At 67.5% G+C, this 54542-nt stretch carries 58 protein-coding genes and 2 pseudogenes (1 of these 60 running past the window's edge); 22 read left to right on the forward strand and 38 right to left on the reverse strand.

Annotation, left to right across the window (positions count from 1 at the left end; all coding sequences use genetic code 11):
• Window positions 1-128: pseudogene (locus tag MKK75_RS29875) on the forward strand (IS5/IS1182 family transposase); the annotation flags it as partial.
• Here MKK75_RS29875 and MKK75_RS35925 read toward each other — a convergent pair.
• The 13 genes and pseudogenes from MKK75_RS35925 to MKK75_RS29935 form a co-directional block, all read right to left on the reverse strand.
• A complete protein-coding gene (locus MKK75_RS35925) occupies window positions 112-525 on the reverse strand; it encodes a zincin-like metallopeptidase domain-containing protein (RefSeq protein WP_313901906.1) in 414 nt (137 codons plus the stop codon). The pseudogene MKK75_RS29875 and the gene MKK75_RS35925 sit on opposite strands and share 17 nt — an antisense overlap.
• Window positions 514-666 (reverse strand): annotated as a pseudogene (locus tag MKK75_RS35930) (ArdC-like ssDNA-binding domain-containing protein); the annotation flags it as partial. The pseudogene MKK75_RS35930 and the gene MKK75_RS35925, both read right to left, overlap by 12 nt.
• Before the next feature lie 656 nt (window positions 667-1322).
• On the reverse strand, window positions 1323-1568 hold the full coding sequence (locus tag MKK75_RS29885) for a hypothetical protein (RefSeq protein ID WP_244046116.1): 246 nt from the start codon (window positions 1566-1568) through the stop codon (window positions 1323-1325).
• 153 nt (window positions 1569-1721) lie between these two features.
• Entirely contained in the window at window positions 1722-2144 is a 423-nt protein-coding gene (locus MKK75_RS29890; RefSeq protein WP_244046117.1) for a hypothetical protein, read from the reverse strand.
• Window positions 2145-3090: 946 nt separating this feature from the next.
• Window positions 3091-3339 carry a hypothetical protein gene (locus MKK75_RS29895; protein ID WP_244046118.1) on the reverse strand — a complete coding sequence of 83 codons (249 nt, stop codon included), beginning with the start codon at window positions 3337-3339 and terminating at the stop codon, window positions 3091-3093.
• The gene (locus MKK75_RS29900; RefSeq protein ID WP_409567625.1) at window positions 3336-3683 is read right to left on the reverse strand and encodes a DUF2958 domain-containing protein; all 348 of its coding nucleotides are present in this window, start codon (window positions 3681-3683) and stop codon (window positions 3336-3338) included. The genes MKK75_RS29895 and MKK75_RS29900 overlap by 4 nt, the downstream gene beginning before the upstream one ends.
• Window positions 3683-5032 carry a PGN_0703 family putative restriction endonuclease gene (locus MKK75_RS29905; protein ID WP_409567626.1) on the reverse strand — a complete coding sequence of 450 codons (1350 nt, stop codon included), beginning with the start codon at window positions 5030-5032 and terminating at the stop codon, window positions 3683-3685. The genes MKK75_RS29900 and MKK75_RS29905 overlap by 1 nt, the downstream gene beginning before the upstream one ends.
• A 375-nt stretch (window positions 5033-5407) precedes the next feature.
• Window positions 5408-5797, reverse strand: a complete 390-nt coding sequence (locus MKK75_RS29910; RefSeq protein ID WP_244046120.1) for a hypothetical protein — start codon at window positions 5795-5797, stop codon at window positions 5408-5410.
• A 316-nt stretch (window positions 5798-6113) separates the two neighbouring features.
• Window positions 6114-8129 carry an efflux RND transporter periplasmic adaptor subunit gene (locus tag MKK75_RS29915; RefSeq protein WP_244046121.1) on the reverse strand — a complete coding sequence of 672 codons (2016 nt, stop codon included), beginning with the start codon at window positions 8127-8129 and terminating at the stop codon, window positions 6114-6116.
• On the reverse strand, window positions 8126-9352 hold the full coding sequence (locus MKK75_RS29920; RefSeq protein WP_279594230.1) for an AAA family ATPase: 1227 nt from the start codon (window positions 9350-9352) through the stop codon (window positions 8126-8128). Before MKK75_RS29920 ends, MKK75_RS29915 begins: the two co-directional genes overlap by 4 nt.
• Before the next feature lie 6 nt (window positions 9353-9358).
• Window positions 9359-9649 carry a hypothetical protein gene (locus MKK75_RS29925; RefSeq protein WP_244046123.1) on the reverse strand — a complete coding sequence of 97 codons (291 nt, stop codon included), beginning with the start codon at window positions 9647-9649 and terminating at the stop codon, window positions 9359-9361.
• A gap of 143 nt (window positions 9650-9792) precedes the next feature.
• Complete coding sequence (locus MKK75_RS29930; RefSeq protein ID WP_244046124.1) at window positions 9793-10770, reverse strand: replication initiator protein A; 978 nt, start codon at window positions 10768-10770, stop codon at window positions 9793-9795.
• A 130-nt stretch (window positions 10771-10900) separates the two neighbouring features.
• Entirely contained in the window at window positions 10901-12340 is a 1440-nt protein-coding gene (locus MKK75_RS29935; protein ID WP_244046125.1) for a bifunctional DNA primase/polymerase, read from the reverse strand.
• 1112 nt (window positions 12341-13452) lie between these two features.
• Here MKK75_RS29935 and MKK75_RS29940 point away from each other — a divergent pair.
• On the forward strand, window positions 13453-13773 hold the full coding sequence (locus tag MKK75_RS29940) for a hypothetical protein (protein ID WP_244046126.1): 321 nt from the start codon (window positions 13453-13455) through the stop codon (window positions 13771-13773).
• A 49-nt stretch (window positions 13774-13822) separates the two neighbouring features.
• Here MKK75_RS29940 and MKK75_RS29945 read toward each other — a convergent pair whose 3' ends face one another.
• The 7 genes from MKK75_RS29945 to MKK75_RS29960 all read right to left on the reverse strand — a co-directional run bounded on the left by MKK75_RS29945 (window position 13823) and on the right by MKK75_RS29960 (window position 17856).
• Window positions 13823-14509, reverse strand: a complete 687-nt coding sequence (locus MKK75_RS29945; protein ID WP_244046127.1) for a hypothetical protein — start codon at window positions 14507-14509, stop codon at window positions 13823-13825.
• 107 nt (window positions 14510-14616) lie between these two features.
• Window positions 14617-14868: an integrase core domain-containing protein gene (locus tag MKK75_RS36470; protein ID WP_409567627.1), complete on the reverse strand. Its 252-nt coding sequence runs from the start codon at window positions 14866-14868 to the stop codon at window positions 14617-14619.
• Between the two features lie 3 nt (window positions 14869-14871).
• A complete protein-coding gene (locus MKK75_RS36475; protein ID WP_409567628.1) occupies window positions 14872-15081 on the reverse strand; it encodes a hypothetical protein in 210 nt (69 codons plus the stop codon).
• Window positions 15078-15206, reverse strand: a complete 129-nt coding sequence (locus tag MKK75_RS36480; protein WP_409567629.1) for a hypothetical protein — start codon at window positions 15204-15206, stop codon at window positions 15078-15080. Before MKK75_RS36480 ends, MKK75_RS36475 begins: the two co-directional genes overlap by 4 nt.
• A gap of 79 nt (window positions 15207-15285) precedes the next feature.
• On the reverse strand, window positions 15286-15426 hold the full coding sequence (locus MKK75_RS36485; RefSeq protein ID WP_409567630.1) for a hypothetical protein: 141 nt from the start codon (window positions 15424-15426) through the stop codon (window positions 15286-15288).
• Window positions 15427-15576: 150 nt separating this feature from the next.
• The gene (locus MKK75_RS29955; RefSeq protein ID WP_244046128.1) at window positions 15577-16488 is read right to left on the reverse strand and encodes a hypothetical protein; all 912 of its coding nucleotides are present in this window, start codon (window positions 16486-16488) and stop codon (window positions 15577-15579) included.
• Window positions 16489-16710: 222 nt separating this feature from the next.
• Window positions 16711-17856, reverse strand: a complete 1146-nt coding sequence (locus tag MKK75_RS29960; RefSeq protein ID WP_244046129.1) for a glycosyltransferase family 4 protein — start codon at window positions 17854-17856, stop codon at window positions 16711-16713.
• A gap of 591 nt (window positions 17857-18447) precedes the next feature.
• On the opposite strand from MKK75_RS29960, the gene MKK75_RS29965 reads away from it, so the two are divergent.
• The 4 genes from MKK75_RS29965 to MKK75_RS29980 all read left to right on the forward strand — a co-directional run bounded on the left by MKK75_RS29965 (window position 18448) and on the right by MKK75_RS29980 (window position 23045).
• Window positions 18448-18777 (forward strand): CsbD family protein, encoded by a 330-nt coding sequence (locus tag MKK75_RS29965; protein ID WP_244046130.1) that lies wholly within the window; start codon window positions 18448-18450, stop codon window positions 18775-18777.
• A 150-nt stretch (window positions 18778-18927) separates the two neighbouring features.
• Window positions 18928-19215 carry an MTH1187 family thiamine-binding protein gene (locus MKK75_RS29970; RefSeq protein ID WP_244046131.1) on the forward strand — a complete coding sequence of 96 codons (288 nt, stop codon included), beginning with the start codon at window positions 18928-18930 and terminating at the stop codon, window positions 19213-19215.
• A gap of 93 nt (window positions 19216-19308) precedes the next feature.
• A complete protein-coding gene (locus MKK75_RS29975) occupies window positions 19309-21627 on the forward strand; it encodes an FdhF/YdeP family oxidoreductase (RefSeq protein ID WP_244046132.1) in 2319 nt (772 codons plus the stop codon).
• Window positions 21628-21677: 50 nt separating this feature from the next.
• Window positions 21678-23045, forward strand: coding sequence for a pentapeptide repeat-containing protein (locus MKK75_RS29980; RefSeq protein WP_244046133.1), 1368 nt, complete (start codon window positions 21678-21680; stop codon window positions 23043-23045).
• A 200-nt stretch (window positions 23046-23245) separates the two neighbouring features.
• Here the strand turns inward: MKK75_RS29980 and MKK75_RS29985 are convergent, their stop codons facing one another.
• Complete coding sequence (locus tag MKK75_RS29985; RefSeq protein ID WP_244046134.1) at window positions 23246-23716, reverse strand: MarR family winged helix-turn-helix transcriptional regulator; 471 nt, start codon at window positions 23714-23716, stop codon at window positions 23246-23248.
• Between the two features lie 114 nt (window positions 23717-23830).
• Complete coding sequence (gene selA, locus MKK75_RS29990) at window positions 23831-25288, reverse strand: L-seryl-tRNA(Sec) selenium transferase (RefSeq protein WP_244046135.1); 1458 nt, start codon at window positions 25286-25288, stop codon at window positions 23831-23833.
• A 198-nt stretch (window positions 25289-25486) separates the two neighbouring features.
• Between selA and MKK75_RS29995 the strand changes: the two genes are divergently transcribed.
• The 3 genes from MKK75_RS29995 to MKK75_RS30005 all read left to right on the forward strand — a co-directional run bounded on the left by MKK75_RS29995 (window position 25487) and on the right by MKK75_RS30005 (window position 28964).
• Window positions 25487-26917 (forward strand): mannose-1-phosphate guanylyltransferase/mannose-6-phosphate isomerase, encoded by a 1431-nt coding sequence (locus MKK75_RS29995; protein ID WP_244046136.1) that lies wholly within the window; start codon window positions 25487-25489, stop codon window positions 26915-26917.
• 132 nt (window positions 26918-27049) lie between these two features.
• Window positions 27050-28054: an SDR family oxidoreductase gene (locus MKK75_RS30000; protein ID WP_244046137.1), complete on the forward strand. Its 1005-nt coding sequence runs from the start codon at window positions 27050-27052 to the stop codon at window positions 28052-28054.
• 1 nt (window position 28055) lies between these two features.
• Window positions 28056-28964: an alpha/beta fold hydrolase gene (locus MKK75_RS30005; RefSeq protein WP_244046138.1), complete on the forward strand. Its 909-nt coding sequence runs from the start codon at window positions 28056-28058 to the stop codon at window positions 28962-28964.
• 50 nt (window positions 28965-29014) lie between these two features.
• Here the strand turns inward: MKK75_RS30005 and MKK75_RS30010 are convergent, their stop codons facing one another.
• The 3 genes from MKK75_RS30010 to MKK75_RS30020 all read right to left on the reverse strand — a co-directional run bounded on the left by MKK75_RS30010 (window position 29015) and on the right by MKK75_RS30020 (window position 31024).
• Window positions 29015-29245, reverse strand: a complete 231-nt coding sequence (locus MKK75_RS30010; protein ID WP_244046139.1) for a hypothetical protein — start codon at window positions 29243-29245, stop codon at window positions 29015-29017.
• Window positions 29246-29366: 121 nt separating this feature from the next.
• Window positions 29367-30152 (reverse strand): sugar transferase, encoded by a 786-nt coding sequence (locus MKK75_RS30015; RefSeq protein ID WP_244046140.1) that lies wholly within the window; start codon window positions 30150-30152, stop codon window positions 29367-29369.
• A 686-nt stretch (window positions 30153-30838) separates the two neighbouring features.
• A complete protein-coding gene (locus MKK75_RS30020) occupies window positions 30839-31024 on the reverse strand; it encodes a hypothetical protein (protein WP_244046141.1) in 186 nt (61 codons plus the stop codon).
• Between the two features lie 514 nt (window positions 31025-31538).
• On the opposite strand from MKK75_RS30020, the gene MKK75_RS30025 reads away from it, so the two are divergent.
• Window positions 31539-31748 carry a hypothetical protein gene (locus tag MKK75_RS30025; RefSeq protein ID WP_244046142.1) on the forward strand — a complete coding sequence of 70 codons (210 nt, stop codon included), beginning with the start codon at window positions 31539-31541 and terminating at the stop codon, window positions 31746-31748.
• An 11-nt stretch (window positions 31749-31759) separates the two neighbouring features.
• Here MKK75_RS30025 and MKK75_RS30030 read toward each other — a convergent pair whose 3' ends face one another.
• Window positions 31760-32446 (reverse strand): L,D-transpeptidase, encoded by a 687-nt coding sequence (locus tag MKK75_RS30030; RefSeq protein ID WP_244046143.1) that lies wholly within the window; start codon window positions 32444-32446, stop codon window positions 31760-31762.
• Window positions 32447-32604: 158 nt separating this feature from the next.
• Here MKK75_RS30030 and MKK75_RS30035 point away from each other — a divergent pair, with 158 nt between their 5' ends.
• Window positions 32605-33048, forward strand: coding sequence for a VOC family protein (locus MKK75_RS30035; RefSeq protein WP_244046144.1), 444 nt, complete (start codon window positions 32605-32607; stop codon window positions 33046-33048).
• Window positions 33049-33054: 6 nt separating this feature from the next.
• Here the strand turns inward: MKK75_RS30035 and MKK75_RS30040 are convergent, their stop codons facing one another.
• Window positions 33055-33498: a cyclic nucleotide-binding domain-containing protein gene (locus MKK75_RS30040; RefSeq protein ID WP_244046145.1), complete on the reverse strand. Its 444-nt coding sequence runs from the start codon at window positions 33496-33498 to the stop codon at window positions 33055-33057.
• Window positions 33499-33616: 118 nt separating this feature from the next.
• Between MKK75_RS30040 and MKK75_RS30045 the strand changes: the two genes are divergently transcribed.
• Window positions 33617-34381 (forward strand): electron transporter, encoded by a 765-nt coding sequence (locus MKK75_RS30045; protein WP_244046146.1) that lies wholly within the window; start codon window positions 33617-33619, stop codon window positions 34379-34381.
• A gap of 12 nt (window positions 34382-34393) precedes the next feature.
• Here the strand turns inward: MKK75_RS30045 and MKK75_RS30050 are convergent, their stop codons facing one another.
• The gene (locus MKK75_RS30050) at window positions 34394-34600 is read right to left on the reverse strand and encodes a hypothetical protein (RefSeq protein ID WP_244046147.1); all 207 of its coding nucleotides are present in this window, start codon (window positions 34598-34600) and stop codon (window positions 34394-34396) included.
• Between the two features lie 253 nt (window positions 34601-34853).
• On the opposite strand from MKK75_RS30050, the gene MKK75_RS30055 reads away from it, so the two are divergent.
• The gene (locus MKK75_RS30055; protein ID WP_010683678.1) at window positions 34854-35042 is read left to right on the forward strand and encodes a general stress protein; all 189 of its coding nucleotides are present in this window, start codon (window positions 34854-34856) and stop codon (window positions 35040-35042) included.
• 156 nt (window positions 35043-35198) lie between these two features.
• Here the strand turns inward: MKK75_RS30055 and MKK75_RS30060 are convergent, their stop codons facing one another.
• On the reverse strand, window positions 35199-35564 hold the full coding sequence (locus MKK75_RS30060) for a hypothetical protein (RefSeq protein ID WP_244046148.1): 366 nt from the start codon (window positions 35562-35564) through the stop codon (window positions 35199-35201).
• Between the two features lie 432 nt (window positions 35565-35996).
• Entirely contained in the window at window positions 35997-36803 is an 807-nt protein-coding gene (locus MKK75_RS30065; RefSeq protein ID WP_160532649.1) for a response regulator, read from the reverse strand.
• A 174-nt stretch (window positions 36804-36977) separates the two neighbouring features.
• Here MKK75_RS30065 and MKK75_RS30070 point away from each other — a divergent pair, with 174 nt between their 5' ends.
• Window positions 36978-37310, forward strand: a complete 333-nt coding sequence (locus MKK75_RS30070; RefSeq protein ID WP_244046149.1) for a NepR family anti-sigma factor — start codon at window positions 36978-36980, stop codon at window positions 37308-37310.
• A 114-nt stretch (window positions 37311-37424) separates the two neighbouring features.
• Here the strand turns inward: MKK75_RS30070 and MKK75_RS30075 are convergent, their stop codons facing one another.
• Window positions 37425-37601 (reverse strand): DUF1328 domain-containing protein, encoded by a 177-nt coding sequence (locus MKK75_RS30075; protein ID WP_003599466.1) that lies wholly within the window; start codon window positions 37599-37601, stop codon window positions 37425-37427.
• Between the two features lie 206 nt (window positions 37602-37807).
• Here MKK75_RS30075 and MKK75_RS30080 point away from each other — a divergent pair, with 206 nt between their 5' ends.
• Both MKK75_RS30080 and MKK75_RS30085 read left to right on the forward strand, forming a co-directional pair.
• Window positions 37808-37978, forward strand: a complete 171-nt coding sequence (locus MKK75_RS30080; RefSeq protein ID WP_244046150.1) for a hypothetical protein — start codon at window positions 37808-37810, stop codon at window positions 37976-37978.
• Between the two features lie 137 nt (window positions 37979-38115).
• Entirely contained in the window at window positions 38116-39036 is a 921-nt protein-coding gene (locus tag MKK75_RS30085) for an MBL fold metallo-hydrolase (RefSeq protein ID WP_244046151.1), read from the forward strand.
• A gap of 10 nt (window positions 39037-39046) precedes the next feature.
• On the opposite strand, the gene MKK75_RS30090 is transcribed toward MKK75_RS30085, so the two are convergent.
• Both MKK75_RS30090 and MKK75_RS30095 read right to left on the reverse strand, forming a co-directional pair.
• Window positions 39047-39826, reverse strand: coding sequence for a DUF1499 domain-containing protein (locus MKK75_RS30090; protein WP_244046218.1), 780 nt, complete (start codon window positions 39824-39826; stop codon window positions 39047-39049).
• Window positions 39827-39911: 85 nt separating this feature from the next.
• Complete coding sequence (locus MKK75_RS30095) at window positions 39912-41759, reverse strand: AsmA-like C-terminal region-containing protein (protein WP_244046152.1); 1848 nt, start codon at window positions 41757-41759, stop codon at window positions 39912-39914.
• Window positions 41760-42073: 314 nt separating this feature from the next.
• Between MKK75_RS30095 and MKK75_RS30100 the strand changes: the two genes are divergently transcribed.
• Together MKK75_RS30100 and MKK75_RS30105 are read left to right on the forward strand one after the other, a co-directional pair.
• The gene (locus MKK75_RS30100; protein WP_244046153.1) at window positions 42074-42814 is read left to right on the forward strand and encodes a CoA transferase subunit A; all 741 of its coding nucleotides are present in this window, start codon (window positions 42074-42076) and stop codon (window positions 42812-42814) included.
• Window positions 42815-42834: 20 nt separating this feature from the next.
• On the forward strand, window positions 42835-43497 hold the full coding sequence (locus MKK75_RS30105; protein WP_244046154.1) for a 3-oxoacid CoA-transferase subunit B: 663 nt from the start codon (window positions 42835-42837) through the stop codon (window positions 43495-43497).
• A gap of 90 nt (window positions 43498-43587) precedes the next feature.
• On the opposite strand, the gene MKK75_RS30110 is transcribed toward MKK75_RS30105, so the two are convergent.
• The 3 genes from MKK75_RS30110 to MKK75_RS30120 all read right to left on the reverse strand — a co-directional run bounded on the left by MKK75_RS30110 (window position 43588) and on the right by MKK75_RS30120 (window position 48260).
• Window positions 43588-44274 (reverse strand): metal ABC transporter permease, encoded by a 687-nt coding sequence (locus MKK75_RS30110; RefSeq protein ID WP_244046155.1) that lies wholly within the window; start codon window positions 44272-44274, stop codon window positions 43588-43590.
• 164 nt (window positions 44275-44438) lie between these two features.
• Window positions 44439-47138, reverse strand: coding sequence for an aconitate hydratase AcnA (gene acnA / locus MKK75_RS30115; protein WP_244046156.1), 2700 nt, complete (start codon window positions 47136-47138; stop codon window positions 44439-44441).
• A gap of 330 nt (window positions 47139-47468) precedes the next feature.
• Window positions 47469-48260 (reverse strand): CDC27 family protein, encoded by a 792-nt coding sequence (locus MKK75_RS30120; protein WP_409567632.1) that lies wholly within the window; start codon window positions 48258-48260, stop codon window positions 47469-47471.
• A 121-nt stretch (window positions 48261-48381) separates the two neighbouring features.
• Between MKK75_RS30120 and MKK75_RS30125 the strand changes: the two genes are divergently transcribed.
• A complete protein-coding gene (locus MKK75_RS30125; RefSeq protein ID WP_244046158.1) occupies window positions 48382-49782 on the forward strand; it encodes a leucyl aminopeptidase family protein in 1401 nt (466 codons plus the stop codon).
• 36 nt (window positions 49783-49818) lie between these two features.
• Here the strand turns inward: MKK75_RS30125 and MKK75_RS30130 are convergent, their stop codons facing one another.
• On the reverse strand, window positions 49819-50991 hold the full coding sequence (locus MKK75_RS30130; RefSeq protein ID WP_244046159.1) for a M20 aminoacylase family protein: 1173 nt from the start codon (window positions 50989-50991) through the stop codon (window positions 49819-49821).
• 196 nt (window positions 50992-51187) lie between these two features.
• Between MKK75_RS30130 and MKK75_RS30135 the strand changes: the two genes are divergently transcribed.
• The 3 genes from MKK75_RS30135 to MKK75_RS30145 all read left to right on the forward strand — a co-directional run bounded on the left by MKK75_RS30135 (window position 51188) and on the right by MKK75_RS30145 (window position 53692).
• Window positions 51188-51385, forward strand: coding sequence for a hypothetical protein (locus MKK75_RS30135; RefSeq protein ID WP_244046160.1), 198 nt, complete (start codon window positions 51188-51190; stop codon window positions 51383-51385).
• Between the two features lie 9 nt (window positions 51386-51394).
• Complete coding sequence (locus tag MKK75_RS30140) at window positions 51395-51748, forward strand: DUF3761 domain-containing protein (RefSeq protein ID WP_244046161.1); 354 nt, start codon at window positions 51395-51397, stop codon at window positions 51746-51748.
• 102 nt (window positions 51749-51850) lie between these two features.
• On the forward strand, window positions 51851-53692 hold the full coding sequence (locus tag MKK75_RS30145; protein ID WP_244046162.1) for a hypothetical protein: 1842 nt from the start codon (window positions 51851-51853) through the stop codon (window positions 53690-53692).
• A 10-nt stretch (window positions 53693-53702) separates the two neighbouring features.
• Here MKK75_RS30145 and MKK75_RS30150 read toward each other — a convergent pair whose 3' ends face one another.
• Window positions 53703-54542: the end of a heavy metal translocating P-type ATPase gene (locus MKK75_RS30150; protein ID WP_244046163.1), read on the reverse strand. 1641 nt of this gene lie beyond the right edge of the window; 840 of the gene's 2481 nt are visible here — the last part of the coding sequence; the start codon falls outside the window, past its right edge; the stop codon is at window positions 53703-53705.

Raw genomic sequence — 54542 nt, forward strand, 5'->3', positions numbered from 1 at the left:
GCAATGCCATCGAGCGCATGTTCGGCCGGCTCAAGGACTTTCGCCGCATCGCCACCCGCTACGACCGCTCGGCCACGAACTATCTCGCTGCCGTCTGCATCGCTGCCACCGTCAGCTACTGGTTATGAGTCCGGACGGTAGTTCCTCAGCGGCGTAGGCGTGGCTTCCGAGGCGGCCGGCGAGGTCGCGATGAAGGCGAGACGGGGCACCGGTCCAGTGGACCAGCTCGTGTGCCAGCGTGCCGGCGTAGCCCTCGGGGCTGTGGAAGGCGGCGAGCGGCGGCAGGCGGATGGTGTCGGTGACCGGCACGTAGCAGGCGCGGGTGCCGCCCTTGCTGATCCGCGCGCCGGTGGCGGCGACGAAGGCTGTGAGGACCGGCAGCGGCTCGGTGAGGGGAAGGGAGGGCGGGGCCGCAAGATCTGGCGCCCCGTCGACCTGGGCAGCGTTGGAGACGGCGCTGGTCCTGGCGACGAAGCGAAGAGCGTCGTCTGCCGCAGCGGCGGTGTTGGTGCCGTCGACCGTCAGGTCCTTGAAGAAGAGCACAGGCGTTCCCCGTTCGCCCCGACGAACCTGCGCGCCGAATGCCGACCATTGGCAGTAGGTTGCCCAGCGCGCGTCGGCGTAACCGTTGCTCTGCGCGGCGGCCCACAGGACCAGCACGTTGACGCCGCGGTAGCGTCAGCCGGTGAGCGCGTTGCGGGGGAGGGAATCAGCGCCGTGCTAGGGTGGGCTCAATGAGGCTGGATCGGCGGTGTCGAGCTGGGCGAGAATGGCTGCGGCGACCCGAGCATGCGGATCGGGGCGCGAGTGCACGGACGTTGATTTGTCGAGAGATGAAAGGCGGCCTGCGGGCATCGGTGATCCAGATGTGGACCCCGGGGCGGGGTGTCCGGATCAGCTTTAGTTCAGTCGCGATAAGTTCAGCGTCGCGGAGGAAGAGGTAATGACAGCGACTTCGCGGCTCCAAAGACTGACATGTGGGCCTGTGTGACGATGCAGGTATGGCATCGGTATGCAGGCCGGAAGCATGTACGTCGGGATCGGCATCGCGGCACGTATCGCGGCACGGGCTTGATGCCGGCACGCTCGCCGTTATGCCGGCGGCCTTTCTCACCCCGCACTGGCCCAACACCTCACCGCCGACACACCAAAACACCCTCGCTGGTAGATAGCGCGTCAAACAGCCAGTCAACAGCTGTCGTGCGGATCTTTTCGCGGCAGGGTCACAGCGTTTCAACTAGCGCTTACCGATGAGAACAGTTTTTCCGACGGGTGCATGGTAACACAATCAGGTTATTAACAGTATAGCGCACTTATGTTTGTCAGTGACGAAGGGAAGCTCGTCCCTGCGACGCTTCCTCTGAGGCTACGAAGGCGGCGCGCGGCTGCGCGGCCAGCCACGCTTGCGCCGCTTCGACCGGGATGAGTAGCCGGCGCCCGACCTTGACGGCGTGTAGGCGTCCGGCGGCAATCTCCTCCAGTGCCTTGGTGCGTCCGAGGCTCGACCACACCAAGAACTCGCCGAGGGATAGGGCGCCTTTATTCGTGAGGATGGCGGAAGCAGTCATGATCGGCATCCAAATGAAGAGGACTGGGTCGGCCCAGTAAGTTGCTGATGAATATAGTGAACCGATAGCCGCAGCTCATAGATGATCGCCTGAGGTCTGGAGCGGCGGTGCGGGCGGGGCACAGGCAAGCGATACGTGGACGCCGCCATGCCGTCAGTGCGGATCGATGATCAACCCGATCCCACCGCCGGGCACGTCGGCGGCGGCGGCGACGCCGAGCAGCAGGGCTTCGATGCACTGCGCCTCTTCGTGCGGCGGGACCTTCAGGCAATCCGGCAGATAAGCTGTGAGATCGGTGACCAGGGCACCGGATGCGTCCGGAGCGTCAGCGTCGGGCCGCCACAGACACGTCACCGTGAGCGCGGCCGGCACCTGGATCCGCGCCAGCGTCCGCAGGAGATGAAGGACATCAGGGTTCGGGTGCCGCCTGAAGGCGGCGATGCTGGCGTAGCAGTCGGGTAGGTTGATCAAGACAAGACTTAGGGCGCCGTCCGCGTGTAGCATGTGCAGGACACGGCCTAGCCTAGTACCGCGGTCGAAGCGCTTGCCGCGCCGCGGCGGTGTCAGGCGCGCCACGGTGTTCCACAGTTCCGCATCCGGTCGCTTGCGACTTTCGACGACGGCAAACGCCCCCGGGGGTTCGGCGATGACAGAGAGGATGAAAGGGCCGCGCGGGGCGGTCGTGAGGGAGGTGGGACGCTGGGGCAATGTTATGCACTCCGAACCCCGCCGCACGCCGAATGGCGGGGTTTCTGCGGGGCGCGGTGATATAGCTGGCGGCGACTTCGAGGCTGCAGGCTGAAAAGGGGCTAAGGTTGGAGCGTCGCCGGTGCGGCGGGGTCTGCACCGGCACTGTGCCTCGGTATCAGCTGACATCGAGGCAGCGCAGCCCGGACCGAGACCGTGTACGCAGAAGCCCTGACTGCGGATCGAGCGCGTCTGCACAGGAAAGCGGGCCGATCAGATCAGATCAAATGAGGCCGGCCCGGCGTGCCTACGATAGATGGGCAGACATGAAGTCTCGCACGCGCGAGCGGTGCGTCTGCATAGCGCGTGCCTGCATCTCGCTCGCGACGGAGGATTGCTGCCATGATGCGCCTGCAGTCCGCGTCAATCGCCGCGAGGCGACCCGCAGCGTCATCGAGGGCGCGATCGCCGGGATTAGCTCGGATGAGCTGCAGCGGTGGAAGCGCGGCTATAGTGGCGGCGCGGGTGTCGGCGCCGTAGTGTGCAAGTTGTGTTGTGTGGGTGTGGGTGGACCGTTCAGCGACATAACCGGGCTGACGGACACGGACGGATCGCGGTCGACAGACTTACTATGGATCTCGGCGCATCCGTGACGAACACAACCACACACCGGCTTGCCGGGGACACATCAACTACCGCCTATACTGTAGATAGGCCGAAAAGCAGCCGGACGACAGCCGCCGGCATAACCAATCGTAGCAACAGGTAGAGCGTTTCAAGCGCGGCCATCAGATCGCTCACGGCCGCGCTTTCACCCGAACAAGTCTGCTGGGCGTCAGATCACGCCGAGGCGGCGCAGCCAAGAGGGGTGGCCGTGCTCGCAGATGCCGTCCGGCTCGACGCGGCAGCTGTCGGTCGCCTGGGCGCAGGCGTCGAAGATGAAGCTGGCGAGCATGATGAAGGCCGGCTCCGGTACCGTCGGCTCGGACCAGCGCAGGCCAGTGACGGGGTCGTGGTCGAGTTGCGGTACCGGCCTGTCGTCGGGGTCGAGATCAGGTGCTGGTATGAAATGCGGGTGCCTCATGCCGTGATCTTCCCAGCAGTTCGGGCCGCACTGGCGTAGGCCGACAGTGGTTGATTGGCCACAAAGTGCCGGTCGCGTTCGACCGGCAGGCGCTGACAGCCGCGCAGGCGCGCGAGTTCGACGAGGTCGACGTAGCCGAGCTCGGGCGCGCCGAGGCCGAGATCGCACAGGCCGAAGGCGCGGGTCAGCTCAGTGGGATCAAGCTCGGTTAGGAGCCAGGTCGCCTGGCCATCTGGCAGGAACAATTTGACGACGGGGCGGGGATCGATTTCCTCGCCGGCCGCCGAGCGGCGACCGTTGGCAAGCAGGCGGTGGCGCTGGGCGGCGGTGAAAAGGGCCGGCATCAGCGCACCTCCGTCCCGGGCTGTATGGAGGAACGCCGTCGCCGGGAGCGCCGGGCTGTGGTTGACCGCTTCGTCCGCTGCGCGGCTCGCCTCTGCTGTGACGAAGCGAGGCGCTGGCCGACGTCGGCGTGCCGCTGCCGTGCGCGGCTTGAGGTCGGCGCTGCTGTGGGCGTTGCGCCGTCGGGCTCATTTGGTGCCCCATCTGGCGAGGTTGGGGGTGGCAAGCGGAGTAGTGGCGCAGGTGCTGCGGGCGGGGCGGGGGAGTCGTCACCCAGGGCGAGTGCCGCCACACGCTCAAGGTCGAGAAAGCGGCGATGAAGCACCAGCGCGTGCTCGCCGGCGCCGGCCGCGCTCAGCGCAGCGAGGATCGCCTCGACCGTAATGTGGTTGAAGCCGACCCGTTGCTCGGCGAGGCCAGCCGGATCGATGAGGTGGGCGCTGTAGGCTTGAGCGGCGGCGGCCACGCGCGGGTTGAGGCGCGGACCGACGAGCACGAAGCGACCGCGGGCAGCGAGACCGCGTTGAATCATAAGTTGCGCGAGACAATGTTCGCGGCGCAACTGCTCGACCCCTACTCGGTAAAGTTCGGGGGCGTCGGGATCGATGAAGAGGTCGGCGGCGTGGGCAGCGGCTTGGTATCGGGGGCGCGAAGTCGCGGCAGGTCCAGAGAAATTCTCGATGTACTTCAATTCGATGATGACGAAAGCAACCACACCGTCGGGCGTGATCACGTCGAGGACGGCGTCAAAAGCGGTGCCGTCCTCCAACCACAGAGGATCGTTACGGCCCGGACTGCTCTCAAACCTCAGGTTGGTTACCGTGTGAACGAAGTCCGGCAAAAGGCGGCGCCAGACGGCGGTGGCGAGGTCAAGATCTAGCGCCAGCGGCACACACAAGTTGAGGCAGAGGTTCTGGCTCGACAGCAGGTTGGATCGAATCTTGGTCTCATCCCACAGACTGCCGGGCTCGCGCAGCACGAGGGCTTGATGGACGAAACGGGCGATGGCGCTGTTCAAGAATGCTACTCCGGCGCGGGCGGCGTCCGGGCGCAGGCGCCAGCCGGCCCGACTGCGGCGGGTGCGCCCGTCCTGGAACCGGGAGATGTGGACGCCCGCGGGCAGCCCCTGATCGTTGCGCCACGCGGAGGCGAGCAGACGGCTAGCTGCGGCGAACCTCGAATCCGTGGCGATAAACGCCGCGTGCCCCTTCAGCAGGGTAGGGGGGCAGAGCGGGGCGATGATGAGGGAAGCGGCGGGGCCAGTCTGCTGCGGGGTGGGGCTGGACGAAGGATCAGGTGACGGGGATGTCCAGGTGACTGCGACGTCGCGCGGCAGAATAGATTTCCGCATGGGATGTAGGCTCGTACCGGCCGGGATTAGCCGAAACGAGCTTCATGGCGGCGCGCCGAAGTTCAGTCGTGAATCGATGAGACCGGCCTGCCAAATGAATCTGGTGACGCCATTCCGCACCTCCGTATCTCGGGCGGCATTGTATGGACATCCCCCTCTGATGAAGCTCGCATCTTTTATTGCATCCGGCAGAGTATGCCGGATGCCTGGAGATCGGCATCGCGCCGCCGGGCAACCGACCCGGCGATCGTCCGGCACACCCACACATTGCCGGCACACAAAACAAACCCCTACAAGGTCAGATAGCTTCAACGGGCGGCAGACCACAGGCGCGGGCCGTGGCTCGTGCGGCCACACTCCCAGCGTTTGCTTGGGTCAGTCCTCCCAGGGCGGTGTGTCGTTGGTTGGCAGCCGGCGGCGCATCGGCGCAGCAAGGGCGTTGGCGGATTGAGTTGGCCCACCGCCCTGCACGACATCGTCAAAAGCTTGAAATTTTACGTTGGACAGGGGCTCGGATGCTGTTTCGGGGCTTGAAAGTTCGTTAATCTCATTCACCCGTCCGTTCGGCGCCTCACCCGTCACGGTCGTTGACAGTAGGGCTTGCAGAGCGGTTAACCCAGATTGCGGCAGTGCCGGACCACCGCCATCTATCGTGATATTGCCGGTTGTCGGGAAAAAGTTGACCCGCGCGATCTTGACGTGATGGGTCGACACTCGCTCGAAGCGGATGCCGCTGCGGAGGAGCCACAGCAAGGCCTCCACCATGCGTGGATCATCGTTGGGCTGGATGACGCGACCGCGGGGATAAGGCGACGCCGAGCGTTTGCGCGACCGGTGCTGCGGGACGGCCAGTGGGGCCGGATCTGATTGAGGCATGTGGATGTTCTCGCCGCAGAAGACAAAGCCGTCCCATCGGGTACCGGCACCCCTTGCCGGTTCGCGTCTGGGCCTAGAGCGCAGCGATATGGTGGCGCGTGCACCAAATTTTGCAGTGGAAAAGGATCCTAGCGCCGCAGCGTTCGAACCGTGAGATTTAGCAGTCCTTCCCTAATCACCGGGGTGAGGCTCACATCTGCTCGACTCATCGAGCTTTACCAAGAGGCGGGCCGCCGGCAAGGAGTGGACCGACAGGCCGAGCCTCTGAGGCTCTCGCCCGTAAGCCTGCCTTCTCGTAATGAGCGTTGGGGTTCCAGAACCCGCCGAGGATGGCGCGAATATCCACCTCGGCGTGTGCCAGGGCATGGAGATCTCTCACCAGCGCGTGGCCTGATTCCAGCCCATCAATGATTTCGGTCCAGCCATCCTGCGTCAGGCCACGTCCGACGCTGACGGGCGTGAGCGCGCCGCGAGCGGTGTGGACGAGGACTTCGTGCGCCCCGCACACGGGCAGAATGCAGTCCGAGGGAACGGCAAGCGCCGTCCAAGCGCCAGCCGTGTCAGTCAACGTCACCTCGACGACTGCGTCTACTGCGAGGGATGTCTCAGCGGGTGTAGACAGCGGCACCCGCATTCGCACGGTAGTTGCGTCGCCCTCACTTTCGACGACGGGCAGGCACTCAGCTGGCCCCGTGTTGAAGATTGATGTCTCGCTGACGGGCGCTGCGGCCTGGCGGATAGCAGCCCTCATTTGAAGCGGCATGTCGGCGAGGCTATGCGTGGAGACGATCCCCTCGACGGCGAAGGTTTGCTTCGGGAGAACGTTCACGAGCGCCGCACCTCGATCCACCGCCCGTGGAGAGGGCAGTGTGTGGGCGCCGAAAAGACCGTTGATGGGCAGCACGATGGGCAAGCTCATCAGTGGAATACGCCCTCGACGCAATGTAGCCAGATCGCGCGTGGTCAGACCTGCCACGCGCAGAACTGCGTCGGCCGACGCGCGTGCGGGTGCTCCTGAGGCAGCAAGGTAGGCCTGCTGAGCCTCGATGAGCGCCGGGGCAGGGATGATCTCACCGAGCACGGTGCCTGCTAAGAGAATAGTATCATTTGAGAACTGACGCGGCACGAAGGTACCCGCCACCGGTGCTTGAATGACGGCGATGTCTGCGGGGCGTGGTACGGCGACTATGCGACCGTGCAGTGTCCAACGGCGTTCGAACCGCCGCAGCTCCGCTGATGCCGTGCTTACGGGCAGTGTCGGCCAGCGCTGGACAGACAGATGCAGCGAGAAACGGTGTGCAGCGCCGGCAGGAGACGCGATGCTCTGCGCTTGTGCGAAAGGGGCGACGGTGCGACGCGTCCTGCTACTTACCGCGAACGGATTTAGTTGCTGTTTGGCTGTGATCCGAGTGGGTGCAAGTGGTTGCCGCGGCAACGGCGGCGCAAGACCTAGCCTGATGCGATCCTCACCCCGCGGCGGTATCACGTAAGGCCAGACGGTGGCGGGTAGATCATGCTGAGCGCCGTGCACCGGTGCGGTCGCATTCGACTTCAATGGGGGCAACTCGACAGCAACGCGCGTGCCGACGGGCAGGCGTCTCTCGCTGTCGAGCAACTCAAGACGCACCGTCTCGATGCCATCTCCGGCCAGCGTTGAGACGCGCGCCGTCGCAGTAAGCTGTGCGTCGACGCTACGAACGGTCAGTATATGCCTTGCGGCAAAGACCTTAGCCTCTGTGCTGATGTCGAGTTGGACTACACGCGTGTGGGCAAAGCGGAACAGGGGGGTACCCGACGCGAACTGCCCCTCGATCGGCAGCGCCTCGACCAAGAGCGCGTCCTTGGGAGCGAGGATCGGCACGGGGTCCAACGGCCGGCGTCGGCGTCGGAGTTCGGCGATTTGGCTACGAGCGAACTTGTGCATAGCTAGGATGTGATAGGGGTCTCGTAGCATCGCCCTGACATCGGGCTCGTTGCGGGTCGCCGTGGTTCGCCCTTCTGTGATCAGCCAGATGAACTGTTCTTGTACCTGACGCAGGCTCTCGCTGCTCACTAGAAGGACGATCTGACCTTTCCTTACGGGCCCGCCTTGGCTGGCGCAGTGTGCTAAAATGGTGCCGTCGCATGTGGCCTCGCGCGACAGACTTCGAGAGAGATCGTAGACAACGGTCCCTGGCACGGAGCTCTGCTCTAAATCCTCCGGTCCCGGATCGTCGCTCATGGTTCGACCACGACCGTGATGCGCTCGGCCGCCCGCGTCAGACCGGTGTAGAGCCAGCGCGCCGCGTGCTCGCGAAAAGTGTGGGACTCGTCGAATAAAACGACTTCATTCCACTGTGAACCTTGCGCCTTGTGCACCGTTAGGGCGTGCCCGTAATAGAAAGCATCGGAACGCCGCCGAACTTTAGGCTCGAGAGCGTTGACAGCGCTATCGTCACCGGACAGGTAGGCGCGATGCATCTGCACCTGCACCTGCACGCGGCGGGCGTTCTCTCCGCAATCGGCCGGAAGCTCGATCTCGTCTACCACTCCGGCTGCCGCCGACGTTTCACCCTCAGCATCGGGTTCGTCGTCCATCTCTTGCGCTGTAGCAGAGAGCTCCACATCGGCACGCAGACGCAGGCGGACGAAGTCGGGCTTGTCCGATGTTAGCAGCTCGTCGACCCACCAGAGACCGCCGTTGAGTAAGCCCTTGCTACGGTTGTTAGCGAGACAGACGAGCTTGTCGCCTACGACCGGCTCCGACCCCCGGCGCCCGCGCAGCTCGCGCAGCCGTGTGTTGAAGCGGGTCCGAGTGAGGTTGCGCCCGACGAGCACTTGGTCGGCCGCGATGACGGCGGCGGGATCGAGGTCGCGCGCGGTGACCACGATGGCGCGCTCGTCGTTCGGATCGGTTGGCAACGCACCGTTCTGCCGCACCTGCGTCGCCAACGCGATAATAGGATTGTCCCGCGCCTGCCGGTGGACCTCGGTCAGGAGCACGTCCGGCTTATGCTCGGTGAAGTAACCGGCCCCCTTTACCGGCGGCAGCTGAAAGGGGTCGCCGAGGACGAGGACGAGGCGGCCGAAGGCGAGGATATCCTGGGCGAGCGCGGCATCGACCATGGAGCACTCGTCCACGATCAGCAGGCGGGCGGAACTCAGGAGACTGTCCGGGTTGAGCTCGAATCGGACACCGCCATCTGCAGTCGAAACAGGGTGATAAAGCAGGCTATGCAGCGTGCCGGCGCCGGGGCAGCCTTTGCGCCTCAGAACGTCAGCCGCTTTGCCAGTGTAGGCGGCAAATAGCACGTCGCCGTCGAGCCCTTCCGCCAAGTGGCGCGCGAGCGTGGTCTTCCCGCTGCCGGCGTAGCCAAACAGGCGGAACACAGGCGCCGGTGCGGGGGAGCGAAGCCAGGCCTGCACAGCCCGCAGTGCCGCATCCTGGTCTGAAGACCACAGCATTGCGCGTCAGGAAGCCTTTGAGTCCCAGGCAGGGTCCCATTCGCTCGGATCGGAGCCTGCCGGCAGGTAAGGATCGAGCGCCCAGTACGAGATGCACGGCACACCGCCGTGCACGATCGGAACGACCTCGCCACGATCTATGAGATCCTGGATGAACGCGCGGGCATCGTCCGGAAAGACGCTTAACGGGCGATAGGGCGGACCATCCCCATTAGGTTGACTTTGGTAAGACGCAGCATCGCCTGCAGCCACCGCCGCGAACGGATTCAAGGGCGGACGAACTGGTTCAGTCGCCATTTTGCACCTCTCGCTTCAACTTGTGCGCGCACCCCCGCCGTGGGTCAAGCGGGCTGTGCCGTGTACGCTATCGCTGACCGCCAAAGAGTATACACCGCTTCAGATTGTGAGAAGGCAAAGAACTTCGCTCAATTACGTCTGTCTTACGTACGGTGCGCAAGTAGGGCACGAAGTTCCTCCTCTGGGATGTCGAAGGGTTCACCTTCAGCCGGGTGTTCCGTTCCTAACGATGGACCGTCAATCGACGCTCTGATCAGCGCGTTCTCGTGTGTCACTCGCAGCTTCTGTTGCGTGGGATCGAAGACGAGGGTGACGCTGTGGATTGGCTGTCGCGCGACGAGCGCGCGCAGCTCGTGACGGAACTGACGCGGTGCAGTAAGAGCGCCCGCCAGACGGTAGACCTGAGCGATGTCGATCTCCCAACTCGAACGCTGGCCGAGGTAGGCCCGTGCCCAGCCGGCGACGCGACGTTCGAGCCCGCGCCGCTGTAGCAGGCTAGGTTCGATCTTCAGGATTTGCTTCGACTCGATCTCGCTGACGAGCCACGTGGGCAGACGGAACCGCCAGGGAGCTCGGCTGCCACGGGGCGGGCGCTCCCACCATTCGATCAGACTGAAGCCGGGGCCAGCGTAGGCGAAGTTTTGTGGGCTGTGGTTGTGTTGGCCAGCGCTGTGTCGAACCCTAAGGAGAGCGAAACGCACGTTGGTCGTAGCGAGCCGCTCGAAGGAGGCTGCAAGCAAGGTATGGTGACGACCGTCGGTCGGCTTGCCAAGGGTGCGCAAAATCTCGTTCGGCGACGCCGTGATAGGCGGGTGCAGGTCCTGCCCGGCGTTAAGACGCTGTGTCAGGACTGAGGCGGCGTAGACGAGCACGTCACCGTCGGCGAGGGTGGCCACGCCAAACCGGTCGGGCTTCAGAGGCTCGACGCTTACGCCCCTGCAACTACCACCCAGGGTCGCTTCGAACTCGGTGCCGCGGCCACGCTGGTCGTCGCCTCGGCTTCTTGGCCCGAGTGCCAGGAATGGGTGTTTCAGGAATGCGGTGAAGTCGCGCAGGAAGGGCGCGGATGGGTTTGCATCCGAAGCGGGCTGCACGTCAGCTCCTGCATCTGTGGAATTCATGGCGCTCGCTGATATCCCCGAGACCCGTTCGCGTTACTTTGGCAACGGATTGCGCGTCACCTCGGCGACGCGGTGACGTTACTTGGACGACGCTTGATTAGCAACTTGGAACTCGTGCCCAGGGACATTTTTATTCGAAGCCCAGAAAGGGGCGCTCGTCCTGAGGCCGGGGCGGGTCGGCGACCAAGTCGCTGAAATCGGGCTGGTCCTTCCCCCCCAGACCCACGCTACGCTGGGTTATCATGATGTCAGAAATCGCCACCGTTTGCGGCTCGGCTGATGCCTCCTCGCAATCAGGCTCTCCGGCGATCATCGCGGGATTTGGCGTGGAGCAAGCGATGTAGCCCTTCCCACCCCTATCCAGGTGTGTCGTCCAGAAGCCCTGCTGTCGCAGCTCACGCTTAGCGCGCTTGACGCTGTCTTCGGCAAGTCCCGTCGCCTCAGCCAGCGTGGCGGCGGAGGCAAAGCAGGCGCCCCCATCGTAGACAAGGCCGAGCATGTGCTCCGAGACCTTCAAGGCGGCAGGTGATAGCTGGCGCTTGGCCGTCGCCCGCAAAACAGACAGGGCGAACGCCTGCTTGGTTGCGGGAGTCCAGAAGGCATCCTCTTGACCCGCGGCCTGCGCGGCCACAGCCCGATGGCGTAGATAGGTGAGGGCGCCTTTCTCGCCGTTGGCCAGGGCTGTATGAGCCTTGCGGTTCGCCACAAGGGCGCGCGCCTTGATCAAGGCATCGCTGCTCGACCAAGGCCTTGACGAGTTTCGCCTGCCCCGCTTCAACTCGGCAGCCTGTTCGAAGCTGGCCCAAGCCATGCGAGCGATCGCCTGTGCATCGGTGAGGCCGCTGCGGGCTTCACGCCAGACGAGATGGGTGAGGTAGCTGTCGCGCCCATCGGTGACGAGCCCGCCCTCGATGCGCCAAGGCCAAGCGCGGAACGGCTGGAGCGGGCGCCGCGGCGGATGGTCATTGGCCGTTACAGTCCAATTCGACGGCCGTGCATCATCTTGTTCGCTGAGTAGCTCGAGGGCGCGGATGTATCGCTCGACTTGGTCCGGCCTCACGGATGGCAGCTCGCTGAGGGGCAGGGTGGTCGGGCTGTGGTTGACCCAGCGGTACGGTTGACCGGTGGTGGGATGCAAGCCGAAGGCGACGAACTGGCGCCCCGCGCCGAGGATCTGCACGCGCGCTTGATCCGCGTCGAAGTCCCGAGAAAGGATCGGTGTATCGCCCACGACGCGGTAGACGAGCACGCGCCGCGGCGCCCGGCCGAAGCGCACGAGCGGCGTCTGGCCGAGGAATAGCTCGGCCATTTTCTGGAGCGCGTCGGCACGGACGCCCTCGTCCTCGTCGATGTCGATCGCCACAACGCTCGCCCCACAGGCGATGCCGACGGAGTACCCCCTGTACTTCGTCGCCCAGCGCGCGACCTGAACCTCTCGCGGACGGCGATGACACCAGACCGTCCAGCGCCACCAAGTGATCTTTTTCTCCGCCGGTTTGACGGGGATGGCATGATAGCCGTTCGTCCAAGCCGGCACTCCGCACTCAGCGAAGTAGTCGCGATCGTTCATAGGCACTGCCGCAAGAGCATTCTGACCGGGGAGGGGGCTGCGAATGGCGCCTATTGGCGACGGTGTGTCGGCATACTGTAAAGCTTAGAGGCTGCGGGGTCGCAGAGGCAAGATTGGAGCGTTTGGCAGGGTTCAAGGCAGTGGCAAGAAGGCGCATTCTGTCGCCTCGAGGGGATGTTCGGTGCTCCACTGCCGTGCTACACATCGACCTATCAGCGGCTCGCTAACTCATTGATGTAGTTGAATTTCGAAGCAAAGATGCCCAATCCTTTCCTGGGCACCACCGCCCGCTAAGTCGCTGCATCATTGAGAACATTGGATTTTTTGGATCGGACCGGGGTACTATACCGGGGTACACGATCCGATGATCCGCGCGATGCAGCGACACGCTTCCCGACCTGATTCGAAGTTCCACCAGATCCAGGCCCGTATCCCTGGCGATGTCATTGATCGGCTGCGCGGGTCCTCCGTGACCGTTGAATGCCCGGCCGTGGGCGCGGCGCCGGAATGCCAGATCACCTGCCGCGTCGGCGACAAGATCAAGGCTTCGCTTCAGACCCGAGACGACGCTGTGGCGATGGTCAGGCGCTTGCGCGTGCTGGAGCACCTAGAACGGCTGTACGCCTCGGCCAGGGCAGGGGGATCGACGCTCTCGCACCGGCAGATGATCGGTCTCGCGGGTGAGGTCTACGCGCTCCTGCGGGCGAACTTCTATGACGATCCGGGAGACATGGCCGCTTGGGAGGCGTGGAAAGGATTCGTCCGCGCGGCGCGGCAGGGCCGGATCCCGACGGCGCCGACGATCACCCCGGGCGAGTTGGCCGACGAACGGGCCGAAGCCGCACGCCTGTTCGGGCCGGACCTGACGGCGGGGATCGACGCCCTACCGCCCTCTGGGGATCGGGCCGCGCTGGGGGATCGGTGCGGGCGCCTGACTTGGTGGGTGCTGTCTCGCCACGGACTCCATACGGTTCGTACCCCTCCAACCCACCCTGGTGGAGGCGGGGTTCCTTGCGTTCGCCCAGGCGAAGGGCAAGGCCCCCTTATTCTATGGCAAGCCCGCGCGGGGATCGTCCGAGGGGCAGCACCCGTCCAAGGGTACGGCCAACCACTTGGCGCAGTGGATCCGAGAACAGGGCTTCGAGAACGAACGGATCGCGCCGGCCCACGGCCTCCGGCACTGGTGGAAATCGACGGCCTCTCGCCTGGGCATCCCGGATTCGATCGCAGACGCTGTACAGGGTGACGCGGCCACGGGGGCGGCGGCCACGTACCGGCATATCGACGTGGGGCAGATGAACGAAGCGATCACCCGGTTCTCGGTTCCAAGCTTGACGAAGGACGATGACGGTGCGGTCGAGGTTCGGGTGCTCACGGCAGCGGTTGCCGATGACAAGCCGCGCAGGCGGCGCACGATCACCTTTGCGCCCTGATCTGCTGGAGGTCGGCCTTCTGACCGGAGGCAGAGCCAGGGTTGGCGCATCAAGGCGTTGGCGGCGTCGGCAGATGATCTGCAAGCAGGCCTGTCGCGCCAACCACGGCTTCCGCGAGGAATCCGTGTCCAACCAAGACGTATGGCAGCAGCATCGCGACGTAGACTCGCATGATAATGATGGGGATCAGGAGCGTGCCAGTCACGGCCAGCGTACACTTCCGTTTCCGGAACCGCATCAAGGCGAACTGCAGGTACGCGCCGATCCCGCTGACCACCTTGGCGACGAAGACGGACGTCACGAACAGCCAAAGCCAGATCGACGGCATTATGGATGCGTAGAACAGATCTGATCCGATCGTGACGAAAGGGATCAGTTGAATCATGAAGGCCATGCCCAGAACGGTCTGAGGGACATCGCCATGTAGGAGGGCAGCGATCTGATCGACGGGGGCGCCTAGCGTGATCGCTTTCGCCTCTATGTCAGGAACGAAGATCCTTACCCACCACACGATGATGAACATGAACACCATCGCCATCCCGAACGAGACGGCCGGGGGCCGGATCCATTCGCTTCGCAGCAGGATCGGCAGAGGAGGCAGGATCGTCACGCCGACGACGTAAATCATGAACCCAAAGGCGAAGTCCGCTATGCAGACCAGCGGGCTCCACAGGGTATGCCGTCCAAGGATCCTGATCACTACGCGCGTTTTAAATAGCGAAACGTAGTCTACCAAGACGCTCCAGATCACCCACAATAGGGCGGACTGCAGACGGCTCCCGAGAGGTGGCTCGGTTTGTCTGAACAGTGACCTGGGCCTGGATGAGTGGGTTCCTGCCGGGTTCAGGCGGCCGCGGGATGCGGCAGCCTGTCGAAGGAGGTTTGGTCGGCGGTGCGTCGGTCAAGACGCGAATGAGGCCTCCGTCCATGGTAGACGGCGAAGTACCGGCCGATCGAGGCGCGCGCCGTGCTGACGGTGTCGTAGGCCCGGAGGTAAATCTCCTCGTACTTGACCGACCGCCACAGCCTCGACACAGAAGTCGGCCTCCATGGTGATCGATAGCCGCCACGACAAGACTTTGCGGCTGAACCCATCGATCACGGCGGCCAAGTAGACGAACCCACGGGCATCGGACCATACGTGATGTCCATCGCCCAGACCGGATTGGGCCGGTCGATGGTCAACCCGCGCAGAAGATGCGGGTAGATCCTGTGCCCCAGCGCAGGCTTCGGGGTGGTCGGCTTGCGGTACAGTGCCTCGATGCGCAGGCGCGTCATCAGCGTCGCGACATGGCAGCGTCCGCTCACGACGCCTTGTTCAGGAGGTCCCGCAGCATCCGGCTCCCGGCGAAGGGGAGTTCGCGATGCAGTTCGTCCAGCCGTCGCATCACGGCCAGATCCGCGGCTGGAACAGGACGCGGCAGGTCGTACACGCCGCCGCGGCCGATCCCGAGGGCCTCGGCTTATTTGGCGATCGGGAGGTCGTGCTCGCGATCGATCATCGCTTTGCGCTCAGCAAACCGGCCTTGGCGAGCGCGGATGAACATCGACATGCTGGGCCAACTCGGCCAGGGTCTTCTCGCCGCGCCGGGCGGCCAGGGCCACCTTCGCCTTGAAAGTCAAGGCGTGGTTCCGACGGGTACGCTTGCTCATCGTCGCTCCTGATCTGCGGCCATCCTGGCTGTCATCCGGCAGAAACTTCACTCAATCTGCCTGTGCAGATTCCCCGAGCCACCTCTACGAGGGTGTGGTCGACAATCCGGAACTTCGACCACCACGTATATCGCTCGCACGGCGGCGGCTTCACGAATGATCCCCGGATGACGCACGTCGATGGCCCGAGAGCTGCACCTTGGTACGCGCGCGAACGGCCATAGCTTCCAGCCGACGTCGCAGCAAAACGACAACTTTCTCCATCCCCGACGGATCGGAGCTAATGAAAGCCGTGCCAGCTTCGCTCAGCCGCATCGAGAGATACTTCTCTTGAAGTATGGCTCTTGCTTTGACGGCCAAAGCCCGGGAGTTCGTCACGTCCAGAGGAGCAGCTTTGTACCAGCTATCGTTCGTCGGAACGAACAGCCAATTTCGCAAATAATTCCGAAGTTCGGGACCAATCGCCTCAGAAAAGAATTCATCCTCAATAACCGTGTCAAAAATCAAGGTATTCACGGACTCATCGTAAATCTTAAACTTGATCGCTTCCAGCGCTTCAGAATCTAGTGCGAAGAAATTTGATCTGACCCACCTCGCAGTCGCAAGGCCGTCAATCCGCAAAACACGTCTGTAATGATCAATTTTGCCAACAAATATATTCGGCTCTTCCGCGCCACAAAAAGTGTGACAAAATGAACGAAGACCCGCCGTATAAGTCCTGTGATGGATATCGAGTGTATCATTCGCTACGACAAGATCAAAGGTCGAACTCACCGACAGGAAATTATCAACGCCGCGCTGATATCCACCAAACTCCTGCCCCACATTATCGTGTATGAGAACAGCAAAATTCGGCCATTTGCGATCGCATAGGCGTTCGAGTTCAGCCCTCGCGATGGTCGGGTTATTTAAGACAATCCGGACGGCATCAAATTTAAATAGCTTATGCAGGTATTCGATTCGCGCAATAAAATAGTCGAGGTAATTCGGATAATAAACAAGGCCGACAAAGAAAATCGGATTGCGATTCACTGTCAAAGCCCCCTGGCTTTGAGAAAGCATCGATCAAGACTGACCCCGAATCGATCCTTGGAGATCGAATTGTAAGCAGTGCACCTCCACGCGTGCCATCTCATCGTCTGAATTCCTTGATTCACGAGACAGAACTTAGGACTCTGTTGAGTCCGGCGTTGGCAAACGATCCCTAGACCAACGCACCGTCCGGCACCGTCTCCATTCGCCGTTGCGAGTTTCCCACGATCTCGCTGCTCAACTACGGGCCCCTCATGGTATGCGACTATCGCGTCCCCGTCGTTCCAGGGCATCTGTGATGACACGATCGAGGATCTGAGCGGAACGGGACCACGTATAGCCTGACGCGTGCCGGCGGGCTTCATCACGCAGGTGCGCGTATTGTAATTTGTCGCTGTCAAGACGCCTAATCGCGGCGATCCAGGGCTCGATGTCGTGCGGCTCTGCGTAGATAGCAGCTTCGCCGCAGACCTCCGGCAACGCGCCACACGGGGAGACCACCGCCGGGCATCCGAGCAACATGGCCTCAAGCGGAGGGAGTCCAAAGCCTTCCGTCAACGAAGGAAAGGCAAGGCATAATGCCCTCTCCATCAACGCGCGAAATTCTCCATCCGATATGGTCCCAACGAAAACGACGTTTTTAGGAACTGTGTGTCCGTCCCTAACGAAATCCTCCGCCGTGGCACGCCCGACCAGCACCAAAGTGAAATGAGACATCCTCTCGTCGGAGAAAACCTTCAGCAGATGCGATATATTCTTGTGCTCTTGTGTATTTGCAAGACCCAGGACGAATTGACAAAGGTTCAAGCCCAACCGTTGCACAATCGACGTATCTGCCGGTGTATCCAACACGTGGTCCACACCGTTCGGAACAACCGATATATTTTCAGGAGCAACGATGCCTCGGCGTATCAGCTCTTGCTTCGAAAATTCGGATACGGTGATGATTTTGTCATGCCGCCGCCCGATCAGGCGCCAGACGATCTTATACCAATTGCGAAAGCCGAAAGAATAAGACGCAGGATTACTGTAAATTTGAGCGTCGTGCATCATCGTTATGGCAAAAGTTCGAGCTATCGGGCCGAGATTACATACATTGATTAGCAACTCATTCTTGGTCAAAAAAGGAAGATCGATCTGCTCCCAAAACTGCCAAGTCAGAACGCCTCGTCGCACGACGGGCGCGCCTTCGTAGGCCGGTGAACGTCGGATATTTTTTGGAGCCGCAACGCTCAATACGTGCCTTTGCAGACCTGATTTTTCTGCGTTGAGCCGGCAATACGCTTTGATCAGTTCGTCCGCGACGCGATGGACGCCTGTCGGAGAGGCTGTTAAAAACTTTCCATTAAAAGCAATATTTGTCGCTTTGGTTTCGGAGGGCTCCTGTCGCGCCACCATAGATCTCTCCCTCAATAATCAGCAGATTTAAGCTTAATAGTCGCGCAGTGTGCCAATCTAATTTTTCGGCATAGTATCAATCAATTCCTATATCACGGACATGCCGAAAAACAATGCTTTATCAACAAATAATACAACGCACGTATTTTATCGGCTGCCGATCCTACGACCCTGCGCGCTGACGTCGGAATGCGAACCCATCGGCATGGCGGCTGGGGGGGCGTGAGCCCAACGCTTCGCCTGACGGCGTGTTGTCGCGTCCAACTTGCCGCAGGTCAGCCCCGACAATAAGGCGGCATAGCGTCTGCAGGTCGGTGGTGGGATGCCAACCGAGCATCTCCCTCGCTTTTGACGGGTTGCCTACCAAGGTGCGGTCGCGGGCGACCGCGTCGGCGGGCACCTACCGGTGGTCTACGGCATCGGTGAGCCTCGGTCCTGTCGGGTCACTGGCTTCGGCCATTCGTCCCAGCGTTCCGGGAAGCGCTTGAACCCTCGGGTGCCCTCGCGCGCCGTTGGAACGCCGTCTCAGAGACAGGATGACGGAACGAGCGATCGGGCACCGGGTTCAGGTCGACAGCATCGGAGGACGTCATGGTCGACACGAACAGGATCACCGGGGCCGCGCGGGAGTTCGGCGGCAAGGTACAGGGCGCGATCGGGGATGCCGCCGGCTCGCATCGGGCCTCGATCGAGGGCCGGCTGAACGAGGCACAGGGTACGGCCGAGAATCTCTTTGGCCAAGCGAAGGATGCTGTCCACCATGCCGTTGACACGGTCGCGCACCAAGCCGAGGATGCCTACGACCAGGGCCGCCATTATGCTTGGAAGGGCCATCAGAAGTCGGTCGAATGGCCCCACGCATCGCTCGTGGTCGCGGGCTTGGTCGGCTTGGGCCTCGGGCTCCTGATCAGCAAGCTCTGATCGTCGACGGGGCGTCCGGATCCGGGCGGCCCTGAGGCTCGATCACGGCGCGCGTTGCCCGTAGAATGCGCGACCGCGCCAGGTCGTTCGACGTCCTGCGCGAGTCCGGCGCCGACGCGGCGCGCTACCGTTCACCGGAAATGCACAACCATGAAAGTATCCGCCGATCTGTGCATCGTGCCGATGGGCGTCGGCCCGTCCGTGTCGCCCTATGTCCGCGAGGTCAAGGCGATCGTCGAGGCGAGCGGGCTGACCGCCACGATGCATCCCAACGGCACCAACATCGAGGGCGAGCTGTCGGAGATCTGCGCGCTGGCGGAGCGGTGCGAGGCGAAGCTCGCCGCGATGGGCGTTCAGCGGACGTTCTTCACGCTGATCTTCTCGACGCGGCGGGATAAGGATCAGTCCATGGCCGACAAGCTCGCGGCCGTCTCCTGACCCGATTGCCCGGCGCAGCGACGCACCCCTGATCCGACGCGGCCTTCGCGCGTTCCCCCCATCCGGTCGCTGATGGACTGGACGGAGGACGGCATGGCCGAGCAGGAAACCGGTGACGTGCGGATCGCGCCCTATGACGGCCCGGCGGGGGGCTGGGGTTCGGCCAAGTCGCTGGTCGAGATCCTGACCCGGGAGGGCGTGCCGATCACCGGCTCGGCGCTGCTGGTGAAGCAGAACAAGCCGAACGGCTACATGTGCACGTCCTGCGCCTGGGCGAAGCCCGCCAAGCCGCTGGCCTTCGAGTACTGCGAGAACGGCGCCAAGGCGACCGCCTGGGAGCAGACGCGCCGCCGCGCCACCCCGGATTTCTTCGCCGCCCACTCCGTCACGGACCTGCTCGGCTGGAGCGACTACGCCCTGGAGGAGCAGGGCCGCCTCACCCATCCGATGCGCTACGATCCCGGGACCGACCGCTACCGGCCGGTCACCTGGGGCGAGGCCATGGCGGAGATCGGCCGGGAGCTGAAGGTCCTGCGCCAGGAGGACCCGAAATCGGTGGTGTTCTACGCCTCCGGACGGGCCTCGCTGGAGACCAGCTACATGTGGGCGCTGCTGGCGCGGCTCTACGGCAACAACAACCTGCCGGACTCCTCCAACATGTGCCACGAGCCCACCTCGGTGGCGCTGCCGCAATCGATCGGCGCGCCGGTCGGCACGGTCCTGCTGGAGGATTTCGAGACCACCGATCTGATCCTCTTCTTCGGCCAGAATGTCGGCTCGAACGCGCCCCGGATGCTGCACCCGCTCCAGGAGGCGCGGCGCCGGGGGGCGCAGATCATCACCTTCAACCCGCTGCGCGAGCGCGGCCTGGAGCGCTTCACCGATCCGCAATCGCCGGTGGAGATGCTGACGCGCTCCTCCACCCGGATCTCGACCCAGTACCATCAGGTGAAGGCCGGCGGCGACCTCGCGGCGCTCACCGGCCTGTGCAAGGCGCTGCTCGCCCTGGACCGGGAGGCGGAAGCGGCGGGCAAGCCCCGGGTGCTCGATCACGCCTTCATCGCCGAGCACACCCACGGCTTCGCGGATTTCGTGCGCTTCTGCGATGGCCAGGATTGGGCTGCGCTCGAGCGGCGCTCCGGGCTGGGGCGGCAGGGGCTGGAAGCCGCGGCCGCGGTCTACGCGCGTTCCAAGGCGGTGATCGGCATTTACGGGATGGGCCTGACCCAGCATCGCAAGGGCACCGAGACCGTGCGGATGCTGGTCAATCTGCTGCTCCTGCGCGGCAACATCGGCAAGCCCGGCGCCGGGATCTGCCCGGTGCGCGGACATTCGAACGTGCAGGGGCAGCGCACGGTCGGCATCACCGAGAAGCCGGAGCTGGCGCCCCTGGACAAGCTCAAGGAACTCTACGGCTTCGAGCCCCCGCGGGAGAAGGGCCTCAACACGGTCGAGGCCTGCGAGGGGATCCTCGACGGCAGCGTGAAGGCGTTCATCGGGCTCGGCGGCAATTTCGTGCGTGCGATTCCCGATACCGGCCGGATGGAGCCGGCGTGGCGGCGCCAGCGCCTGACTGTGCAGATCTCGACCAAGCTCAACCGCTCGCACCTCGTCAACGGCGCCGTGGCCTATATCCTGCCCTGCCTCGGTCGGATCGAGATCGACCAGCAGGCCAGCGGGCCGCAGGCGGTCTCGATGGAGAGTTCCACCGCGCAGTTCCACGGCTCCCGGGGGGCAGCCGAACCGGTCGGGCCGCATCTGCGTTCCGAGCCCTGGATCGTCGCGGAGATCGCCAAGGCGACCCTGCCGGCCAACCCGCGCGTCGCGTGGGATTCCTGGGTCGGCGATTACGGCCGAGTCCGTTCGGCCATCGAGGCGACCTACCCGACGGTGTTCCATGATCTGAACGGCCGGATGTTCCAGCCCGGCGGCCTGCTCAAGCCCCTCGGGGCCCGCGACCGGAAATGGGAAACCGAGACGGGACGGGCGAATTTCGCCGTGCCTGAAGGTCTCGAGGCCGATCCGGACCTGCCGGCCCGCGGACACGACGTCCTCGACCTCATCACGCTGCGGTCGAACGACCAGTTCAACACCACGGTCTACGGCTACGATGACCGCTTCCGCGGCGTGAAGGGCACCCGCGCCGTGCTGTTCATGAACCGTCAGGATATCGCTCGGCTCGGGCTGAAGGATGGCGGCGGCGTCGACGTGGCGACCGAGGCGGGCGATCAGGTGACGCGGCGCGTGAACGGCCTCCGGGTGGTCGCCTACGATATTCCCGAGGGGAATTGCGGCGGCTACTACCCGGAATTGAACGTCCTGCTGCCGCTCTGGCATCATGACGAGCAGGCCAAGACCCCGGCCGCCAAGGCGATCACGGTAAGGGTGACCGCATCGACACGCGCCGCCTGAACGAGCCGGAGGATCTGGCGCGCGGTCGCGCTCTCCGGCAAGGAACGGCCATGGATCAGGCGACACCACCGGATGCGCGGCCGGACATTCAGGCGGATGCCCGGCTGTGCGCGCTCCTCGACCGAATCGCTGCCGGGACGCGCGTGCTGGAGGCGGGCTCGGACCTCTCGCAGCTGAACGCATCGCGCGCTGCGCTCGCCGCGGCGGGATTCAGCGATGGCACGGATCCCGAATCGGGTGGCCTCCCCCTCGCGGGGGCCGACCTGTCCCGGGCCCGCATGGAGGAGGCCGATCTCTCCGCCGCGAACCTGCGGGGGGCCAATCTCGTGGGGGCGGTCGGGCGCTCCACCCGCTTCACCGGCGCGATCCTGGAGGCGGCCGACCTCTCCGACGCCGACCTGTCGGGGGCGGATTTCTCCGGCATCGTGGCGGGGCAGGTGCGATTCGCCGGCGCCATGCTGGAGGATGCGCGCTTCGGTCAGGCCGCGATGCGCTTCGCCGACCTGTCCGGCGCGCTCCTCGACGGCACGGACTTCGCCGGGGCCGACCTCTGGGGGGCGGACTTCACCGGGGCGGACGCGGACGACACCGTGTTCCGTGGGGCGCGGCTCGACGAGGCCAAGCTCGCCGACGCCAACCTGACCCATGCGGATTTCGCCGACGCCAGCCTCGCCAAGGCGACGCTGGCGGGCTCGCGCCTGCGGGGCGCGAATTTCTCCGGGGCGAAGCTCGACGGGGCGGACCTGTCCGGGGCCGATCTGTCGGATACCGACCTCGTGCGCCTGAACCTCGCCACCTGCCAGCTGCGGCATGCCCGCTTCTCCGGGGCGTGGCTCAACGGGACGCGGATGAGCGTCGAGCAGCTCGGCGGCGCAGTCGGCGAGGAGGTGGCGGGCGCCTTCGAGGCGGCGCAATCGAGCTATCTCGCCCTGGAGCAGAACTGGAAGAGCATCGGCAGCCACGACGCGGCGAGCTGGGCCTACAAGCGCGGCCGCCGGATGGGACGCTTCCACGCCGGCCGGCAGGCCCGCGCCGCCTGGAGCGAGCGCGACTGGGTCGGGGTGCTGCGTCACGGCTACCGCTGGAGCGCGGATCGCTTCGTCGAGTGGCTGTGCGATTACGGCGAGAGCCTGTCGCGCATCGCGCGCGCCTTCGCGCTGCTGATCGCGGTTTTTGCGGGCCTCTACGGGCTGACCGGCGGCCTGATCATCCTGGAGGGACCGGAGGCGGGGCCGACCTACAACCCCCTCGATCTCCTGAGTTACAGCGCCCTCAATATGATGACCGCGAACCCGCCGGAGATCGGCCTCAAGCCCACTGGCCGTGTCACCAACCTCTTGGTCGGGATCGAGGGCGCGGTCGGCATCATCCTGATGGGCCTCTACGGCTTCGTGCTGGGCAACCGGCTGCGGCGGTGAGCGCGGCGGGTTCTATAGGGCGGCTTCGCGGCGCGTCTCGCGCCGGGTCCCGGATCCGGTTCCGCTATCGCTCCACCGGTCCGGGAAAGGGTCGGTGCGGACTGAGACGTCATCCTTTTCCCGGGCGCATGCAGCGCTAGCGGAATGCGACCCGGAACCCCGCAGAGGAACGCGCCACGCATCGGCTCACCGCCAGGCCCTCACTCCCCCACGCTCAGCCGCTCGATCACGAGGCTGAGATCCTTGCGCAGGGCGCGAATCTCCGGCTCGCTGAGTTCGAGCTGGCACATCACGGCCTCGCGAACCGACACGGCATCGGCGCGCAGCGCCGCGCCTTCCGGCGTCAGCGCGATCTCGACCTCGCGCTCGTCCGACTGGCGGCGGGTGCGCAGCAGGAAGCCGGCGCTCTCCAGACGTTTCAGCACCGGCGTCAGCGTGCCGGAATCGAGCCGCAGCCGTCGGCCGATCTCCGAGACGGTGACGCCGTCCTGCTCCCAGAGCACCAGAAGCACGAGGTACTGCGGATAGGTCAGCCCCAGGCGCTCCAGGAGCGGCCGGTAGGATTTCGTCATCCGGTGCGCCGCCGCGTAGAGCGCGTAGCAAAGCTGATTGTCGAGGAGGAGCGGGTCGGTCACGCGCTCGGCCTCCGCGATGTCGGCACTCTGCACCATATCGTTCGCCTATCGCGGTCCAGGCACCGCACCTCTCGACCGCGACCGCGGGCTCGTCATTATACCACAACACGCGAAGCCGGCACACGAGCTTCCGCCGGAGATCTCCATCTCTCAACAAACCCGTTCGGCCGAGGCCGCAGGCTGCGCGATGGACGTCAGGCTGTCGAGGAGACCGGCCTCGTCTTCCAGCGTGCGCAGGTCGAGGAGGATGACGTCGCCGCTGATCCGGCCGATCACCGGCACCGGCAGCGCGCGCAGGCGCTCGGCCAGGCGCTTGCACCGCCCGCCCGCGCCGCGCCGCAGCGATCCATCCCCCGCGTCCGGTGTCAGCACCAGGGCGGCGCTGGGCAGGGTCTCGACCGGAAGGGCGCCGGATCCGATCTGGCTGATGCAATCCGCGACCGAGACCCGTGCCCAGCCGGCGAGGCGCTCCGCCACCGCGGCGGCGAGGCGCTCCGCCTGCGCGGCGATCGAAGCCCGATCCCGGGTCAGCAGCCGCAGGGTCGGCAGCTCGTCGGCCAGCCGCTCGGGATGGAGGTAGAGCCGCAGCACCGCTTCGAGGGCCGCGTAGGTCATCTTGTCGACCCGCAGCGCGCGCTTCAGCGGGTTCTTGCGCACGCGGCCGATCAGGTCCTTTCGGCCCGCCACGATGCCGCACTGGACCGCGCCCAGAAGCTTGTCGCCGCTGAAGGTCACGATGTCGGCCCGCTCCAGGGCCGCCCGGACGGTTGGTTCGGGGGGTAGGCCGTAGGCGGCCAGATCGACGAGGTTGCCGCTGCCGAGATCGTCCGCCAGCGGCACGCCGCGCTCCCGGCAGAGGGCGTGGAGGGCGTCCGGATCGGCGGCGGCCGTGAAGCCCGCGATGGCGTAGTTGCTCGGATGCACCTTCATGACGAGGCCGGTGCGCGGGCCGATCGCCTCGGCGTAGTCGCGCAGATGGGTGCGGTTGGTGGTGCCGACCTCGCGCAGCCGGCAGCCGGCCCGCACCATCACGTCCGGAACGCGGAACGAGCCACCGATCTCGACGAGTTCGCCGCGCGAGACCACGACTTCCTTGCGCATGGCGAGCGCGTTCAGCAGCAGCAGGACGGCCGCCGCGTTGTTGTTGACCACCACGGCGGCCTCGGCGCCGGTCAGGCGGCAGATCAGAGCCTCGACATGATCGTCCCGCTCGCCGCGGGCTCCGGTCTCGAGGTCGAATTCGAGGTTGCTCGCCTGCACCATCACGGCGGCCACCGCCTCGGCGGCCGAGCGGGGCAGCAGCGCGCGGCCCAGATTGGTGTGCAGCACCGTGCCGGTCAGGTTGAAGACCGGCCGCAGAGAGGGACGACGCTCGGCGGCGAGCCGCCGGGTCGCGGCCGTTCGGATCTCCGCCGCATCGGGCACCGCTCCGCCCTCGGCCCGGATGCCGGCCAGCACGGCGCGGATCGCCCCCGTGAAGGCCGTGCGCCCGTAGGCGGCCAGATCCGCCGGCGACGCGCCGCCGACCAGGCGCTCCACGGACGGGATCCGCCGTGGGCCCTGCGCCGCATCATCCGGGATCGATCGGGGTCTCGTCGATGACGTCATTGCGCAACCAGAGATAATGTCGCGACCGGCTCGGGTCAGCCGGCGACGACCGCGGATAATCCGCGCAGGTTGTTCCATCCGCGGTGCAACGTTAAGGGCAAGTCTGGAAAATCGCGGGCTCCGGCATTCCGCATCCTTGCGGCTTTGTCCGGTCCGCGCGATCACGCGACGACCGCACCTCGCCGCAGGAGACGCCGCATGTCCCGATCTGTTGCCTCCATCCACCCGATGATCCTCTGCGGGGGGACGGGGACACGCCTGTGGCCGGCCTCGCGCGAGAGCATGCCCAAGCAGTTCGCCAAGCTGGTGGACGCCAAAGCCTCGACCTTCCAGGCCAGCCTGGAACGCGTCGCCGACACGACCGTGTTCGCCAAGCCCACCGTCATCGCCTCGGCCGAGGCCCGCTTCATCGTCGCCGAGCAGCGCGACCAGGTGGGGCTCTCCGCCGACATCCTGCTGGAGCCGCAGGGGCGCGACTCCGCCGCCGCCGTGGCGGTCGCCGCGCTGCATGCCGCCGCCACCGACCCGCGGGCCGTGGTGCTGATCATGGCCGCCGATCACGTGGTGCCCGACATCGCCGCCTTCGTGGACGCCGTGCGGCGCGCCGCCGAAGGCGCCTCGGCCGGCTACACGATGACGCTGGGGATCGAGCCCGACCGGCCCGCCACCGATTACGGCTACATCCGCCGCGGCGAGCCGATCCACGAGGCGCCGGGCGCCGCCCGCGTCGCCCGTTTCGTCGAGAAGCCCGACCGCGCCGGCGCGGAGGCGCTGATCACCGACGGCGCCCTATGGAACTCCGGCTACTTCCTGTTCCGCGCCGACCTGATGCTGGCCGAACTCGAGACCTTCGCCCCCGCGGTGCTGGCCGCCGCCCGCGCCGCCTACGCGGCGGCGGTGACGGACCTCGATTTCGTGCGGCTCGACGCCGAGGCCTTCGCTCAGGCGCCCAAGATCTCGATCGATTACGCCGTCATGGAGCGCACCGCCACGGCCGGCGTGCTGCCGGTGTCGTTCGCGTGGTCGGATGTCGGCACCTGGGACGCGGTCTGGCAGGTTCTCGACCACGACGAGTCGGGCAACGCCGTGCGCGGCCGGGTGTCGCTGATCGGGACGAAGAACAGCCTCGTGCACAGCCAGGGCGAGGGCCTGACCGCGGTGGTGGGGCTGGAGGACGTGGTGGTGGTGTCCACCCCCGACGCGGTGCTGGTGGCCTCCAAGGCGCATTCGGGTCAGGTGAAGGAGCTGGTCAATGCCCTGCGGGCCAGAGGCGAGCCGGAGGCGGACGCGCATCTGCGGATGTACCGGCCCTGGGGCTGGTACCAGCGGATCGATATCGGCGAGCGCTTCCAGGTGAAGCGGATCCAGGTGGTGCCGGGCGGGCGGCTGTCGCTGCAGAAGCACTATCACCGGGCCGAGCACTGGGTGGTGGTGCGCGGCACCGCAGAGGTGACGGTGGACGAGCGGGTGACGCTGGTTCACGAGAACGAGGCGATCTACCTGCCGATCGGCTCGATGCATCGGCTGGCCAACCCCGGCAAGATCCCGCTGGAGCTGATCGAGGTGCAGGTCGGCTCCTATACCGGCGAGGACGACATCATTCGCGTCGAGGACATCTACGGGCGCTGAACGCGACAGCCCCTGCGACCCGATTGTCCGCGGCGTTTCAGGAACATGCGGCGCTCCCGATGGATAGCAGACCGTGTGGACGCCGCGGCCCAGGCTGCCGACCGCCGCATGTCGAGGCATCGGGGATACAGCATGAAGCACAAGCCGCTCCGCGAGCAGGTCGTCGTGATCACCGGCGCCTCCTCGGGCATCGGCCTCGCCACCGCCCGCATGGCAGCCGAACACGGCGCGCGGGTGGTCCTGGCGGCGCGCAGCGGCGATGCCCTGGCACGCATCCAGGCCGAGATCGAGGGTGTCGGCGGCAAGGCGATCCACGTCGTCGCCGATGTCGGCAGCCGGGCCGACGTCGAGGCAGTCGCCGCCAAGGCGGTCGCGACCTTCGGCGGATTCGACACCTGGGTGAACGTGGCGGGGGGCTCGATCTACGGACGGCTGCGCGACATCAGCGACGCCGACCACGAACGCCTGATCCGGACGAATTTCTGGGGGACCGTGTTCGGCTCGCTGGTGGCGACGGAGCACCTGCGGCAGAACGGCGGCGCCCTCATCAACGTGGGCAGCATCGCCTCGGACCTCGCCTTCCCGTACCAGGGGATGTACGCGGCCTCCAAGCACGCGGTGAAGGGATTCACCGACGCCCTGCGGATGGAGCTGCTCCACGAGAAGGCCCCGATCTCGGTCACGCTGATCAAGCCGGCCTCGATCGATACGCCCCTCCCCCAGCGGGCGCGCAACTACATGGACCGCGAGCCGAGCCTGCCGCCGCCGATCTACCCGCCCGAGGAGGTGGCGAACGCCATCCTGCACGCGGCCGTGCGTCCGCAGCGCGACATCGTCGTCGGCGGCGCCGGCAAGGTCTTCACGGCCGGCAAGGAATTCGCGCCGGGCGCCTACGACTATCTCGCCTCCGTGATCATCGCCCTGCAGAAGCGTTCGGGCGCGCCGCGCAACCCGGACGGCGCCCTGCACGCACCCGTGGCGGCCGGCGAGACGCGGGGCGATCCGCCCGTGCCGGTGATGCGCACCAGCGCCTACACGCGGGCGAGCCTGCATCCGCTCGCCGCCGGTCTGCTCGGCGTCGGTGCGGTGACGGCGTTCGCCGTCATGGGTCCTTCGAGCCGCAGGCGGCGCCGGTAACTTGGCCGCCGCAGCCGAGTTCCTGCCCGGCCCGACGGCCCCGATCCAGGATGCGGAGCGCGATCCCCGCATCGTGCCGCGCAGGATCCTGCACCTGTCGGATGACCGAACGATCGCCTACGCGGAAAACGGGTCCGGCCCCGACCTGGTGGCGATCCACGGGACGCTCATGTGCCTGGAGGATCTCTGGCTCGGACCGGTGCCGGCGCTCGCCGAGCATTTTCGCGTTGTCGCGGTCGACCGTCCCGGCCACGGGTTCAGCCTGCGGCCGCGCGGGCGGGCGGCCGACCTCTGGGATCAGGCCGCACGCATCCGGGACGCGGTGCGGCAGATCGGCCTGCACAAGCCGGTGATCCTCGGGCACTCCTTCGGCGGCGCGGTCGCGCTGGCCTACGGCATGCTCCATCCGGAGGAGATCGCCGGCGTCGTCGCAGTCGCGCCGATCTGCTTTCCGGAACTCCGCCTGGAGCAGATGCTGTTCGGGCCCCGCGCCCTGCCCTTCGGCGGCGAACCGCTGTCCCACATGCTCGGCGCGACCAGCGACAAGGCGCTCCTTCCGCTGCTCTGGAACGCCATGTTCTTACCCGGAACGATGCCGGAGATCATGGCCCGCGCCTTTCCGTTCGATCTGGCGGCGCGGCCCGCGCAGATCACGGCCGAAGGCGAGGATGCCGGCTGGCTCTGGCCCGGGCTCACCCGCAGCATGCTGGGCTATCCGACGTTGCGGGTTCCGGTGCGCCTCCTCGCCGGCAGCGCTGATCTGGTGGTGAACACCGCTCTGCACGCCCAGCGCGCAACCGGCCTGATCCCCGATGCGCAGCTCGACCTCCTGCCCGGGTCCGGCCACATGCTGCACCACTTCCACGCCGCGGCGGTGGTGCGTGCGGCGCTATCGTTCCAGGCTAGGTAGCGGGCCCGCGACTCGATCGCCGCCGAGATACGCGCTCTGTGCGGCCGATCTCACGTTTCGCCGCGCATGGGTCGCATCAGTGCGCCGAGGAGGAAACCGAGCTGCCCGCAGACCAGCAGAGTCAGGCCGCGGCGCATGCTGCCGCCCGTGCTCAGGTGATGGACATACACGCCGTAGGCCAGTTCGCCCGCAACCACCGGCACGAACGCCAGAAGCCACCACACCGAGCCGAACCGCCCCAGACCCAGCCCGAGCAGCGCGTTCAGCAACAGACCTTTCATCGCCGCCCGTCCCCGTCCCGTCTGGGTCGGGTGGTAGACCGATCCCGTCGCCGGCGCCATCGCGGCCGAGGCCTTGTCGCAGCGCCTCAGCGTTCTCCGTCACCCGCTCGGGTGGGCGGCCTCAGCGGCTGCCGCGCTGGGCCAGTACGGCCGGGATGGTGCGCAGCATGATCGCGATGTCCCGGCGCAGGGTCCACCGGCTGGCATAGTCGAGGTCCAGCGCCACCCGCTCGGCGTAGCTCGTGTCCGAGCGGCCCGACACCTGCCACAGCCCGGTCACCCCGGGGGGTACCGCAAAGCAGGTCGGGAACGCCCGGCCGTAGCGGGCGACCTCGGCCGGCACGATCGGACGCGGGCCGACCAAGCTCATCTCGCCGCGCAGGACGTTCCAGAGCTGGGGCAGCTCGTCGAGCGAGGTCTTGCGCAGCACCTGCCCGATCGGGGTGATACGGGGATCGTTCGACAGCTTGTGGGTGGCGGCCCACTCGGCCCGGGCGTTGGGGTCGGCGGCCAGATGGGCGGCCAACACAGGCTCGCCGTCGGTCACCATCGAGCGGAACTTGAGGCAGCCGAAGCTGCGGCCGTCACGGCCCAGGCGCATATGGCGGAAGATCGGGGCGCGGCCGTCGCCGGCCCAGACCAGGAGGGCGATGAGCAGGAGCAGCGGCAGAAGCAGGAACAGGGCGGTGACGGCCACGCCGACGTCCAGGCCGCGCTTGGTCGCCCAGTTGAGACGCAGGCCGCGGGCGACAAAAGGGGTCTCGGGCAGGACGAGGCCGCCCACGGCCTCGGCGGCGCTGACGTGACCAATGATATGGCTTGTGGCCTGCTCTGCGACCTCCGGCCTATCGGCGCGACGGTGCAGCGCAGCAAAATCGGCGGAGGCGGGCTCAGCACGAGTCAGCATGGTCTCAGCTCCTTTGGCGAGCCCAATGGCGAACGTTTATGATTGGTTATCGCCACGCTCATAATCTGATAATTGCACCGCGGCAACCCGATTCTTCGGCCGTTTTCACAGATCAGAGAAGTTTTCGGCCACGCAGTTGACATGTGTTAGGCACTACACGGACGTCCGATGCGGCAGTCCGCTCGGTAATTTCTACGGACACGTATTGTTTACCCGGCACGGAATCAGGTCAGAGTGAGTCCCGCGCAACGCGGCGGCCCGCCGCCTTACGCATCACCCGGAACACCTTCCATCTGCAGCCTGAATCAGCCGGACGCGTGCAGCGCGGTCGTTATCGCAGAGCAGCGAACGCACAAACGGTCGAAGGGCCGAAACCGTTGCACCGGTGCGCGACCGCCTGTGCACCGGGCTATTCCACGGGATAACCAGGCCGGGAACAGATTTCTCCCGCAGGGCAGCATTTTCAGCATGCCCCCTATGACGCCTGCTCTGGTCCGGCGCGGAAGCGATGGGGTCCGTCGCCACTCGCTACGATGTGATCGAACCCCGCAATCTGCGGCGAGGCCGCCTCGGTGTGAACCGGCGAGACAGGTCGCCGGCGGCAAGGCGCGCGTCGTCCTCGAAGAGCTGCGGATGCGGTCCCTCTGGCGCCCGGGATGCGGGAAGGGATGTTCGAGGGTGGTCCCCTATTGCGTAAGGCGGCCGAACAGCGCGATCAGGCCCCAGCCTAGGAAGCCGGTCCAGGCCACGACCACGAGCAGCACCGTGATCAGGATCGCGGGCGTGCCGAAGCGAGCAAAGAGGCGCTGCCCCAAACTGTGCCGCTGCTCCGAACCGCGCATGCCGAGCTTGTCCTTTTGGGACGGATCCATGTGGCCTGCCCCCATCCGGTAGCCCAAATGCAAGGTTGGTGCATCGTCGATTGCGGGACGATGGCTGAGCGGGCGGACGGTGCCGAGGCGCTCGATCCCGCTGGGCAGATGACGATCTCTCGCGTGGTCGGCCGGTGGCCGAGGTTGCCCGACGGGGAATGCGGGCGAATGCTGTCGTGACGCATTCGCCATTGCGCGATCACGACGCCGGCCTCGTCGAGTGTAGACGATCTTACCATCAAGGAGGAGCCGGGATCGGACATTTCCCGACGCGACTTCCATCAGGGTCAGCGCATCGAGCGCCGTGACCGATCACGTTCGATTCCGCCGTCGGGCGCGGCCCGGCGCGGGCAAGGGCCGCCTCGGCGGTCGCGGACGCCTCCATCCGCGATCCGGATTCGGACGCCGCCGCGCAGGTCGCTGTTTCGGCCTCTTCAAGGCCGCGGCCTGTCCATCATGGGACGCAAATGGCCGGTCGCGGGAACGGTCATCCTCGGATCCCGGTTTGACCGGTATGAGCCTGCTGAAGACCCTGCTGGGTGCCGTCACCTTGAGCGCGGCGCTCCTGACCATCCTGAGCTTCGCCGTCGGCCCGGACCGGCCCGATCCGCACGTTGAACCGCCGGGGCTGACGGCGGCCGACGTCCTGGCCAGCGACGGCATGGGGCCGAGACCCGAACGTATCGTTGTCGGCGGCACCGAGGACGCTCTGCCCGCAGGCTGAGCGCCCCGCCGTCAGGTGCGGTACTTGCCGTTGCGCTTGACGAGGACGCGGGTCCCGACCGGAACGCGCTCGTAGAGGTCGGCGACGTCCTCGTTCAGCATCCGCACGCAACCCGACGAGAGTTGCTCGCCGATGCTCCAGGGCTCGTTGGTGCCGTGGATCCGGAACAGGATGTCGCGGTTGCCTTGATAGAGGTACAGCGCGCGGGCGCCGAGCGGGTTGTCGAGTCCACCCTTCCGGACGCGCGGCAGATCCGGGTTCAACGACACCATGGTGGTCGTCGGGCTCCAATCCGGCCAGACGCCCTTGCGGCCGACCCGGGCCTCGCCCTTCCAGGAGAAGCCGGCTTTGCCGACCCCGACGCCGTATTGCATGGCTGTTCCGTCAGCCTGCACCAGCAGGAGCTGCCGCTTGTCGATGTCGACGACGATCGTCCCGGCCTGCTCGGGACCGTTATAGCTGACCTGCTGACGACGGAATTTGGGATCGAGCCTCTGGGTATCGACCAGGGGGATGTCGAACGGCTTGTCGGGCTTCGAGCCGGTGTACCAGGCCGCATCGTCGTCCTGCGCGAGCTGCATCGGCCGGGTCTGACAAGCGGCGACCGGCGCGATCACCACGAGGGCGAGCAGAACTCGCGCGCCCAGGAGCCTGAGGCTCCAGCTCGGGCCATGAAGCGCGTTCATCAGATGGGTCATGCGGTGTCCGATCCTCCGCACATGCGTACCGACTCCCCGCCGGTGACGATGTAGTTTTTCCGCCGCAGCGGCCCGCGCCCGGCCGGCTCCCGCGGCCACGATCGCGCCCTAATTCAGATCGGCAGCCGAGCGCTGTCGTTGCCCGCGCGGAGTGACCGATGCCCGAGACCGAGACGCTTCCCGATGAGACGGCGATCGCTTCCGCGGACACGCTGAGTCCCGCGATCCACCTTGACCATTGCGTGATCCATGTCGGCGACTGGGCGCGGTCGAACGCCTTCTATCGTGACGTCGTGGGCGCCGAGATCGTCGCGCGGGGCGACGGCTACGCCTATCGCTTCGGTGGGGTGCAGCTCAATTGCCACGGGCCAGGCGTCAATCCGAAGATGGTGGCGGACCATCCGGTGATGCCGGGCAACAGCGACCTCTGCTTCCGCTGGTCCGGTCCCATCGAGGGAGCGATCACGCATCTGGAACGGCTTGGCGTCCCGGTCGAGCTTGGCCCCGTCGACACCTTCGGTGCCGCGGGAGATGGCATCAGCGTCTATTTCCGGGATCCCGACGGGTCCCTGCTGGAGTTCATCACCTATCCGACCCCGTGACGCCGCCTAACCCCGGCTTTCGGCCAGAGCCTGGTTGGTCTGCTCCAAACGCAGGGCCAACACGCGCATGAGGGCGATACTGATCTGTGGAAACTGTGCCAGCAATTCCAGGAACACGCCGCGGTCGATGCGCAGGGCCGTCACGGCGGTTTCGGCCGTCACGGTGGCCGACCGGGGTTGCTCGGCGAGAATGCCCATCTCGCCCACCAGGGCGTCCTGGCCGAGGAGCGCCAACCGCACCGGGCCGGCGGGACCGTCGATGCTGACCTCCGCGCTCCCCTTGAGGATCACGTAGGCCGCATCCGCCACGTCGCCGCGGGCGAAGAAGCGCTGCCCCGGCTCGAAATGCACACGCTCGCTGGTGAAGGCCAGGAGCTTCAGCCGCGCCGGCTCGACCTCGCGGAAGAGCGGCACCTGCTTGAGGGAGGAAACCTCGGTGTCGAGGGTCATGGGGTGGCTCCGCGTCGGGTCTGAAGCCCAGGACGGCGGGGCCGGACGGGCCCGCACATCCATGCGGTTCGCCGGACGCTTGTCCAGCCCTGCCCGTCTTTTCGGCCACGCGGCCGTGATGGCCGGCGCTCTCGTACTGACAGGCGCGCCGGCCCATGCCCGACTGGTCCAGGCCGATCTCGCCCGCGTCGCCGTGGCGCCTCCACCGGGAGCCCGTGTCCCGCTCGACCTCGCCGCCACGGACGCGCGCACGGGACAGGCGGTGACGTTGGGGACCGTCACCGCGGGGCGGCCGGTCCTGCTGCTGCCCGTCGATTACACCTGCAGCAACGTGTGCGATCCCATGGTGTCGATGTCGGCCGATGCCCTGGCGGCGACCGACCTCGCACCGGACGCTTACGCGCTTGTTCTGGTCGGCATCGATCCCCGTGACGACGCCGCGGCCGCACGCCGCATGCTGGCGGAGACGCTGGGCGGGCGTACCGCGGCCGTGCAGCCCCAGGCGCTGATCGTCACGGATGCGGCTCTGGGTCGACTCACGTCATCGCTCGGCTACACGGCGGTCTACGATGCCGGAACCGACAGCTTCGCCCATCCCGCTGCCGCCGTGCTGCTCGCCGGCGACGGGCGGGTGGCCCGGGTTCTCTCGCCGCTCGCCCTCACCGGCCGGGACCTCCGCCTCGCCCTGACCGAGGCCGGCGAAGGCCGCGTCGGGGGTTTGGCCGACCGCCTTGCCCTGCTCTGCTACGGTTACGACGCCGCCCGCGGACTCTATACGCCCCTGATCCAGCGTATCCTCACCGTTGCGGGCATCGCGACGGTCCTGGCGATCGGCGGTCTCGTTTTCGGGCTGACCCGCCTCGCACGGAGGCGGACCGCCTGAGGCCACCACGGCTCAGCGCTTGGTCGCGAGCCCTTGCTCGCCCGGCTCGGGCGCTCCGCGCTTGGGGCTCGCATTGAGATGCGGCGAGTCGATCGGCTCGTCCCGGGTGGTCGGCGTCGGCGAATCCTCCGGGGCGGGCATCGGAGGCAAAGGCGGTGTGTTGGGCTGCGGCGTCGCGGTACCGCCAGCGGCGTCCTTCACCATGTTGCGGTTCGTCATGCGGCCCAATCCTTTTCCTGACCGATCGGCGGGATAGATCGCGCGGGCCCAGCCCGAGCAGTACGCTGCGGCTCCGAGGCATCCGTCGCCCGGCAGACCCGCATCCGTGCAGGTCAACCCACCACCAACGCTGCGGACAAGAGCCCGGTTGCTGCCAAGCTTGACTGTGGGAAACTTGGCCACGTCTGGGCACAGGAACCTTGGTTATTGCTGAAGGTTGTTGCGAGGTGAAGCGAAGCCTGAGGAGGAACTGATGGCATCCGGAAATTCGACCTCGAAGCGGGGCTTTGCCTCGATGGACTTGGAGCGGCAGCGCGAGATCGCCAGCAAGGGCGGACGCAGCGTGCCGGCCGAGAAGCGCTCCTTCTCCCAGGACCGAGAGCTCGCCTCATCCGCAGGGCGCAAGGGTGGCCAGTCGACGGGTACCGGCCGCGCCGAGTGAGGCCAGACTGGACCTGTTTCGCGTAGCGGCGCCGCGTCCTAGGGGACCGGCGCCGTTTTCGTTTGTTCTGGCCCCCGCCCCACGACAGGTCCCACCAACGCAAAAGGGGCCCGCCTCGTCGGCAGGGCCCCCTTCAGTGGAACGTCGCGCTTCGGATCAGGAAATGCAGCGGCCCGGTGTCATCCGCCGCGCCTCGGGTCCGACGAGGGAACTCAGCGCGGTCTCACAGCCTTCGCGGACCATCCGGCGGCTCGGCGCCCTGAGGATCGGCTTGATGCTCTGATCCTGCGCGTCGCCCGCCACCGGAGAGGCGGAACCGCCAATCTTCTGAACACCCGCGACCCGCGTCGGGCTGATCGCCAGCGACATCGGGCGCATGCCCGGCAGCGGCGCCGGGACAAGCTGCGCCACCGGGGCCGGCGGCACCCAATAATCCGCCGACTCGCGGACGACCGGCTGAACCAGAACGGTCAGAAGGGCAGCGGGAGCACTCACGCCCAGGATGAAACCAGACCGCAGCATCGTCCCGACCTCATCGTGAGAGCTTGACAGGATGTTTCAACAACGCGGTCGGCAATCGCAGGTTCCTCGACTACCGCGCATCTTCGAACACTGAGTATTCGACCGTGCCACGGAAGGTGGTGCGGCGGCGCACGCCCGCTATCCACAACCATCCCCTGTGCCCTCGATGCAACGCTCGCCAACAAAGTGCGTTTTTTGGAACCTCCCGGGGCGGCAGCCGTTCTACCAGCACCCGGCCACCTGGTCCTCCCCGCATTCCCCTTGTGCATCGGCCGGAACCTCGTCGACGGGCTGGAGCTTCCTCCGGCCCGTTTTTTTGTGCGCGCTTCGCACCCCGGCAGGGCAACAAAAAAACCCCGGCTCGCGCCGGGGCTGGTGACATCGCCTGTCCGTCAGCCGGCGCGACGATCCGCGCCGGCATCCCTGTGAGGTTTACGCCGTCTTTGCCTCGCGCCGACGGGCCGTCTGCTGGAAGAACAGCGCTTGGCTGATCACCGCGGAGACGTTCGCAGGCTGGAACGGCTTGGCGATGAGGAAGGCCGGCTCCGGCCGCTCGCCGGTGAGGAAGCGCTCCGGGTAGGCGGTGATGAAGATCACCGGAACCTCAAAGGTCTTCAGCAGGTCGTTGACCGCGTCGAGCCCGGATGATCCGTCGGCGAGCTGGATGTCGGCCAGGATCAGGCCGGGGCGCTTGCCGCCCTCGCCGGCGATCTTGATCGCCTCGGTCCGGGTCCGCGCCACGCCGATGACGTTGTGCCCCAGGCCCTCGACCAGCGCCTCCAGATCCATGGCGATCAGCGGCTCGTCCTCGATGATGAGGATCTCGGTCGCCATGTCGGCGGCGAGTTCGCGGCCGGCTTCGTCCACGAGGTCGCGGACCTCGGAGACGTCGACACCCAGGATGATCGCCGCGTCCTCCTCGGAGAATCCCTCCAGGCAGGAGAGCAGGAACGCCTGCCGCGGCAGCGGCGTGATCTGGCCGAGGCGGACCTCCGCGGGCAGATCGTGCTGAACCTGCTCGCTGCGGCCGTTCACCGAGAGCGAATTCCAGATCCGGGTGAAGACCCGGAACAGGTCGGCCTTGATGTTGGTGCTCCGGCCCAGCGTGTCCGGCTCGTTGACGAGGGTCTCCAGGGTAGCGGCGACATACGCGTCACCCGCCACTTGGCTCCCCGTGAGCGCGCGCGCGTAGCGGCGCAGGTACGGCAGATGCTGTACCACGAGTTGCGATGTCGACATTCGATCCCCTGTGCCTCGCCGTGTTGCCCGACCACGTCCCTTCGGTCCATACCCGAAGACATGTCGGGGCCGGCATTGTGTCCTGCGCAGCTTACCGCCCAACGCGGAGGCCGGCACTCCGTTCCACGCTCGCAGCGGAACCGATCCCAGCGCGCAGGCGTTGCAGCCGCAGCCATGGCGTATGTCGAGCCGCAGCACAATGTGGCCGGGCCAAGTTCGGCAACAAGGGGCGTGTGGATGGTGGATCAGGGGAAGGAAGCAGGTCTTCACGTGCTTGGAGCGCACGGGAGTACTGCTTCGGATCACCGGACGCATGACCAAGACGGGACCGCCGGGCAGCCGGGCCGCGCAGCCTCGCGCGGGGGCCTCAGCGAGCAGACCCGCAACCGCCTCGCCCTGCAGTTGCGCGCCCTGTACGACACCGTCACCAAGCAACCTGTGCCCGACCGGTTTGCCGAGCTCATCGCGAAGCTCGACAGCGGCGAACGCGGCAAGTCCTCGAAGTGATGGCTTAAGTATCGGCGCGGATTTGGGAACAAAAAAAGCCGCCGCTGGGTGCGACGGCTTTATTGGCATCGCGCCGCCAGCCCCACGAGAGGGCTGGCTGCTATCGAAGACCCGTCAGAGAGTCGGCGAGCGACCCCGCATCAGGCCAATCACGGCCGAGATCGCGAACAGGACAATCGCCACGAAGAACACCAACTTGGCGGCTTCCATTGCCGTGCCGGCAATGCCACCGAAGCCGAGCAGCGCAGCCACGAGGGCAACGACGAGGAAAGTTACGGCCCAACCGAGCATCGATCGTATCCTTCGAAAGTATCGGCGCGGGCGAGCCGCGTCGTTCTGAACACGAAAACGCCAAGGTTCTGCTCTGGTTCCGCCGCGTTGTCGAAGTCCGATGTGGACTGCGTGGGCGGGTTGCCCGGGCGCGACGATGGAGTACGGAACGGGATAGGGTCGGTAGCGTTCGAAGATAGGTCCTCACGTTCGATTCGGGATCCGTGATGCTGCAATCTGCCAAGAACGTCGTCCGGGTGAAGGTGGCCGCGCTGCGGGCCCGCGTGGTGGCCGCCAGCGATGCCCTGCGTGCCGCCGCGATCGGGCTCGTTCCGGGCCCCGCTCCCGTGCTCGTACCGGTCCGTGTGCGTAACCGCCGGTCCGATCGGATCGGCTGACCGCGCACGGGGCAGGCAGGGCTGCCCGAGACGAACCTGGCTCGCCGGGCGGGGACATCCCTGAGATCGCGGCGCCGCACTGTTGCAACGTCCCCGGGAGCGGTTCAAGAACCGCCGGACCGATCGGCGGGGCAGCGATGGCGGACACGGACGAGAGCAGCCTGACCCTCGATCCATCGATGCCGGCACCCGGGCGGCTGGAACCAGTCGCTCCGCTGATCCGGCGGCGGGTCGCACCGAATGGCGGCCCATTCACGGCGACGGGAACCTGCACCTACGTGATCGGAACGGGTCAGGTCGCGATCCTCGATCCCGGCCCGGACGATCCGGCCCATATCGACGCGCTGCTGGACGACCTCGCCGGCGAACGGATTGCGGCGATCGTCGTCACGCACACCCACCGGGACCATTCGCCGGGCGCACGGCGCCTCGCGGCGCGCACCGGGGCACCGATCGTCGGTTGCGGCCCGCATCGGGCGGCGCGGGCCCTGGCCGAAGGCGAGGTTCCGCTGCTCGATGCCAGCGCCGATCGCGCCCATGCCCCGGACCGCGTCATGATGGAGGGGGACGTCGTCTCGGGTCCCGGATGGACGCTGGCGGCGGTGGAGACCCCCGGCCATACCATGAACCACCTCGCCTTCGCGCTGCCGGAGGCGCGAGCCCTGTTCTCGGGCGATCACGTCATGGCGTGGTCGACCACCATCGTGGCCCCGCCCGATGGCGCGATGCAGGCCTACATGGCCTCCCTCGACAAGCTGCGCCGACGCGACGAGACGATTTACTGGCCGGCCCACGGCGGTCCGGTCCGCGAACCGGCGCGGTTCCTCCGGGGCTTGGCGTGTCATCGGCGCCAGCGCGAGGCCGCGATCCGCGCGCGGCTCGCCATCGGCGACACCGGCATCGCGCAGATCGTCGCGGCGATCTACCAGGGTCTCGATCCGCGCCTGCGCGGCGCGGCGGCGTTGTCGGTCTTCGCCCATCTGGAGGATCTGGTCGGGCGCGGACTGGTGGCGACCGACGGGGCGCCACGCCTCGACGGCACCTTCATGCCGGCCTGAGCCGCTCGGATCACTTCATCGCGAGGGCGAGGTTGGCGACATCGTCGAGGTAGGTGCGAATCCGGTCGGCGTTGCCGCCGAAATCGCGCCCGCCGATCCGGGAGGCCGAGCGCACGTCGACCCGCGCGCCGTCAGCGCGGGGGCGGATGCGGACGGTCACGTCGTCGGGCAGGTTGAGGACGAGGCCGCGCGCCACGGCCTCGATCCGGCCGTTGCCGGTGCGGCCGCCCGGCCGGATCGCCTCGACGATCTGCCAGTGACGCTTGAGCGCGGCCTGGCGGGCCAGCTCGAACGCCTCGTCGGCGCCGATATCGAGGGTCAGCGGCGCGATCTGCGGATAGGCGCCCCGCTGGCGCTCGCGCAAGGCGGGACCCGGATCGGGGGGATAGCGCCCGCCGCGGGCCGCGAAGGCCGCGCGCGAGCGCGAGAAGGCCGGCGGATTGTCGATGTCGGTGGTGACGTCCGACAGGGCGGGCAGCCGCAGGCCGCGCAGGCCCCGGTAGGCGGGATAGCCCAGCACCAGCAGCGCCAGGATCAGTCCGCCCAGGGCGGCGCCGAGCCCGCGCGCGCCCTCGCGCCACACCCGCACGAAGGCGAACACGGACGCCGCAATCGCCGCCAGCGCGACGCTGAGTCCGGCCAGGAGAGCAACGAGCGCGGCATCCGTGTCGGCCCGCGGATCCCGCACCAGGATCAGGGCGATCCCGGTGGCGACGACGGAGAACACGGCGAGGTAGAGGGCCAGCGGCCCCGCGCGGGTGACGGGTTCCTCGATGAGCAGGCGGCGCATGGCACTCATGGACGGGCTTCGCGCCGCGATCCTAGAGCTTGGCCGCCCGCGACGCCATCGCGATCCCAGACTCGAGGGCGCCGAGTCATGGCGCGTGAGCGCGGGCATTCACCGGCAGGCCCTGCGCCCCGGCGGTCAGAGCCTGCGAAACAGGGGGGCCGAAGGCTTCCGGCGCCGCCTCCCCCGCGGCGGTCGGGTCCGGGACTTCGACGTGGGCGGCGGTCCGGGCGGCCAGGGCCGTCCAGGGACCTGAAACCTCGAACAGGAGCCCGCGGGACGGATCAGCCGGGCTGCGCAGGGCGAGACTGCCGCGGATATCGAGCCGCCGCTCCGGGACGGATACGTGCCCGTGCACGCTCGCGCCGACGCCCGGCCCCAGCAGACCCGCCTCGACGAACTCGCCGATGCCGTCGGCAAACCGCAGGCTGACGGCGGCGCGCTCGATCGCCGTGCGCCCATTGCGCCGGGCGAGCGACCCGGCGGCCACGGCGCCGTTGCGGTGAACGACATCGATGAGGTCGAGCCCGGTGATCGCTCCGCCCGCCATGCTGAGCGCCACCCGTCCGCCGAGGCGCGCGAGCAGCGTGACGGTATCGGGTGCGCGCGCCTCGAAATTGAATTGCCCCTGCGTCGGGCCGACCAGCCAGCGCGATCCGCCGATCCCGCCCAGCAGCCCCCCGAGATCGACGCGGTCGAGGCTTCCCTGAAGACGCATCTCCGTCTCGGCCGGATCGGTACCGCTGGCGAGCGTCACACGCCCCTTGATCAGGCCATCCTCGACCCGCGCCCGATTGACCGCGATTTCCAGGGCCGCATCCCGCACCAGGACGCTCGCCGCCAGATCCTGAACCTGTATCAATCCGACCTGACCCGCCGCCGCCGACAGGCGCAGGTCGAGATCGCCGCGAGTCACCGGCGCCAAGGCCAGCGGCACGGGCTCATGCCCGAACAGCCGCGCGGCATCGTCCACCAGGGGGGCGAGATTGAGCGCTTCGGCGGCGAGCGTCGCCTGTACCGAGAGGCGGGGCGCGGGGCCGGGACCGAGCACAACGGCACCCGCGCCTTCCAGCACGTTCTGGCCGAGCCCGAGGCGCAGGCGCGTCCAGGATACGGATCGATCCGCCGTCTCGAACAAACCAGCGAGCGAGAAGGCCCCGGCGAGCGGCGAGAGAGGCACGTTCAGGCCGACCCAGGCCAAGCTGTCCGGCAGCGACCGGGTTTCGACGCGCATCTGCCCGGCCAAGATGGGCCAGGCCGCGCCCGACACGGCCGTCACCACGGTACCGTCGACCGTTAGGCTGCCTTCCGGCCACGTCACCGCGCCGGTGATCGGGCTGCGCCGACCGAGCGCGACATCGTTCGGGCGGACATGCGCCAGCGTGATCCCTGTCGGCACGCCCCGCCATGTCAGGCGCGCAGTGCCCTCGGCCGACGCGCTCCAGGCCGGCCACGAGACATCGAGGTCGATGTCCCGGGCCGTGCCATCCCCGGCGATGCGCGCGCCGCTCACGGTGAGCCGCGTGGGATGTGCCGTCGCGCCGGAGCGCGCCCGCTCGGCGAGGCGCGCGCGGATGCCGCTCCAGTCGTCGGCACGCCCGGACAGGACGCCCCCTGCGAGATGCAGACCGCCGGCCGCGGCGCGGCCGGCCAGGAGACTGATGGGATCGAGGTCGATACCGAGGCGGCCCTCGTCCACCAGGGGTGGCCCGGCGCGGTCACCGGTGATGCGCACGCGTTCGAACGTGAGCTTGGGCAGCGGCAGCGGCGTCAGAGTGGCCGGACCCCGGACGGTCAGGGCGAGGCCGTAATCGTTGAGGGCGCGATCCGCGAAGGCCTGAGCCTGGCCGCTGTCGACCGGCCAATCGTGCAGGCCGAGCCCGACGGCAGTCAGACAGAACAGTGCGAGGAGGATAATCGGGCGACGCAGCGACATCTTGCTCTGAACGGGACCGCGGATGCGGCCGAAGCCGGGTACCGCGCCGGCCCCCCGAGCCGCCGCGACCCGACAGGGACTGCATGTCGAGGTGGCTTTTTAGCGTCCGCGGCAGGATTTGTCTGCTGTGCTTGAGCGGGCGTCCACCTCGGCGCGCGAGACCGACGTTACGGATCGCCCTGGAGCGTACTGGCTTGAGCGGCGCAGCACTGGATTTCACGCCCGGAATCGGGAAAGCAGGCGCTGAGGAAACGCGCGCTTCGCGGATGGGGCCCGGGTGCGGCCGGTCTCGTCCGGCGTGGAAAGGAAGTTCGATGAAGAAGGTCCACTCGGATGCCGCAGCGGCGCTCGCCGGCCTCCTGCACGACGACATGATGGTGATGTGCGGCGGCTTCGGCCTGTGCGGCATCCCGGACGCGCTGATCGAGGCGGTCCGCCTCTCGGGCGTCAAGGGTCTCACGGTCGTGTCGAACAATGCCGGCATCGACGGCGTCGGCCTCGGCAAGCTCCTCGACACGCGGCAGGTCGCCAAGATGATCTCGTCCTATGTCGGCGAGAACAAGGAATTCGCCCGCCAGTATCTCGGCGGCGAGCTCGAGATCGAGTTCAACCCGCAGGGGACGCTGGCCGAGCGGATCCGCGCGGGCGGCGCCGGTATCCCGGCCTTCTTCACCAAGACCGGCGTCGGCACCAAGGTTGCCGAGGGCAAGGAGGTGCGGGAGTTCGACGGCGAGCACTACGTGATGGAGCGCGGCCTGTTCGCCGACCTCGCCCTGGTCCACGCCCATACCGGCGACACCGAGGGGAACCTGCGCTACCGGATGACCGCGCGCAACTTCAACCCGATGATGGCCACCGCCGCCAGGATGACGGTGGCGCAGGTGGAGCACCTCGTGAAGCCGGGCGAGATCGACCCGGACACGATCCACACGCCGGGCATCTTCGTGAAGCGCATCATCGACGTGGGCGTGCGCGACAAGCGCATCGAGCAGCGCACGACGCGCAAGCGCGGCGACAGCACCCCGGCCGCGGCGGCCGGCGGCGGCACCCACTGATCGAGGGAGAGGAGACCCCCATGGCCTGGACCCGCGAGCAGATGGCGGCGCGTGCCGCCAAGGAGCTGGAAGACGGCTTCTACGTGAATCTCGGCATCGGCATCCCAACGCTGGTGTCGAACTACATCCCCGAGGGCATGTCGGTGCAGCTCCAGTCGGAGAACGGCATGCTCGGCATGGGTCCCTTCCCCTACGAGGGCGAGGAGGATCCGGACCTGATCAACGCCGGCAAGCAGACGATCACCGCGCTGCCGACGACGAGCTACTTCTCCTCGTCCGATTCCTTCGGGATGATCCGCGGCGGGCACATCAACCTGTCGATCCTCGGTGCCATGCAGGTGGCCGGCAACGGCGACCTCGCCAACTGGATGATCCCCGGCAAGATGGTGAAGGGGATGGGCGGCGCCATGGACCTCGTGGCGGGCGTGAAGCGCGTCGTCGTGGTGATGGAGCACGTCGCCAAGAACAAGGACGGCACCGAGAGCCCGAAGCTGCTCAAGGCCTGCGACCTGCCGCTCACCGGCACCCAGGTGGTCGATCTCGTGATCACCGATCTCGGCGTGTTCGCGATCGACAAGAAGGGCGACGGCGGCATGAAGCTGATCGAGCTCGCCGACGGCGTCACCGAGGAGGAGATCCGTGGCAAGACCGAAGCGGATTATACGGTTGCTCTGAAAGCCTGACACGCAAGGGCCCGGCGAGCGTTCGCGCCGGGCCCTTTTCTCGAATGCGCGCGGTCCGCGGACGAGGATCGTCGCGCGGGCCGTTTCGTCTTACATCGGCGGGGTCAGGCCGTCCTTGCCGACCGCCACGAGCTTGCCCTCGGCCTTCGCGCCGTCCTTGGCGACCACGGCGAAGACCTTGGAACCGGGCTTCAGAATCGCCTTGTCGGCGGGCTCGAAGGCGACGATCGGCGCCGAGGACGGCACCACGATCTCCTTGGAGCCGTCCTTGCCGTAGCTCACCGTCAGGGTGCGCTCGCCGCCCGAGGCTGCCTTGTCGGCCTTCACGGTGCCGTTGGTCATCGCGCTCTTGACCTTCGGGGCGTTCGAGGTCTCGGCCTTCACGGTGCCGTTAGTCATGGAACTCTTCACCTTCGATCCGGCGCCTGCCGTCTGGTCGGTGATCGAATCCCAGCCGTAATGGCCTTCGCCGGTGCCGCGCATCGACTCGGGGAACAGGACCACCTCCAGGGCGGTCATCGGGTTCTCACCCTTGGTGGCGGTGCCGATGAAGACGCCATCCTTGATCTGGTCGAGGCTCGACGGGACCACCCAGGCGAACTTAGCGCCGCTCACGTCGACGGTCTCGGACTTGCCGTCGTCGGTCTTGATCGTGACCGTGCTGCCGTCGGCCTTGTCGATGGTGCCGCGGACGCGCTCGACCTGGGCGGCGAAAGCCGCGCTCGACAGGAGGGCCGTCAGGCCGGCGGCGGCGAGGGTCTTGCTGAGGTTCTTCATCGGTGTCCCATCCTGGCTTCAGGAGCCGGGTTATGGGGTTCGGCGCGCGCAAAACAAGGTTGTGCGCAAGGCAAAGCACACGATGTGACCCACGAAAAAAGGCGGCGCCGGGTGGGCGCTGCCTCGGAACGATCGGGCGGCCCTCAGGCCGCCCGTCGCGATGCTCAGGCCGCGAGCGAGCGCAGCACGTAAGGAAGGATGCCGCCGTTGCGGAAATATTCCAGCTCGTCGAGCGTATCGATGCGGCAGGTCAGCGGGACCTGCTTCACCGAGCCGTCGGCGGACTTGATCTCCGCGGTCAGCGTCTGGCGCGGCTTCAGCTCGCCGGCCAGCCCCTTGATGGTGACGGTCTCGTCGCCCTTCAGGCCCAGCGACTGCCAGGACGTGTCGCCCTGGAACACCAGCGGCACCACGCCCATGCCGACGAGGTTCGAGCGGTGGATCCGCTCGAAGCTCTCGGCCACCACGGCGCGGACGCCGAGCAGCTTCGTGCCCTTCGCCGCCCAGTCGCGCGACGAGCCGGTGCCGTATTCCTTGCCGGCGAAGATGACGAGCGGCGTGCTCTGCTCGGCGTATTTCTGCGCCGCGTCGTAGATGAACATCTTCTCGCCGGACGGCTGGAACAGCGTCCACCCGCCCTCGACCACGGTGCCGGTCTCGTCCCGCACCATCTGGTTCTTGATGCGGATGTTGGCGAAGGTGCCCCGCATCATCACCTCGTGGTTGCCGCGACGCGTGCCGTACTGGTTGAAGTCCTGCACGCGCACCTGATGCGACTGCAGGTACGCACCGGCCGGTGAGGCCGCGCGGATGTTGCCCGCGGGCGAGATGTGGTCGGTGGTGATCGAGTCGAGGAACAGGCCGAGGATCCGGGCATCCGCGATGTCCTCCACCGGCTTCGGGGTCTTCTCCATGCCGACGAAGTAGGGCGGGTTCTGCACGTAGGTGGAGCCCGGGTTCCACGCGAAGGTCTCGGCCTCGGTGACCTCGACGTCCTTCCAGTTCTGGTCGCCGCCGAACACGTCGGCGTAGCGGGACTTGAACAGCGCCGAGGTGATGTTCTCCTCGATGAACTGCTGCACCTCGGCCGAGGACGGCCAGATGTCCTTGAGGTAGACCGGCTTGCCATCCGACCCCTGACCCAGCGGCTCGGTGGTGATGTCGATCTGGAGCGAGCCGGCGAGCGCATAGGCGACGACCAGCGGCGGCGAGGCGAGGTAGTTCGCCCGCACGTCGGGGTTCACGCGGCCCTCGAAGTTGCGGTTGCCCGAGAGCACCGCGGCGGCGACCACGTCGTTGTCGTTGATCGCCTTCGAAATCGCCTCCGGCAGCGGCCCGGAATTGCCGATGCAGGTGGTGCAGCCGAAGCCAACGAGGTTGAAGCCCAACGCGTCCAAGGGCTCCTGCAGCCCCGACTTCTCCAGGTACTCGCCCACCACCTGCGATCCGGGCGCCAGAGAGGTCTTCACCCACGGCTTGGAGCGCAGTCCCTTGGCGACGGCGTTGCGGGCGAGCAGCCCCGCGCCGATCATCACCGAGGGGTTCGACGTGTTGGTGCAGCTCGTGATCGCAGCGATCACCACGTCGCCGTGCCCGATGTCGAAGTTCGTGCCCTCGACGGGGTAGCGGCGCGCGAGGTCGGCGGCCTTCTTGAACTCGGTCTCCATCGAGGCGGCGAAACCGGGTTTCGCGCCGTCGAGCAGCACCCGGTCCTGCGGGCGCTTCGGGCCGGCGAGCGAGGGCCTGACCTCGCCCATGTCGAGTTCCAGCGTGTCGGTGAAGACCGGGTCGGGCGTGCTGGCGTCGCGCCACATGCCCTGCGCCTTGGCGTAGGCCTCGACCAGGGCGATCCGGTCGTCGGCCCGGCCGGTGACCTTCAGGAAGTCGATGGTCTTCTGGTCGACCGGGAAGAAGCCGCAGGTCGCGCCGTATTCGGGGGCCATGTTGGAGATCGTGGCCCGGTCGGCGACCGCCATGTCGTCGAGGCCGGGGCCGTAGAACTCCACGAACTTGCCGACCACGCCCTTCTTGCGCAGCATCTGGGTGACGGTGAGCACGAGGTCGGTGGCGGTGGTGCCCTCGGGCAGCTTACCCGACAGCTTGAAGCCCACGACCTCAGGGATCAGCATCGAGAGCGGCTGGCCGAGCATCGCTGCCTCGGCCTCGATGCCGCCGACGCCCCAACCGAGAACCGCCATGCCGTTGACCATGGTGGTGTGCGAATCGGTGCCGACCAGGGAATCCGGGTAGGCCACGTCGGACCCGTCCTCGGCCTTCGTCCAGACGGTCTGCGACAGGTATTCCAGATTCACCTGGTGGCAGATGCCGGTGCCCGGGGGAACGACGGAAAAGTTGTCGAAGGCCGATTGGCCCCACTTCAGGAAGGTGTAGCGCTCGCCGTTGCGCTGGTATTCCAGGGCGACGTTGTCGGCCAGCGCCTTCGGGGTGCCGAACTCGTCGACGATCACCGAGTGGTCGATGACGAGATCGACCGGCACCAGCGGATTGATCTTCTGCGGGTCGCCGCCGAGCGCCACCATGGCGTCGCGCATCGCGGCGAGATCGACCACCGCCGGCACGCCGGTGAAGTCCTGCATCAGCACGCGGGCGGGGCGGAACGCGATCTCGACCTCGGCCTTGCCCTTCTGCTCGAGCCAGCCGACCGCGGCCGCGATGTCGGCCTTCTTGACCGAGCGGTCATCCTCGTAGCGCAGCAGGTTCTCCAGGATCACCTTCATCGAGAAGGGCAGTGCGGCTGCGGAGGCGAGGCCGTTCTTCTCGGCCTCGGGGATGGAATAGTAGGTGTAGGTCTTGCCACCGGCTTGGAGCGTCTGGCGGGCCTTGAAGCTGTCGAGTGAGGGCACGGCTGGTTCTATCCTCGCTGCGGGTTGTCGAACACGCACAGGCAAGACCTGCGCTACGAAGTTGTGTTCGGCCTGTGTAGCGCCCAACGGGCGCGCGCCGCCCCGGGAGTGCCCGGGCAGGAGACGATGCGCGGGGGCGATTTGGACGCCCGTGGAGCCGCGCGGCGCAGCCAAGCGAGGATATAGAACTTTTCGAATCTGGCCGCTACCGGGTCGCGATGACAGGTGCGTTTTCCTGTCGGGGACGCAGTGGCGCAGGTAGGCACGCGCGCTCCCCTCCCCCGCAGAGGAGGGAGGGAAAGACGCAGCGCCCTACCCCTACCCCTACCCCTACCCCGGCACCCCGACTTTCGACAGGGCCTTGAGCCGATTCGGCTCGGCGGCGAGCTTGCGCAGGGAGGCGACGTTGGCGGCGGCCTCGGCCGGGCTCATGTCCCGGCGCAGGATCGCCTCGGCATCGGCGGTGCGGCCCTTCAGCCCCAGCACCAGGGCAAGATTCGCCCGCACCCGCGCATCGGCTCCGGGCTGGTCGACGGCAAGCCGCAGGGTCTGCTCGGCCTGATCGAGGTTGCGCGAGAGGGCGTAGGACAGGCCCAGATTGGACAGGAGCGAGGGCTCGTTCGGACGGATCTTGAGGGCGGCCTCGTAGAAGCCCTGCGCCCGCACCTGATCGCCGAGTTGCGCCGAGGCCGAGCCCTGCGCCGACAGGATGCGCCAATCGGGCGCGGCCGGGGAATGGGCGTTGGCCAAAACGTCGATCGCCTCCCGGTAGCGGCCGACCTCGACCAGCGACTTTCCGTAGGCACCGAGCAGGAACGTGTCCTTCGGGTTGCGCAGGGCCGCCTGCTGCAGCACCGCCGAGGCTTGGCTGATCTGGTCGTTGGCCCGGAGCGCCCTCGCATAGGCGACCGCCGCGCGACCGTCGCCCGGATTGGCGTTGAAGCGCTCGGCCAAGGCCTCGACGTCCTGGCGCGTGGTGCCCGGGCGGTTCCCGATCGAGCCGGTGGTCTCGGGGCCGGAGGTGTTGCACCCGGCGAGCCCCAGCGCCAGCAGGGCCGCCGCCAGCGCGGCGCGGCGTCCAGCCGAAACCTCAGGGCGGGCGATCCGGATCAGGGCGGTCATCATGGTACGCGGCGCCTCCGGGCGGGCGGAGGGCGCGGGCCTGTGCTTCACCCCTCCGGCCGGCCGGTGATAGAGCGTTAACCCTAACCACCGGTTAAGCCCTCCAGCGCGCAAGAGGCCCATGCCCCAGGCCGAGACCCAGCCGACCACCCCCGCCCTCCTGCCCGCCGACGCGCAGTCCCTGCCGGTGACGCTGGTCTCCACCGGATCCTGGGGCGACGTTCAGGCCGCCCTGGAGCCCGCCCAGCGGCGCTTCGCGGAGGCGCTCGGGTTCAAGCCGAAGGCCGGAAGCCTCGCCTTGCTGCCCGACGCGGATGGCGGGCTCGGCCGGGTGCTGTTCGGACTCGGCGACACCGGGGCGGCGGCCTACGACCGGCTGCTCATCGGCAAGTTGCCGGGGCTGCTGCCGGAGGGCAGCTTCCGTCTGGAGAACGCCCCCGACCCCGCCGAGGCCGCCCTCGCGTGGCTGATGGGCAGCTACCGCTTCGGCCGCTACCGCGCCGGCAACGGCCCGAAGGCGCGTCTCGCGGCGCCGGCCGGGATCGACGCCGCCGAGGTGGAGCGGATCGCCGCCGCGGTGGCGTTCGGCCGCGACCTGATCAACACCCCCGCCAACGACATGGGCCCCGCCGAGATCGAGGACGCCGCCCGGTCCCTCGCCGGGCGCCATGGCGCCGCCGTCGCGGTCACGGAAGGCGATGCGCTCGCGAGGGCGTTTCCGCTGATCCACGCGGTGGGCGCGGCCTCGCCGCGGGCGCCGCGCCTCATCGACCTGACCTGGGGGCCGGAGGATGCGCCGCGCGTGACCCTGGTGGGCAAGGGCGTCGCCTTCGACACGGGCGGGCTCGACCTCAAGCCGTCCGCCGCGATGCTGCTGATGAAGAAGGACATGGGCGGGGCCGCCGCGGCGCTCGCCGCCGCCGACATGGTGATGGGCGCCGGCATCAAAATTCGCCTGCGGGTGCTGATCCCCGCGGTGGAGAACGCGGTCTCGGGCAACGCCTTCCGCCCGGGCGACGTGCTGCCGAGCCGGGCGGGCTTAAGCGTCGAGATCGGCAACACCGACGCGGAGGGCCGGCTGATCCTCGCCGACGCGCTGGCGCTGGCCGAGGCGGAGTCGCCCGACCTGCTCCTCGACTATTCGACGCTCACCGGCGCGGCCCGGGTGGCGCTCGGGCCGGACCTGCCGGCCTTCTTCACCGAGGACGAGGCCCTGGCGACCTCCGTGGCGGAGGCCGGCCGGAGCGCCGCCGATCCGGTCTGGCGGATGCCGCTGCACGCCCCCTACGCGAGCCTGCTCGACTCGAAGGTCGCCGACCTCAACAACGTCTCGGGCGGCCCGTTCGCGGGGGCGATCACCGCGGCGTTGTTCCTGCGCCGCTTCGCGCCGAAGACGAAGGCGCACGGCCATTTCGACCTCTACGGCTGGAACCCCTCGACCAAGCCCGGCCGGCCGGAGGGCGGCGAGGTCCAGACCGCGCGGCTCACCTACGCGCTGTTGAAGGCGCGCTACGGCGGGTGATCCGTTTGAGAGCGCCGGGTGGCGGCGCGGCCGCGTTCAGTCCGTCAGCGGCAGCCCCGTCTCGACCAGCCGCGCCCACAGGGACGCCCCGTAGGGCGCGGCGGCGTCGTTGAAGTCGTAATGCGGGTGGTGGAGCGAGGCACTGTCGCCGTTGCCGATGAACATGTAGGCACCGGGGCGGCGGCCGAGCATGTAGGAGAAATCCTCCGCGGTCATCATCGGCGCCACCGCCCGGTCGACGTTCTCCCCGCCGACCAGCGCCTCCGCGACATCGGCCATGAAATCCGTCTCGGCAGGGTGGTTCTCGGTGACCGGGTAGCTTGCCCCGAACTCGGTCACCCCCGTGGCGCCGAAGCCCGCCGCGATCTCCGCCACCAGCGTCTCGATGCGCGCCTTGATCTGGCTCCGGACCTCCTGGGAGAGCGTGCGCATCGTGCCCCGCATGGTCACAGTCTGCGGCAGCACGTTGAACGCCTCGCCGGCATCGAGCGCGCAGACCGACACCACCGCCGATTGGAGCGGATCGAGGTTTCGCGCCACGATGCTCTGCAGGGCGATGATCACGTGGCTTCCCACCAGCACGCTGTCGACGGCGTTCTGCGGCAGGGCCGCGTGGCCGCCTCGTCCCTCGATGGTGAGGGTGAACCGGTCGGTGGAGGCCATGATCGGCCCGGGCCGGATCGCGAAGGTGCCGACCGCCATGCCGGGGATGTTGTGCATCCCGTAGACCGATTCGATGCCGAACCGCTCCATCAGGCCATCCTCGACCATCGCCTCGCCACCACCGCCGCCCTCCTCGGCGGGCTGGAAGATCAGCACGGCGGCACCATCGAAATCGCGGGTCTCGGCGAGGTATCGTGCGGCGCCGAGCAGCATCGTGGTGTGCCCGTCATGGCCGCAGGCGTGCATCTTGCCCGGCACGGTGGAGCGGTAGGTCAGATCGCGCACCTCCTGGATCGGTAGCGCATCCATGTCGGCGCGCAGGCCGATGGCGCGGTTGGACGCGCGGCCCTTGCCGCGGATCACGCCCACCACCCCGGTCCGGCCGATACCGGTGACGACCTCGTCGCAGCCGAACGACCGGAGCCTCTCGGCCACGAACCCCGCGGTCCGCTCGACATCGTAGAGCAGTTCGGGATGGGCGTGCAGGTCGTGCCGCCAGGCCGTCATCGTGTCGGCGAGATCGCGGATCCGTTCGAGAACGGGCATCGGGTCGGAACTCTCGGCGCCTGTGGATCTTCAGTGACCAGCAAAGCCGGGGCCAGAGCCGGCGTCAACGGCCGCGCTTGGGCCCAAGAGGCCTGACGGCGCGCCCGGGCTTCAACCATTGCGTTAGGCACTTCAACTGACTCGACTTATGGTCAAGGTGCAATAGGGTCGCGATCCTCAACTTGAGGATGCATCCATGCGCAGATCCGTGCTGCTGTTCCTGGTCGCTCTTGCTGCACCGCTGCTGCTGCCCGCCGCACCGGCGTCGGCGACGCCCGGTATGCTCAACGCAAGGGGCTGCCACGGCCATCCGCGGCACTGCCATCCGCGCTCGGAATGGAGGACCAACCGCCGGGGGCGCCACTACGTCGCCGGCCGCTTCTTCCGGGATTGAGGCGCCGCGATGCGCATCGATCCCGGGTTCGCCCTCCCTCTGGCGGCCCTGGCCGCGACGGCGTGGATCTCGCTCGGCGTCCCGGATGCCGCCCTGGCCCGCGCCTGTTTCCAACCGGACGAGTCGGGGCTGGAAAGCCACCAGCACTACCGCAGCCGGCGGGACGATTGTGACGTCCACGGGCCGGCGAAATCGCTCGATGGTGCCAAGCCGGAGGGCGCCTCGGCCAAGTGCCGCGACGGCACCTGGAGCTTCAGCCATACCCGGAGCGGGACCTGCTCCCGCCACGGGGGCGTCGAGCGGTGGGAGAGCGGTGGGCTTATGGGGCCGCTGCTTGGTGCCGGGGCGAATCCGCACGCCTGAATTCGAGACGTCCCCATATCCGCGGCTCGGGCCGCCAGACACACCAATTCACGCCCCGGTAAGCCTCAGATGCCACGATCCCGCCGAGCCCGGGATCCGTGAATGAGCAGCCTCGTCGGAACGCCGCCGCGCCGCGCGCAAGCCGGCCGCTCGCCCTTCGACAGCCCGGCGCTGCTGATCGTGCTGGTTCTGGTCGCCCTGTTCGGTCTCTACGATCCGCGCAGCCTCGCGCCGGTCCTCGACGGGTTGAGCCTGCCCGACACCGACGACATGATGCGCCTCGTCGGCGTGCGCGACCTCCTGGCCGGCCAGGGCTGGTTCGACGCCGTGCAGCACCGGATGCTGCCCCCGGCGGGCATCGCATCGCACTGGTCGCGCCTGATCGATCTTCCGATCGCGGGGCTCATCCTGGCCTTCACCCCGCTCCTCGGCGCGAAAGCGGCGGAGGCCGCCGCGGTGGCAACGTGGCCCGTCCTGCTGTTCCTCCTCTACGGCGCGGTCGCCGGCCTCGGGATGCGCCGCCTGTTCGGGTGGCGTGTGGCCCTGCTGGTCCTGTTCGTCGCGCCGCAGGCCGCCGTATTCCTGAACGTGTTCCGCTTCGGGCGGATCGACCACCACAACGCGCAGCTCTGCGCCGTGCTGGCGATCGCCCTGGCGCTGGCGGATCCGGACCGGCGGATGCGGCGCGGTCTCCTCGCCGGGGTCGTCGCCGGCCTGTCGCTGGCGATCGGGCTCGAGACCCTGCCGGTCATCGCGGCGGCCGGCCTCATCGTCCTGGCCGACTGGCTGCGCCTTGGCGAACGCGCCTCTAGGATGCTCGCGGGCTACGGGGCCGGCCTGTTCGGGGCGAGCGTCCTGCTGTTCGGCCTCCAGACGGCGCCTTCCCTCTGGACCGTGCCGGCCTGCGACGCCCTGTCCCCGCCCTGGCTCCTGCTGGCGGCCGGTGCCGCCGCGATCGGCGGAGCGGCCCTGTTGGCCGAGAGGGGCGGCATGGGCCGGACTACGCGCTGCGCACTCACCGCCCTCGTCGGCGCCGGGATGGCGGCCGGATTCCTCACGATCGCGCCCGCCTGCCTCTCGGGCCCGTTTGCCGGCATGGACGACCTCGTGCGCACGTCCTGGCTCGACCAAGTGGACGAGATGCGCAGCTTCCCGCAGTTCCTGCGCAGCGAGCCGGATGTCGCGCTCCCCACCATCATGCCGATCCTGGTCGCGACCCTCTACGCGGTCGTGATGGCGCTGCGCGAGCGGGCGCCGGACCGGCGGCGCTTCTTCATCGTGGTGGCGGCGCTGATCGTCCCGGCCGCGCTGATCGCCCTCGGGCAGATGCGGGGCATGTACGTCGCCGGGGCCTTCGTGCCGCTGCTCGGCGCGATCGCGCTGGATCGCGCCATCGTGGCGCTGCGGATGCCCGGATCAGGCCTGCACCGGCTGGCGCTGGTTCTGCTGGCGATGGCGATGCTGAGCAAGGCCTGGGCTTTCGTCACCGCACAGCCGGCCGGCCTCCTGGCCCCGGCCGCCATCGGAGCGCAGACCGGGGCCGCGTCCAACTGGCGAACCTGCACGGCGCCCGCGGACTACGCGGCCCTCGACCGGCTCCCGCCCGGGCTCGTGCTCGGCAGCATCGATCTCGGGCCGGCCCTGCTGCTGATGACCCGCCACGCGGTCGTCGGCGCCCCCTATCACCGCAACCTCGTGGGGATGCGCGCGGCGATCGAGGCCTCGGAGGGGTCGGAGGACACGCTGCGGCAGATCGCCCAAGCGCGCGGCGCTGACTACCTGCTGCTCTGCACCGCCGCCCTCGACGGGGGCCAGGCCGGCGGACCGGCGCCCTTCGCCGCGGACCTGGCCCGCGGCACCGTGCCGGCCCCGGACTGGCTCACGCCGGTCACCGGCCTGCCGGGCGGCTCGGCTCTCCGGGCTTGGCGCATCCGGCGCGAGTGAGCCGCCGCGCTCAGGCGGCGCCTGGACGGGCCGCCAGGCCGCCCGCCCGCCGCAGACGCAGGGCGTTGCCGAGGACGAACACGCTGGAGAACGCCATGGCGCCCGCAGCCAGGATCGGCGACAGGGCCGGCCCGCCGAACGGCACCAGCACGCCCGCCGCGACCGGGATCAGCGCGGTGTTGTAGGCGAAGGCCCAGAACAGGTTCTGGCGGATATTGGCCATCACCGCCCGGGAGATCGTCAGCGCCTCCACCAGGGCGTCGAGAGATCCGGACATCAGCACCACGTCGGCGCTGTCGACCGCGATGTCGGTGCCCGTGCCGATGGCGAGCCCGACATCGGCCTCGGCCAGCCCCGGCGCGTCGTTGATGCCGTCGCCCACGAAGGCCACGGGCCCGTGCTCCGCCCGGAACCGCTGGACCGCCTCGACCTTCCCGCCCGGCAGAACCCCGGCCGCCACGATGGCGATGCCCAGGCTCCGGGCGACGGCGGCGGCGGCACCGGGATCGTCGCCCGTCACCATCGCGACCGAGAGGCCCCGGGCCTTCAGCGCAGCCACCGCCTCCCGGGCGCCCGCCTTCACGGGATCGGCCACCGCCAGCACGGCGGCGTGACGACCGTCGAGGACGAGGTGGATGGGGCTTCGGCCGTCCGCAGCCAGCTGCCCGGCCTGCGCCGCGAGATTCGGATCTTGGGCGATGCCGAGCCGGTCGAGGAAGCGCGGGGCGCCGAGTACCACATCCCGATCCGAAACCCGGCCGGAGACGCCGAACCCCTCCGTGGCCTCGAAGCGGTCCGGCTCCGGCACGGCGAAGCCGCGCGCGCGTGCCGCCGCCACGACGGCGCCGGC

The sequence above is a fragment of the Methylobacterium sp. J-030 genome, from assembly GCF_022829545.1.
Classification (GTDB): Bacteria; Pseudomonadota; Alphaproteobacteria; order Rhizobiales; family Beijerinckiaceae; genus Methylobacterium.

Excerpts from the sequence above, each read along its gene's own strand:
- MKK75_RS29885 (WP_244046116.1), bottom strand. The coding sequence starts at position 1,568 with ATGACTGCTTCCGCCATCCTCACGAATAAAGGCGCCCTATCCCTCGGC.
- MKK75_RS29895 (WP_244046118.1), bottom strand. The coding sequence starts at position 3,339 with ATGAGGCACCCGCATTTCATACCAGCACCTGATCTCGACCCCGACGAC.
- MKK75_RS29900 (WP_409567625.1), bottom strand. The coding sequence starts at position 3,683 with ATGCCGGCCCTTTTCACCGCCGCCCAGCGCCACCGCCTGCTTGCCAAC.
- MKK75_RS29905 (WP_409567626.1), bottom strand. The coding sequence starts at position 5,032 with ATGCGGAAATCTATTCTGCCGCGCGACGTCGCAGTCACCTGGACATCC.
- MKK75_RS29910 (WP_244046120.1), bottom strand. The coding sequence starts at position 5,797 with ATGGTGGAGGCCTTGCTGTGGCTCCTCCGCAGCGGCATCCGCTTCGAG.
- MKK75_RS29915 (WP_244046121.1), bottom strand. The coding sequence starts at position 8,129 with ATGAGCGACGATCCGGGACCGGAGGATTTAGAGCAGAGCTCCGTGCCA.
- MKK75_RS29920 (WP_279594230.1), bottom strand. The coding sequence starts at position 9,352 with ATGCTGTGGTCTTCAGACCAGGATGCGGCACTGCGGGCTGTGCAGGCC.
- MKK75_RS29925 (WP_244046123.1), bottom strand. The coding sequence starts at position 9,649 with ATGGCGACTGAACCAGTTCGTCCGCCCTTGAATCCGTTCGCGGCGGTG.
- MKK75_RS29930 (WP_244046124.1), bottom strand. The coding sequence starts at position 10,770 with ATGAATTCCACAGATGCAGGAGCTGACGTGCAGCCCGCTTCGGATGCA.
- MKK75_RS29935 (WP_244046125.1), bottom strand. The coding sequence starts at position 12,340 with ATGAACGATCGCGACTACTTCGCTGAGTGCGGAGTGCCGGCTTGGACG.
- MKK75_RS36470 (WP_409567627.1), bottom strand. The coding sequence starts at position 14,868 with ATGGGTTCAGCCGCAAAGTCTTGTCGTGGCGGCTATCGATCACCATGG.
- MKK75_RS36485 (WP_409567630.1), bottom strand. The coding sequence starts at position 15,426 with ATGAGCAAGCGTACCCGTCGGAACCACGCCTTGACTTTCAAGGCGAAG.
- MKK75_RS29955 (WP_244046128.1), bottom strand. The coding sequence starts at position 16,488 with ATGCTTTCTCAAAGCCAGGGGGCTTTGACAGTGAATCGCAATCCGATT.
- MKK75_RS29960 (WP_244046129.1), bottom strand. The coding sequence starts at position 17,856 with ATGGTGGCGCGACAGGAGCCCTCCGAAACCAAAGCGACAAATATTGCT.
- MKK75_RS29965 (WP_244046130.1), top strand. The coding sequence starts at position 18,448 with ATGGTCGACACGAACAGGATCACCGGGGCCGCGCGGGAGTTCGGCGGC.
- MKK75_RS29970 (WP_244046131.1), top strand. The coding sequence starts at position 18,928 with ATGAAAGTATCCGCCGATCTGTGCATCGTGCCGATGGGCGTCGGCCCG.
- MKK75_RS29975 (WP_244046132.1), top strand. The coding sequence starts at position 19,309 with ATGGCCGAGCAGGAAACCGGTGACGTGCGGATCGCGCCCTATGACGGC.
- MKK75_RS29980 (WP_244046133.1), top strand. The coding sequence starts at position 21,678 with ATGGATCAGGCGACACCACCGGATGCGCGGCCGGACATTCAGGCGGAT.
- MKK75_RS29985 (WP_244046134.1), bottom strand. The coding sequence starts at position 23,716 with ATGGTGCAGAGTGCCGACATCGCGGAGGCCGAGCGCGTGACCGACCCG.
- selA (WP_244046135.1), bottom strand. The coding sequence starts at position 25,288 with ATGACGTCATCGACGAGACCCCGATCGATCCCGGATGATGCGGCGCAG.
- MKK75_RS29995 (WP_244046136.1), top strand. The coding sequence starts at position 25,487 with ATGTCCCGATCTGTTGCCTCCATCCACCCGATGATCCTCTGCGGGGGG.
- MKK75_RS30000 (WP_244046137.1), top strand. The coding sequence starts at position 27,050 with ATGAAGCACAAGCCGCTCCGCGAGCAGGTCGTCGTGATCACCGGCGCC.
- MKK75_RS30010 (WP_244046139.1), bottom strand. The coding sequence starts at position 29,245 with ATGAAAGGTCTGTTGCTGAACGCGCTGCTCGGGCTGGGTCTGGGGCGG.
- MKK75_RS30015 (WP_244046140.1), bottom strand. The coding sequence starts at position 30,152 with ATGCTGACTCGTGCTGAGCCCGCCTCCGCCGATTTTGCTGCGCTGCAC.
- MKK75_RS30020 (WP_244046141.1), bottom strand. The coding sequence starts at position 31,024 with ATGGATCCGTCCCAAAAGGACAAGCTCGGCATGCGCGGTTCGGAGCAG.
- MKK75_RS30025 (WP_244046142.1), top strand. The coding sequence starts at position 31,539 with ATGAGCCTGCTGAAGACCCTGCTGGGTGCCGTCACCTTGAGCGCGGCG.
- MKK75_RS30030 (WP_244046143.1), bottom strand. The coding sequence starts at position 32,446 with ATGACCCATCTGATGAACGCGCTTCATGGCCCGAGCTGGAGCCTCAGG.
- MKK75_RS30035 (WP_244046144.1), top strand. The coding sequence starts at position 32,605 with ATGCCCGAGACCGAGACGCTTCCCGATGAGACGGCGATCGCTTCCGCG.
- MKK75_RS30040 (WP_244046145.1), bottom strand. The coding sequence starts at position 33,498 with ATGACCCTCGACACCGAGGTTTCCTCCCTCAAGCAGGTGCCGCTCTTC.
- MKK75_RS30045 (WP_244046146.1), top strand. The coding sequence starts at position 33,617 with ATGGCCGGCGCTCTCGTACTGACAGGCGCGCCGGCCCATGCCCGACTG.
- MKK75_RS30050 (WP_244046147.1), bottom strand. The coding sequence starts at position 34,600 with ATGACGAACCGCAACATGGTGAAGGACGCCGCTGGCGGTACCGCGACG.
- MKK75_RS30055 (WP_010683678.1), top strand. The coding sequence starts at position 34,854 with ATGGCATCCGGAAATTCGACCTCGAAGCGGGGCTTTGCCTCGATGGAC.
- MKK75_RS30060 (WP_244046148.1), bottom strand. The coding sequence starts at position 35,564 with ATGCTGCGGTCTGGTTTCATCCTGGGCGTGAGTGCTCCCGCTGCCCTT.
- MKK75_RS30065 (WP_160532649.1), bottom strand. The coding sequence starts at position 36,803 with ATGTCGACATCGCAACTCGTGGTACAGCATCTGCCGTACCTGCGCCGC.
- MKK75_RS30070 (WP_244046149.1), top strand. The coding sequence starts at position 36,978 with ATGGCGTATGTCGAGCCGCAGCACAATGTGGCCGGGCCAAGTTCGGCA.
- MKK75_RS30075 (WP_003599466.1), bottom strand. The coding sequence starts at position 37,601 with ATGCTCGGTTGGGCCGTAACTTTCCTCGTCGTTGCCCTCGTGGCTGCG.
- MKK75_RS30080 (WP_244046150.1), top strand. The coding sequence starts at position 37,808 with ATGCTGCAATCTGCCAAGAACGTCGTCCGGGTGAAGGTGGCCGCGCTG.
- MKK75_RS30085 (WP_244046151.1), top strand. The coding sequence starts at position 38,116 with ATGGCGGACACGGACGAGAGCAGCCTGACCCTCGATCCATCGATGCCG.
- MKK75_RS30090 (WP_244046218.1), bottom strand. The coding sequence starts at position 39,826 with ATGCGCCGCCTGCTCATCGAGGAACCCGTCACCCGCGCGGGGCCGCTG.
- MKK75_RS30095 (WP_244046152.1), bottom strand. The coding sequence starts at position 41,759 with ATGTCGCTGCGTCGCCCGATTATCCTCCTCGCACTGTTCTGTCTGACT.
- MKK75_RS30100 (WP_244046153.1), top strand. The coding sequence starts at position 42,074 with ATGAAGAAGGTCCACTCGGATGCCGCAGCGGCGCTCGCCGGCCTCCTG.
- MKK75_RS30105 (WP_244046154.1), top strand. The coding sequence starts at position 42,835 with ATGGCCTGGACCCGCGAGCAGATGGCGGCGCGTGCCGCCAAGGAGCTG.
- MKK75_RS30110 (WP_244046155.1), bottom strand. The coding sequence starts at position 44,274 with ATGAAGAACCTCAGCAAGACCCTCGCCGCCGCCGGCCTGACGGCCCTC.
- MKK75_RS30120 (WP_409567632.1), bottom strand. The coding sequence starts at position 48,260 with ATGACCGCCCTGATCCGGATCGCCCGCCCTGAGGTTTCGGCTGGACGC.
- MKK75_RS30125 (WP_244046158.1), top strand. The coding sequence starts at position 48,382 with ATGCCCCAGGCCGAGACCCAGCCGACCACCCCCGCCCTCCTGCCCGCC.
- MKK75_RS30130 (WP_244046159.1), bottom strand. The coding sequence starts at position 50,991 with ATGCCCGTTCTCGAACGGATCCGCGATCTCGCCGACACGATGACGGCC.
- MKK75_RS30135 (WP_244046160.1), top strand. The coding sequence starts at position 51,188 with ATGCGCAGATCCGTGCTGCTGTTCCTGGTCGCTCTTGCTGCACCGCTG.
- MKK75_RS30140 (WP_244046161.1), top strand. The coding sequence starts at position 51,395 with ATGCGCATCGATCCCGGGTTCGCCCTCCCTCTGGCGGCCCTGGCCGCG.
- MKK75_RS30145 (WP_244046162.1), top strand. The coding sequence starts at position 51,851 with ATGAGCAGCCTCGTCGGAACGCCGCCGCGCCGCGCGCAAGCCGGCCGC.